General features: G+C 65.8%; 45 protein-coding genes, 2 tRNA genes and 1 pseudogene (1 of these 48 running past the window's edge). 27 read left to right on the forward strand and 21 right to left on the reverse strand.

Going from position 1 to position 57,671, the window contains the following annotated elements:
* The first annotated feature begins 49 nt into the window (after positions 1–49).
* Positions 50–793 (forward strand): SIMPL domain-containing protein, encoded by a 744-nt coding sequence (locus tag B2747_RS08330; RefSeq protein WP_291159084.1) that lies wholly within the window; start codon positions 50–52, stop codon positions 791–793.
* 88 nt (positions 794–881) lie between these two features.
* A complete protein-coding gene (locus B2747_RS08335; protein WP_343125885.1) occupies positions 882–1,553 on the forward strand; it encodes a 16S rRNA pseudouridine(516) synthase in 672 nt (223 codons plus the stop codon).
* Here B2747_RS08335 and B2747_RS08340 read toward each other — a convergent pair.
* From B2747_RS08340 to typA, 5 genes are all read right to left on the reverse strand, one after another.
* Entirely contained in the window at positions 1,486–2,067 is a 582-nt protein-coding gene (locus B2747_RS08340; protein WP_291159087.1) for a TlpA family protein disulfide reductase, read from the reverse strand. The two genes, B2747_RS08335 and B2747_RS08340, sit on opposite strands and share 68 nt — an antisense overlap.
* A gap of 5 nt (positions 2,068–2,072) precedes the next feature.
* Positions 2,073–3,329 carry a methyltransferase gene (locus B2747_RS08345; protein WP_291159089.1) on the reverse strand — a complete coding sequence of 419 codons (1,257 nt, stop codon included), beginning with the start codon at positions 3,327–3,329 and terminating at the stop codon, positions 2,073–2,075.
* 74 nt (positions 3,330–3,403) lie between these two features.
* Positions 3,404–3,477: transfer RNA gene (locus B2747_RS08350), tRNA-Ile, on the reverse strand.
* A 158-nt stretch (positions 3,478–3,635) separates the two neighbouring features.
* Positions 3,636–4,031, reverse strand: coding sequence for a hypothetical protein (locus B2747_RS08355; protein ID WP_291159091.1), 396 nt, complete (start codon positions 4,029–4,031; stop codon positions 3,636–3,638).
* A gap of 44 nt (positions 4,032–4,075) precedes the next feature.
* The gene (gene typA, locus B2747_RS08360) at positions 4,076–5,917 is read right to left on the reverse strand and encodes a translational GTPase TypA (protein WP_291159093.1); all 1,842 of its coding nucleotides are present in this window, start codon (positions 5,915–5,917) and stop codon (positions 4,076–4,078) included.
* Positions 5,918–6,098: 181 nt separating this feature from the next.
* On the opposite strand from typA, the gene B2747_RS08365 reads away from it, so the two are divergent.
* Positions 6,099–6,299, forward strand: a complete 201-nt coding sequence (locus tag B2747_RS08365) for a hypothetical protein (protein ID WP_291159094.1) — start codon at positions 6,099–6,101, stop codon at positions 6,297–6,299.
* A 159-nt stretch (positions 6,300–6,458) separates the two neighbouring features.
* Here B2747_RS08365 and pdxA read toward each other — a convergent pair whose 3' ends face one another.
* The 6 genes from pdxA to B2747_RS08395 all read right to left on the reverse strand — a co-directional run bounded on the left by pdxA (position 6,459) and on the right by B2747_RS08395 (position 16,697).
* Positions 6,459–7,385 carry a 4-hydroxythreonine-4-phosphate dehydrogenase PdxA gene (gene pdxA / locus B2747_RS08370; protein ID WP_291159096.1) on the reverse strand — a complete coding sequence of 309 codons (927 nt, stop codon included), beginning with the start codon at positions 7,383–7,385 and terminating at the stop codon, positions 6,459–6,461.
* Positions 7,386–7,395: 10 nt separating this feature from the next.
* Entirely contained in the window at positions 7,396–8,802 is a 1,407-nt protein-coding gene (locus B2747_RS08375; RefSeq protein WP_291159098.1) for a peptidylprolyl isomerase, read from the reverse strand.
* A gap of 82 nt (positions 8,803–8,884) precedes the next feature.
* Positions 8,885–10,327, reverse strand: coding sequence for a peptidylprolyl isomerase (locus B2747_RS08380; RefSeq protein ID WP_291159100.1), 1,443 nt, complete (start codon positions 10,325–10,327; stop codon positions 8,885–8,887).
* A gap of 110 nt (positions 10,328–10,437) precedes the next feature.
* The gene (mfd, locus tag B2747_RS08385; RefSeq protein ID WP_291159101.1) at positions 10,438–13,749 is read right to left on the reverse strand and encodes a transcription-repair coupling factor; all 3,312 of its coding nucleotides are present in this window, start codon (positions 13,747–13,749) and stop codon (positions 10,438–10,440) included.
* Positions 13,750–13,846: 97 nt separating this feature from the next.
* Positions 13,847–15,739, reverse strand: a complete 1,893-nt coding sequence (locus B2747_RS08390; RefSeq protein ID WP_291159103.1) for a VWA domain-containing protein — start codon at positions 15,737–15,739, stop codon at positions 13,847–13,849.
* Positions 15,740–15,788: 49 nt separating this feature from the next.
* Positions 15,789–16,697, reverse strand: a complete 909-nt coding sequence (locus tag B2747_RS08395; protein WP_291159105.1) for a DUF58 domain-containing protein — start codon at positions 16,695–16,697, stop codon at positions 15,789–15,791.
* A 355-nt stretch (positions 16,698–17,052) separates the two neighbouring features.
* Here B2747_RS08395 and lepA point away from each other — a divergent pair, with 355 nt between their 5' ends.
* From lepA to pckA, 14 genes are all read left to right on the forward strand, one after another.
* The gene (gene lepA / locus B2747_RS08400; protein ID WP_291159107.1) at positions 17,053–18,849 is read left to right on the forward strand and encodes a translation elongation factor 4; all 1,797 of its coding nucleotides are present in this window, start codon (positions 17,053–17,055) and stop codon (positions 18,847–18,849) included.
* 118 nt (positions 18,850–18,967) lie between these two features.
* Positions 18,968–20,002 (forward strand): lipopolysaccharide heptosyltransferase II, encoded by a 1,035-nt coding sequence (gene waaF / locus B2747_RS08405; protein ID WP_291159108.1) that lies wholly within the window; start codon positions 18,968–18,970, stop codon positions 20,000–20,002.
* Positions 20,003–20,066: 64 nt separating this feature from the next.
* Complete coding sequence (locus tag B2747_RS08410) at positions 20,067–21,083, forward strand: ROK family protein (protein ID WP_291159110.1); 1,017 nt, start codon at positions 20,067–20,069, stop codon at positions 21,081–21,083.
* A 19-nt stretch (positions 21,084–21,102) separates the two neighbouring features.
* A complete protein-coding gene (locus tag B2747_RS08415; protein ID WP_291159111.1) occupies positions 21,103–22,164 on the forward strand; it encodes a PfkB family carbohydrate kinase in 1,062 nt (353 codons plus the stop codon).
* Positions 22,161–23,099: an ATP-binding protein gene (locus B2747_RS08420; protein WP_291159113.1), complete on the forward strand. Its 939-nt coding sequence runs from the start codon at positions 22,161–22,163 to the stop codon at positions 23,097–23,099. Before B2747_RS08415 ends, B2747_RS08420 begins: the two co-directional genes overlap by 4 nt.
* A 28-nt stretch (positions 23,100–23,127) precedes the next feature.
* Positions 23,128–23,685: a hypothetical protein gene (locus tag B2747_RS08425; RefSeq protein ID WP_291159115.1), complete on the forward strand. Its 558-nt coding sequence runs from the start codon at positions 23,128–23,130 to the stop codon at positions 23,683–23,685.
* Between the two features lie 10 nt (positions 23,686–23,695).
* A complete protein-coding gene (locus tag B2747_RS08430) occupies positions 23,696–24,046 on the forward strand; it encodes a hypothetical protein (RefSeq protein ID WP_291159117.1) in 351 nt (116 codons plus the stop codon).
* A 27-nt stretch (positions 24,047–24,073) separates the two neighbouring features.
* Positions 24,074–25,018 (forward strand): PLP-dependent transferase, encoded by a 945-nt coding sequence (locus tag B2747_RS08435; protein ID WP_291159119.1) that lies wholly within the window; start codon positions 24,074–24,076, stop codon positions 25,016–25,018.
* A gap of 10 nt (positions 25,019–25,028) precedes the next feature.
* Positions 25,029–25,730 (forward strand): cell division ATP-binding protein FtsE, encoded by a 702-nt coding sequence (gene ftsE, locus B2747_RS08440; protein WP_343125886.1) that lies wholly within the window; start codon positions 25,029–25,031, stop codon positions 25,728–25,730.
* The gene (locus B2747_RS08445) at positions 25,727–26,587 is read left to right on the forward strand and encodes a cell division protein FtsX (RefSeq protein ID WP_291159123.1); all 861 of its coding nucleotides are present in this window, start codon (positions 25,727–25,729) and stop codon (positions 26,585–26,587) included. Before ftsE ends, B2747_RS08445 begins: the two co-directional genes overlap by 4 nt.
* Positions 26,584–27,813: a murein hydrolase activator EnvC family protein gene (locus tag B2747_RS08450; RefSeq protein WP_291159126.1), complete on the forward strand. Its 1,230-nt coding sequence runs from the start codon at positions 26,584–26,586 to the stop codon at positions 27,811–27,813. The genes B2747_RS08445 and B2747_RS08450 overlap by 4 nt, the downstream gene beginning before the upstream one ends.
* A gap of 89 nt (positions 27,814–27,902) precedes the next feature.
* Positions 27,903–28,565 carry a hypothetical protein gene (locus B2747_RS08455; protein WP_291159127.1) on the forward strand — a complete coding sequence of 221 codons (663 nt, stop codon included), beginning with the start codon at positions 27,903–27,905 and terminating at the stop codon, positions 28,563–28,565.
* Positions 28,562–29,233, forward strand: coding sequence for a hypothetical protein (locus B2747_RS08460; RefSeq protein WP_291159128.1), 672 nt, complete (start codon positions 28,562–28,564; stop codon positions 29,231–29,233). Before B2747_RS08455 ends, B2747_RS08460 begins: the two co-directional genes overlap by 4 nt.
* A 250-nt stretch (positions 29,234–29,483) precedes the next feature.
* Entirely contained in the window at positions 29,484–31,103 is a 1,620-nt protein-coding gene (pckA, locus tag B2747_RS08465; RefSeq protein WP_291159129.1) for a phosphoenolpyruvate carboxykinase (ATP), read from the forward strand.
* Positions 31,104–31,393: 290 nt separating this feature from the next.
* Here the strand turns inward: pckA and B2747_RS08470 are convergent.
* The 4 genes and pseudogenes from B2747_RS08470 to B2747_RS08485 all read right to left on the reverse strand — a co-directional run bounded on the left by B2747_RS08470 (position 31,394) and on the right by B2747_RS08485 (position 40,193).
* Positions 31,394–32,401 (reverse strand): annotated as a pseudogene (locus B2747_RS08470) (IS5 family transposase).
* A gap of 398 nt (positions 32,402–32,799) precedes the next feature.
* Positions 32,800–33,153, reverse strand: coding sequence for a hypothetical protein (locus B2747_RS08475; protein ID WP_291159130.1), 354 nt, complete (start codon positions 33,151–33,153; stop codon positions 32,800–32,802).
* A gap of 1,596 nt (positions 33,154–34,749) precedes the next feature.
* Positions 34,750–36,372, reverse strand: a complete 1,623-nt coding sequence (locus B2747_RS08480) for a hypothetical protein (protein ID WP_291159131.1) — start codon at positions 36,370–36,372, stop codon at positions 34,750–34,752.
* Positions 36,373–36,416: 44 nt separating this feature from the next.
* Positions 36,417–40,193 (reverse strand): TonB-dependent receptor, encoded by a 3,777-nt coding sequence (locus B2747_RS08485; RefSeq protein ID WP_291159132.1) that lies wholly within the window; start codon positions 40,191–40,193, stop codon positions 36,417–36,419.
* 135 nt (positions 40,194–40,328) lie between these two features.
* Between B2747_RS08485 and B2747_RS08490 the strand changes: the two genes are divergently transcribed.
* On the forward strand, positions 40,329–41,609 hold the full coding sequence (locus B2747_RS08490; RefSeq protein ID WP_291159134.1) for an HD domain-containing protein: 1,281 nt from the start codon (positions 40,329–40,331) through the stop codon (positions 41,607–41,609).
* Positions 41,610–41,636: 27 nt separating this feature from the next.
* Here the strand turns inward: B2747_RS08490 and B2747_RS08495 are convergent, their stop codons facing one another.
* From B2747_RS08495 to B2747_RS08510, 4 genes are all read right to left on the reverse strand, one after another.
* Positions 41,637–42,380 carry a thioredoxin family protein gene (locus tag B2747_RS08495; RefSeq protein ID WP_291159136.1) on the reverse strand — a complete coding sequence of 248 codons (744 nt, stop codon included), beginning with the start codon at positions 42,378–42,380 and terminating at the stop codon, positions 41,637–41,639.
* A 38-nt stretch (positions 42,381–42,418) separates the two neighbouring features.
* Positions 42,419–42,628 (reverse strand): hypothetical protein, encoded by a 210-nt coding sequence (locus B2747_RS08500; protein ID WP_291159138.1) that lies wholly within the window; start codon positions 42,626–42,628, stop codon positions 42,419–42,421.
* 7 nt (positions 42,629–42,635) lie between these two features.
* Positions 42,636–43,418, reverse strand: a complete 783-nt coding sequence (locus tag B2747_RS08505; RefSeq protein ID WP_291159140.1) for a Stp1/IreP family PP2C-type Ser/Thr phosphatase — start codon at positions 43,416–43,418, stop codon at positions 42,636–42,638.
* Positions 43,419–43,615: 197 nt separating this feature from the next.
* Complete coding sequence (locus tag B2747_RS08510) at positions 43,616–45,565, reverse strand: ABC transporter ATP-binding protein (RefSeq protein ID WP_291159143.1); 1,950 nt, start codon at positions 45,563–45,565, stop codon at positions 43,616–43,618.
* Between the two features lie 45 nt (positions 45,566–45,610).
* On the opposite strand from B2747_RS08510, the gene uvrA reads away from it, so the two are divergent.
* The 6 genes from uvrA to B2747_RS08540 all read left to right on the forward strand — a co-directional run bounded on the left by uvrA (position 45,611) and on the right by B2747_RS08540 (position 51,973).
* Entirely contained in the window at positions 45,611–48,505 is a 2,895-nt protein-coding gene (uvrA, locus tag B2747_RS08515; protein ID WP_291159145.1) for an excinuclease ABC subunit UvrA, read from the forward strand.
* Between the two features lie 83 nt (positions 48,506–48,588).
* Positions 48,589–48,661 (forward strand) — tRNA-Asn (locus B2747_RS08520).
* A gap of 270 nt (positions 48,662–48,931) precedes the next feature.
* Positions 48,932–49,441 (forward strand): type II secretion system protein, encoded by a 510-nt coding sequence (locus B2747_RS08525; RefSeq protein WP_291159146.1) that lies wholly within the window; start codon positions 48,932–48,934, stop codon positions 49,439–49,441.
* Between the two features lie 29 nt (positions 49,442–49,470).
* Positions 49,471–49,848, forward strand: coding sequence for a prepilin-type N-terminal cleavage/methylation domain-containing protein (locus B2747_RS08530; protein WP_291159147.1), 378 nt, complete (start codon positions 49,471–49,473; stop codon positions 49,846–49,848).
* Positions 49,836–50,747, forward strand: coding sequence for a hypothetical protein (locus tag B2747_RS08535; RefSeq protein WP_291159148.1), 912 nt, complete (start codon positions 49,836–49,838; stop codon positions 50,745–50,747). Before B2747_RS08530 ends, B2747_RS08535 begins: the two co-directional genes overlap by 13 nt.
* Entirely contained in the window at positions 50,744–51,973 is a 1,230-nt protein-coding gene (locus B2747_RS08540) for a pilus assembly PilX family protein (RefSeq protein WP_291159149.1), read from the forward strand. The genes B2747_RS08535 and B2747_RS08540 overlap by 4 nt, the downstream gene beginning before the upstream one ends.
* 36 nt (positions 51,974–52,009) lie before the next feature.
* Here the strand turns inward: B2747_RS08540 and B2747_RS08545 are convergent, their stop codons facing one another.
* Both B2747_RS08545 and B2747_RS08550 read right to left on the reverse strand, forming a co-directional pair.
* On the reverse strand, positions 52,010–52,870 hold the full coding sequence (locus B2747_RS08545; RefSeq protein WP_291159151.1) for an MOSC domain-containing protein: 861 nt from the start codon (positions 52,868–52,870) through the stop codon (positions 52,010–52,012).
* The gene (locus B2747_RS08550) at positions 52,867–54,204 is read right to left on the reverse strand and encodes an APC family permease (protein ID WP_291159153.1); all 1,338 of its coding nucleotides are present in this window, start codon (positions 54,202–54,204) and stop codon (positions 52,867–52,869) included. The genes B2747_RS08545 and B2747_RS08550 overlap by 4 nt, the downstream gene beginning before the upstream one ends.
* Before the next feature lie 133 nt (positions 54,205–54,337).
* Here B2747_RS08550 and B2747_RS08555 point away from each other — a divergent pair, with 133 nt between their 5' ends.
* From B2747_RS08555 to B2747_RS08565, 3 genes are all read left to right on the forward strand, one after another.
* Entirely contained in the window at positions 54,338–55,783 is a 1,446-nt protein-coding gene (locus B2747_RS08555) for a M16 family metallopeptidase (RefSeq protein WP_291159155.1), read from the forward strand.
* A 71-nt stretch (positions 55,784–55,854) separates the two neighbouring features.
* The gene (locus B2747_RS08560; protein WP_291159157.1) at positions 55,855–57,267 is read left to right on the forward strand and encodes a M16 family metallopeptidase; all 1,413 of its coding nucleotides are present in this window, start codon (positions 55,855–55,857) and stop codon (positions 57,265–57,267) included.
* Positions 57,264–57,671: the beginning of a sulfurtransferase gene (locus B2747_RS08565; protein WP_291159159.1), read on the forward strand. Its footprint extends 513 nt past the window's final position; the window shows 408 of its 921 coding nt (coding positions 1–408); its start codon is at positions 57,264–57,266; the stop codon falls past the right edge of the window. The genes B2747_RS08560 and B2747_RS08565 overlap by 4 nt, the downstream gene beginning before the upstream one ends.

The following is a 57,671-nucleotide window of genomic DNA, read 5'->3' on the forward strand; positions in this document are numbered from 1 at the left end:
CCAGCTTTTTCAGCATCCTGTTAGGCGACCCGCACTCTGATTCGATTTCATGACCACCAGCTCATCCTCTCGTCTGTCGCTGCTGCCCGCCGCCCTGGTTGCCGTGGGTCTGGCCGTCGGCGGCGCACTCATTGGCAATGGTTTCTCGCGCTTTCGCACGGCGGATCGCGTGGTCACGGTCAAGGGCGTCGCCGAACGCGAAGCCAAGGCTGATCTGGCCATCTGGCCGCTGCGTCTCGTGGTCACCGATGACGACCTGGGCCGCGCGAACGCGGCGCTCGAGCGCAACGTGCTGCAGGTGCGCGAATTCCTGCGCGCGCAGGGCTTCGACTCCACCGGCACTGAGATCACGGTGCAGGACTTCCGTGTGGAAGACGCGCGCACGATGGGCGGATACAACAACACGGCGCGCTACATCATCCGTCAGACCCTGGTCGTACGCTCGACTGATGTCGACCGCGTACAGGGCGCCAGTCAGCGCGTGCCGGAACTGGTGCGCAATGGCGTGGTGCTCTCGAGCGGTCAGGAGTACGGCGGCGGCGGCCCCACGTTTGTGTTCACCAAACTCAATGATCTCAAGCCGACCATGATCGCCGAGGCCACCGCGCGGGCACGTGAGGGAGCCGAGCAGTTTGCCAAGGACGCGGCCAGTTCGCTCAGCGGGATTCGTTCCGCCTCGCAGGGCGTTTTCGAGATTTTGCCACGTGATCAGGCCATGGGCATCACCGAGGAAAGTCAGATCATCAAAAAGGTGCGGGTCGTGACCACCGTGGTGTACGGTCTCGCACGCTGAGCACGAGGCCGTGTCGGCAAAGTCGGTAACGTCGCTGGCGCGCTATCTCGCCCGACTCGGATACGGCACGCGCAAGGAGGCTGAGGCCATGCTCGGTGCGCGACGGGTCACGCATGCGGACGGGCGCGTGCTGCGTGAGGGCGCGACCTTTGCGCACGACGACGTGCTCGTGGACGGTACTCCACTTGATCCGCCACCCGGCAGTGTGGTGCTGCTGCACAAGCCCGTGGGGTATGTGTGCTCCACGCAGGACAGACCGCCGCTGGTGTATGAGCTGCTGCCATCGCGCTTTGTGCGGCGCGATCCCGTCATGGCCACGGTGGGGCGTCTTGACGCGGACACCAGCGGCCTGCTGCTGCTCACTGACGACGGCGCACTCAATCACCAATTCACGTCACCGCGCACGCATTTGCCCAAGGTGTATGTCGCGCAGCTCGATGTGCTTCCCGCACTCGAGCAGCTCAAATTGCTGGAAGACGGCGGGTTGATGTTGCGCGGCGAGACCACACCACTCGCGCCGGCTGTGGTGGAGCCCTGCGGTGAACGCGGTGTTCGCATCACGCTTACCGAAGGGCGGTACCATCAGGTGCGTCGCATGTTTGCCGCGGTGGGTGCTCATGTCGAGACCCTGCACCGCGAAGCCTTCGGGCCGTTGCCACTCGGTGACCTGCCGGCCGGCGAGTGGCGCGTGCTCAGCGAGAGCGAAGTAGTGAATCTGCGCGAGTCGGCGCGGCGTCTTCCCGCAGCAGTCGAGCGATAGCCGGGCGCAGTGTGAGTGGTGCCACGGGCCCCAGCACGGTGTGCCGCAACACCCCACGCTTGTCGAGCAGGAAACTCGTGGGATAGCCGCGCACGCCGCCAAACGCGCGCAGCACCTCGTCGCCAATGATGGCGTTGGGATACGTAATGCCACGCTCGCGCAGAAACGCGTCGACGGATGCTGCGGGCCCGCGATCCACACTGAGCCCCAGCAGCACAAAGGGTTCATCGGCATGCGACGACGCGAGCTGCTGCAGGGCCGGCATTTCCGCGCGACAGGGCGGACACCAGGTGGCCCAGATGTTCACCAGCACCACGCGCCCACGCAGACTGTCGGCCGTGAGCACGCGGCCGTCGCGGGTCTGCACCGTGAATTGAGGCTGCCTGGCGTCACGCGCGCTGCGCCCAATGACGGCCTCCACGTGCGGCCAGCAGCGCGGCGCCGCCCAGATCAGCAGCGCCAGCCAGAACAGATTGCCGAGCCAACGCCCGAACCGGGCGCGATCGAACGGCACGCGCATCACCTGGCCGACTCGGTGCGCCGTGCGGCCAGCACCTTGAAACGTCGCCCGTCGTGCACGGTGCGCACATTGCCGAATCGTTCGGCCACGAGCCGCTCATAGGGCAACGTGCGATTGGCCACCAGCAATAAACGGCCACCAGGCAGCAAGAGCGCATGTGCCTCGTCGATGAACGCCTGCGGTACCTGCAGGTTGGTGGCCTTGCCCACGTGAAATGGCGGATTGGTGACCACCACATGCACAGGCTGCGTGGCCGCGGCGGCTACATCACTGGCCCGCACATCCACCGGACCCTCTGGCGTCAGCACCCCCGCGGATTCCGCCGTCCAGCGCGCGCAGCGCAGCGCTTCACTGTCGGCGTCCAGCATCAGCACCGGCGCGCCGGCATTGCGACGCGCGGCCAACACACCCAGTGCACCCGATCCACAGCCGAGGTCAATGACGCGTTCGCCCGGCTGCACATCCAGGCACTGCGCAAGCAGCGTGGTAGCCTCGTCGGCGTGCTCCCAGGAAAAAACACCGGGCCGCGACCACACGGTAAGCGCCGCTCCCGTCGTTGGATCAACGGGCCCATCAAGGCGCTGACGATGCTGGGGGTCCTGCCACGGCGACGTTTCCCACGCCGCCGTGGGCGTGGCAGACAGTTTTGTGGCCACCAGCAAACGATGCCCTGCGTGCTGCGCTTCCACCTGCACGTTGCCAAAGCAGGCCGTCAGGAGGCGCGCCGCGGGCTTCGCGCCCTCGTCGTTGGCACCGGCCAGCAAGCAGCGCCCACCAACGGCCAGCGTGTGAAAGGCCTCCCCGATCATGAGCGCTGCACTGACACGATCGGTGGGCAGGCGTATGAGGGCGAGTTGCACGCTGCCAGGTGTCGGGACCGCAGACGGATCATTGGCGACATCGAGTGCCGCGACCGCGAAGCTGGCCGCGTGCCGGACGATATGGGACTCGGTGTTGGCGCCCAAGGAACGTCGGGTGGCCTCGACATTGGCAAGGTGTCGATCAATGGCACGCACCTGCCAACCCTGCGCCGCGGCGGTGGCTGGCACCAACCCATTGCCACATTGCCACACGGCGGCCACGGCTTGCGGCGCCGATGGCTCCCCCTCGGCCGTTGCCTCGGGAATGGCCTCGGCAAGCATGAAGGCTGCCTCGTCACGCTCCCCATGCGCCATCACACCGGGCTTGCTGGCGATGCGCAGCCGGTGCGTCCCCACCGTGACCGGCGCTAGCAGCCACTCGCGATAGGTGGACATGGGCGGGACCGTGGTGTGAAATGGCGCCGGATACAAACGACAACGGCGACCCGGAAGGTCGCCGTTGTGTGAAGTGGGCCTGAGAGGAGTTGAACCTCTGACCTCACGCTTATCAGGCGTGCGCTCTAACCACCTGAGCTACAGGCCCGGCGGCTGGTGCCCCGTGGGACGCCAATCTGCCAGAGCCGCATAATGTAGCTCTGCAAATGGTGTCCGACAAGGGCACGCTGCCGACGAGATGCAATCGAACCGATCGATCAGGCCGCGGGATGCAAGACCGGCGTCACCGCGGCGGACCACGCCGACTCAGGCGTCGGGATCGTCTTCGTCGATGTCGTAGCCGAGGTCGTCGTCGAAGTCGTCGTCTTCGTCCTCGTCCTCATCATCGTCGTCGTCGTCGAAATCGTCGTCCTCGTCGTCGAGATCATCATCGAGATCGTCGTCTTCGTCGTCGTCGAAGTCGTCGTCGTCCTCGTCGAGATCGTCTTCGTCGAGATCGTCCTCGTCAAAATCTTCGTCGTCGAAATCCTCGTCGTCAGCCGCCAGCGCAAACACGGTGGCCGACACCTTCTCTTCGAGCGCGTCCAGCGACGACGACCCGAACAGCTCCAACATGGGACGATTCTCCTGCGAGTGTTTGAAAAGAGAGACTGCGGATATGTTCTGGAACGGGAGTATCGGCAGGGCGAGGCCGGGGCGCAAGGCGAAAAAAACGCACAGCGCCCCAAACCCCGCCCCAATACCCGTCAGGCCGAGGCGCGATCCCGCTCGCGCTTGACTTCGCGGCTCACGCGCTTGCGGTCACTGGCCGCGAGCATGCGCTTGCGCAAACGGATGCTGCCCGGGGTGACCTCGATCAGCTCGTCGTCCTCGATGTATTCGAGGGCGACTTCCAGCGTGATCTGCCGTGGCGGCTCGAGGACGATGGCCTCGTCGGCACCCTTCGAACGCATGTTCGTGAGTTTCTTTTCCTTGCAGGGATTCACGTCCATGTCACCCGGACGTGAATTTTCGCCGATCAGCATGCCCTCGTACACCGCATCACCCGGTGTGACGAACAGCGTGGAACGCTCCTGCAGCGAGAACAGCGCGAAGGCCACGATGGTACCGTTTTCCATGGACACCAGCACGCCGCGCGAGCGCCCCGACAGGGGACCGGCCCACGGCCCGTACTCGAGGAAGCGGTGGTGCATGATACCTGTGCCGCGCGTGTCCGTGAGGAACTCCGAGCGATAGCCGAACAGACCACGCGCCGGGACCTTGTACAGCAGACGCACGAGGCCCTGCCCCGGGTTCTTCATCTCGATCATCTCGGCCTTGCGGGGACCGAGCTTTTCGATGACCACGCCGAGATAATCCTCGGGCACGTCGATGGACAGTTCCTCGAAGGGCTCGAGCTTCTCGCCGTTCTCACCCAGCCGCGTGATCACACGCGGACGCGAGACCTGGAACTCGAAGCCCTCACGGCGCATGGTCTCCATGAGAATGGAGAGATGCAACTCACCACGACCCGACACACTCCAGGCGTCGGTGGTGTCGCTGTCTTCCACGCGCAGCGCCACATTGCGCTCGAGCTCCTTGTACAGGCGCTCACGCAGCTGACGCGAGGTGACGAACTTGCCTTCCTTGCCGGCAAAGGGCGAGTTGTTCACCACGAAGTCCACACTGATGGTGGGCTCTTCGACACTGATGCCTTCGAGCGCTTCGGGCGTGCCCGGATCGGTGAGCGTGGTGCCGATGTCCACGTTCTCGAACCCGGCGAGCTGCACGATCTCACCCGCCGAGGCTTCCTCGATCTCCACACGCTCCAGGCCTTCGTAGCCATACAGCTTGGTGGCGCGCCCACGCACCGGGGCCACGCTGTTGTCGGGCGTGACCAGTGTGAGGTTGTCGCCCACGCGCACCTTGCCGCGCTCAATGCGCCCGATCGCCAAGCGGCCCAGATAGGCCGAGTAGTCGATGGTGGACACGAGCATCTGGAACGGGCCTTCCGCATCCGTCGGCGGAGGCGGCACGGTCTTCACGATCGTCTCGAAGAGCGGCTCGAAGTCTACCGCTTCCACATCGAGATCGAGCGTGGAGATGCCGTTCTTGGCCGAGCAGTACACGACCGGCGAGTCGAGCTGCTCCTCGTTGGCCTCGAGCTCGATGAACAGCGACAGCACTTCATCGTGCACACGCAGCGGATCGGCGCCGGGGCGGTCGATCTTGTTGATGACGATGATGGGCGTGCGACCGAGCTCGAGTGCCTTGCGCAGCACGAAGCGCGTCTGCGGCATCGGACCGTCGAACGCATCGACGACGAGCAGCACACCGTCCACCATGCGCAGGATGCGCTCCACCTCACCGCCAAAGTCGGCGTGTCCCGGCGTGTCCACGATGTTGATCTTCGTGTCCCTCCACCGGATGGAGGTGTTCTTGGCGAGAATGGTGATCCCCCGCTCCTTTTCGAGCGGATTGGAATCCATCACGCGTTCTTCTACGACCTGATTTTCGCGGAAGGCTCCAGCCTGGCGGAGCATCTTGTCGACGAGGGTGGTCTTCCCGTGGTCGACGTGCGCGATGATGGCGACGTTGCGAATTTCCATAGCCTTAAAAGCTAGCTAGCCCGGATATCGGTATTCAACGGGGGGCGTAACGTTTTCTTCGCGCCAGCGGTCCCGGCGCCAGTACGCCACCATGAGGCCAGTGGAAAGGCTTGCTGCGGCTCAGCTTGCACGACGGCCCGGGGCGTCGTACCGTCTCCGTACACCCCTTTCGGAGGCTCCGATGCACGACCAGACGGCACCCTCGTCTAGCGATCGTCGCGACGCGAAGAGCGGACAGTCCGCCAGCGCCGCCAAGGGTTACCCCATCGGCCGCGGCTATGGCCATGATCTCATGCGCGGCGGCGAGGTCTTCGGCGGCTACGGCTACGCGGACCGGCCGGAGTACAGTATGCGGCGCGGGGATCGCGAGGCGTCCGGTTGATTCTTCGGCTCAGGTGCGATCCGCTGGACCGTTGAACAGAAGGTGTGAGGATAAGAGGATCTGGGGATAAGAGGGGCGGGCCACGGGGGCATAGCAGTCGTCATGCCCCCGTGGCCCGCCTCTCCTAACCTCGGATCCTCCAATCCTCACACCTTCAGTTCAACGGTCTAGCCGCCCACGCGATCTCCGCCGCAGCGCCAGAGCATGCGCCAACTCCATCGCCTGCACCATACTCTCCGCCGACGCCACACCCTGCCCCGCAATGTCAAGCGCCGTCCCGTGATCGGGTGACGTGCGAATGAACGGCAGCCCCAGCGTGACATTCACCGCGCTGCCGAAGCTGGCCACCTTGATGGCCGTCATCCCCACATCGTGGTAGGGCGCAATCACGGCATCGAACTCGCCGCGCATGGCACGCACGAACACCGTGTCAGCAGGGAACGGGCCGTGCATCCCGAGCTCACGCGCAACCGGCGCCAGCAGCTCGTCATCTTCGCTCCCGAAGCGTCCATGGTCGCCCGCATGCGGATTGAGCGCACACAGGGCAATGCGCGGTTGGGCGATGCCAAAGTCATCGCGCAACCCACGCGCCGTGGTGTGATAGGCCTGAGCCAGCGCCTCGCGTGTCACGGCCTGGGGCACGTCGCGCAGTGCGATGTGCGTGGTGGCCAGTACCACCCGCAGCCTGCTGCTTGCCAGCATCATGGCTACCGGCACATTGGCCAGCGCCGACAGCATCTCCGTGTGACCGGGATAGTCGTAGCCGCCGGCACGCAGCGCATACTTGTCGAGCGGTGCGGTGACCATGCCGGCCAGTTCACCGGCAAGAGCCATGCGCGTGGCGCGCTCCACCGCCAAACCGGCCAGTGCGCCCGCACGGGCCACCCAGGTCCCGCCGTGGGACGCCCTGTCGGCCTCGGGCGGCCACGGTCCCAGATCGTCGTGCACGGCCACACCGGTGCCCGAAGGCCCCAGCACAAACCACGAGGTGCCCAACGCCGCAATCCGCGGATCGTTGAGCGCCTTGCCGACTATCTCCGGCCCGATGCCCCGCGGATCGCCGAGCGTGATGCCGAGTCGGATCACCGGGACTCCCTCAGGGCGTGATGACCTGCGCCATCGGGTTGTAACGCACCGACACGTAGGTCTGCTTCTTCAGCGAGTCGATGAGGCGACGCATCTTGCGCTCCTCAGCCAACTGGTCGCGGATGCGATCGCGATACTCGGCATAGGTGAACTCGCCCGCCTCGTCGAGGAAGGTGACCTGCGCCACCACGAACTTGTTCACGCCGGCGCCCGGATCCGGAATGGGAAACGGCCCCACGATCTGATTGAGCTTGGCGCCCTCGAGCGCGTTGCGATACGCCTCGGGCAGTTCGTTGCGCGGATACTCGGGGATGGACTTGTCTTCACCGCCGGCGTCGTCGTGGAACTTGACGCTCAGGGAGTCGTAGCTGCCACCACCCTGCCAGATCTTGGCGATGCTGTCGGCCAGCAGTCGCGTACGCGCCTCGTCGGTCGAGTCGACGGAAGGGCGAATGAGAATGTGGCGCGCCTTCACTTCGGCCGGCTGCACGCGATCGACACGGATGATGTGAAAACCAAAGCTCGTTTCCACCACCGGACTGATGACACCCGGATTGAGCGCAAACATCATGCGGTCGAACTCCGGCACCATGCGGCCGCGGCGATTCCAGCCCAGGTCACCACCCAACTCACGGTTGGACGGGTCCATGGACTCGCGCTTGGCGATGTTCTCGAAATCCTCGGGATGCTTGACCAGCTCCGCGTGGATGGAGTCGATCTTGGCGCGCGCCTTGGCCTTGGCCGCCTCGGAGGGCCGGGTGGCGACCACGATCTGGCGCATGCCGACACGCGCTTCCTTGCGCGGCAGCTTGTCCTTGAACGCCTCGTAGGCCTCGGTGATTTCCGATTCCGAGACATTCACCGCCGTGACTTTGCCGTCACGCTGCAGCTTCTGCATGATGCCCTGCTGCAGCTTCACGCGGCGCGCCTCGTCGGCCTGCATCTTGCGCCACTCGTCGATGGAACCGAAGCCCGCCTCGCGCAGCGCGGTGCGGAATTCCAGCTCCGACTTGAAGTTGCTGCGTGCCTTGCGCTCGGTGTCGTCCACCTGATTCTGGATCTCGAGGTCGCTCACCTCGACCTTCTCCAGCTCGGCCTTCTGCACCAGCAGCTCCACGTCCACGAGCTGCTGCAGCACATCGGCCTCCAGTTTGGCCAGCTCCTTGGCATTGGTGACTGGCGCGCCGCGGGCGCGGGCCTGATTGACGCCCGAGAGCACCTCCGACACCAGCACCACCTTGTCGCCGACAATGGCGGCAATACCGTCGATGGGCAGGCCCTTGACGGTGTCCGCCTTGGCCGGCGCCTTCTGCGCGGGGGCTTCCTGCGCATGCAACCCGGCAGACGCCGGGACCAGGGCGGCCGCGGCCAGCGCCGCCGCGCAACGCAGGGCAAAACGAGTTGAGAGATACATCATGCTGGTAAAGTACCCCGACAGGGCCGGGAGGGTTGCCGAAGCGCCCCGATCGGAAGCCGACCGGGGCGCTCGTGGACCGGAGTTACTTCTTGGTGGTGTCCGGCATCGGCGGCGCACCGGCCGGCGGGGCACCCATCGGCGGGGCGCCAGCCGGCGGCGCCTGCTGGGCCTTCAGCGAGTCCGCCGTGGCCCGCACCGACTTGGCCTTTTCGATGACCGCGTCGAGGCCGGCCTCGTTGATCGAGAACGGATACTTGGTCTGCAGCGCGCGCGCGAGCGGATACGGCACTTCGACCAGCGGCACTTCGTTCTTCACGAGCTTGGTGAAGTACTCGTCGATGCGCGCACCGGCAATCTTCTCCTTGTCCGTTTCCTTGCCCGTGCTGTCAGTGAGCTTGCCCGGCTCCACCCCAAGCTGCGACCAGGTCTGCGTGACCGCGTTCTTGAAGTTGAGGAACAGGTTGCTCATCTCGGCCGTGTCGAGCACGAACTTGGCGCTGTCCGCCTGACGCAGCACCAGCTCGTTGCGCACGATCTGCCGGATGAACTTGTCCACCAGCGTGTCGGCGGCTGCGGCCAGCTGCGGACGGATCTGCGACTGCGGCGGATAGGCCGACACCCACTCGGCGAAACGCGCGGCGGTCAGCTTGCCGCCCTTGTACGAGGCCAGCGCGGCGTTGTCCTTGGTGTAGCCGAACGGGTTCTTGGCAATCGCCTTGGCCTTCACGGTGGCGTTGTTCTCCACCTTCACGTCGTTGCCCGTTTCCATCGTGGCGAGGTAGGTGCTCTCGGCGATGGCCACGTTGCGCTGCTTGGCAATGGGCGCGAACTCCGCCGCCACGTCCTTGAACGGCGAGCGGTAGATGACGTGGTAGCCGAACGAGGTCTCACACACGGTGGGCGCGACTTCGCCGACCTTGGTGGCCACGACGCACTTCTCGAACTCCGGCACCATCATGCCGCGGCCGAAGAGGCCGAGGTTGCCGCCGCGCTCCTTGGCGTTGGGCTCGTCGCTCTTGGCGGCGAGGGTCGCGAAGTTGGCTGGCGTGGCTTCCTTGAGGATGCCCTCCGCCTTCGTCTTGGCAGCCGCCTTCTGCTCGGGCGTGGCGCCCGGATCGACCTTCACGAGGATGTGACGGGCCGCGAAGGCCTCGCCACTGTTGTAGCGCTCCTCGTCGGTGCCCGGCGCCTTGTCCGCCCAGCCAGCCGAGACGGCGTCGTAGAACTTCTTGACGCGGATGTTGTCGATGTTCGACCACAGCGCGTCCTGCATGACCTTGGGATCGTTGAGCGAGTCGCCCTTGGCGGCCGCCACGCCCACAAGCTGGTAGTTGAGCCACAGCTCGGCGATGGACCGGGCCACGTCCTTCTCCAGCGGAGCCTGGGACTGGCCAAGAATCTCGGCGAGCTTGGCAGTCGAGAGTTGCTGATTGCCGGCCTTGGCCGCCACGTCAGGGTTGGATGCCGCGCCACAGGCGACGGCAAACGCGACGGCACTGAGCACGGTCAAACGGTACGATTTCATCAGGCAGACTCCGCCCACGGAGTGAGGTGTGGATAGGTAGGACCCCAATGGCCGCCGAGTGGTTGCCATGGGTAGGTGCGCGTCGCTCCAGCAGACCTGAGCATCTGTCGCTAGACGACGAGCGCCCGGAGGGCGCGGATGAGCCCCTCGAGCATCTCCGCGCCACCCAAGCGGGTGAGCTTGAGAGCCAGCGGCTGCGCCCGACGCACGTCCACCTGGAACTGGACGTCATGGAACGCAGCGGACAGCCCCTTGAGGCGCGGAACAGCGTCAGCCCTGAAAGTAATACGGGCCTCGGAGGCGCGCACAAGCACCCCCTCCACCCCCAGCAGGGCGCCCAGCACCCGCAGCATGGCCTGGCCAAAGAGGGCCTGGGCCGGGGCCGGCAGCGGCCCGAAGCGGTCGCGGACCTCCTGGGCCAGCGCGGCAATGGCCGCCGGGTCGCGCAGCGCCGTCAAGCGGCGGTACACGTCCAGCTTGGCCTCCTGCGAGGCGATGTAGTCGTCGGGCAGGAAACTCGGGAAGTCCAGCGTGACATCGGCCGGTATCCAGGCTTTCTGGCCGCCGTCGTCCGACAACTGCCGCACCGTTTCGTCGAGCAGCCGCAGGTAGAGGTCGAAGCCCACGGCATGCACAAAGCCCGACTGCTCGGGCCCCAGCAGATTGCCGGCCCCGCGCATTTCGAGATCCTTGAGCGCCACCCGGTAGCCGGCGCCGAGTTCGGTGTGGTGTTCGAGCACCGCCAGACGGCGCTCCGCGTCCTCGTCCACCCGGTCGGGCACCAGCAGATAGCAGTAGGCGCGGCGATGCGAGCGGCCCACGCGACCGCGCAACTGATAGAGCTGCGCGAGCCCCAAGTGATCAGCGCGGTTGACGAACATCGTGTTGGCGTTGGGCACGTCGAGCCCGCTCTCCACGATGAGCGTGGACACCAGAATATCGAGCTCGCCTTCCACGAAGCGGCGCATCACCGCCTCGAGATCACGCTCCTTCATCTGGCCGTGTCCCACGCCCACGCGCGCCCGCGGCACGATGCGCCGCAGGTGATCGGCAATGGCCTCGATGGTCTCCACGCGATTGTGCACGAAGAACACCTGCCCGCCGCGGTCCAGCTCCCGCGCAATGGCCTCCTCGATGAGCGCATCATCGAAGGGTTCGACAAACGTGAGCACCGGCGAGCGATCGCGCGGCGGCGTTTGCATGAGCGTGAGGTCGCGCAGGCCCGCCAGCGACTGATGCAGCGTGCGCGGAATGGGCGTGGCCGTGAGCGTGAGCACGTCGGTGGACACCTTGAGCTGCTTGAGGCGTTCCTTGTGCTTCACGCCAAAGCGATGCTCTTCGTCCACGATGATGAGCCCGAGATCGGCGAAGACCACGTCGGGACTCAGCAGGCGATGCGTGCCGATGACAATGTCGATCTGCTTCTTCTTGAGCTTGTCCACCACCGCCGCCTGCTCCTTGGCGGTCTGGAAGCGGCTCATGACTTCCACGGTCACGGGGAAGTCGGCCAACCGATCACCGAAGCTGCGCGCATGCTGCTCGGCGAGAATGGTGGTGGGCACCAGCACCGCCACCTGGCGGCCGCCCTGCACCGCCTTGAAGGCCGCGCGAATGGCGATTTCTGTCTTGCCATAGCCCACGTCACCCACAAGCAGACGGTCCATGGGCCGTTCGCCTTCGAGGTCGCGCTTGACGTCTTCGGTGGCCTTGCGCTGGTCGGGCGTGTCCTCGAAGAGGAAGCTGCTTTCGAGCTGACGCTGCCAGGCGCCGTCGCCGCCGTGCGGTGGGCGCGTGGAGACTTTGCGCCGCGCATAGAGCTGCAGCAGTTCCTGCGTCATCTCGAGAATGGCCATGCGCGTCTTTTCGCGCTGCGCCTTCCACTGCTTGCCGCCCAGTTTGTGCAGACGCGGCGGCGGCGCATCACTGCTCACATCGCTGGCGCTGCGATAGCGCTCGATCTGATCGATGCGATAGAGCGGCACGTTCAGCCGGTCGCCGCCCTCGTATTCGATGACCGCACTCTCGATGGTGGCTTCACGCACGAACACCTTTTCGATGCCGCGATAGATGCCGATGCCATGCTCGAGGTGCACCACAAAATCGCCGGGCTTGAGCGCGCCCAGCGTATCGAGCGACGCCCCAGTGCCGTACTTGCGCGTGCGACGCAGCCGGCGATCGCGGCGAAAGATCTCGTGATCCGTCAGCACCCGCACGGCGCCGGGAATCACGAAGCCGCCACCCAGCACCCCAATGGCCAGCGCCGCGCTCACCGGTCCGTCTTCACCCAGCAACTCCTCGAGCCGTTCGGCCTGCCCCGCGTTGTCGCAGAGAATGAGCGTCGGCAAGCCGTCACGCTGCAAACGGCGCAGCACGCGCAGGTCGCGCGAAATGCTCTCCGGTGGCCGCGTGGGGAAGGCAATGTCCGGCTCGGGACCGGTGGGCGCGAGATCGGCCGCACTGGCGCTGGCAGCGCGCTGTGGCGGCGGGTTGAGCTTCAAGGTGCCGAAGCGCGCGAGCGTGCTGGCCATGAGGGGCGGCGCCACAAACAACTGCTCGCGCGAGACCCAGTCCTCACCACGCCGCTTGGCCAATTCAATGTGATGCGCGGCCTCGTCCCAGGTGCGCACGAGTTCGGGCAAGACACTGCTGCCGGCCGGCCACACCACCAGCGTATCCGACGGCCAGAGGTCGGGCAGCGAGACACGCTCACCCGTCTCTTCCACCGCCTGCACGCGGCCATCCACCGGCAGCACCAATGCCAGCTCGGCGTCACGTGTGCTGCGCTGGGTGTTGAGGTCGAAGTGCCGCAGCTCGACGATGTCATCGCCCCAGAACTCGAGACGCACTGGTTCGGCCATGCCGAACGAGTAGATGTCGAAAATGCCGCCGCGCACGGAGAACTGGGCAACGTCCTCGACCATGGGTACACGCTCGAAGCCAATGGCCTCGAGATGGGCCGCCAGCTCTTCGGGTCGGCGCACGTCACCCTTGCGCAGCTCGAGCCGAGCACCGGCGAGCGCGGTGGGCAACGCGGTTTTTTCGAGGACGGCGCGCGCGGTGGTGAGCAGGATGCGCACACCGCTCCGTCCGAGTTGCTCGAGCGTCTCCACGCGTTCACCGGCAACCTCGGCGTGCGGCTCGATTTCACCGAAGCCTTCGCGCGGCGGATAGAGCGCCACCGGTACGTCATCCACCAGCGACTGCAGGTCGGCCAACCAGCGCTCGGCGTCACCCAACTGATCGGTGATGACCGTAACGAGTCGATGTGGCATGGCGCGCGCGAGTGACGCCACCAGTACGGCATCACTGGAGCCGGCGAGTCCCCCCAAACGCAGCGACGCTCCCGGTTCCGGGAGCGCCTTGAATGTCCGCTGCCAGGCCTCAAGCCCGGCGAGCGCGTCCAGCAAACGCGGTAATCCCATACCTGCCCGTTATATCCCTGCAGATCCTGCGGTGAATTTCGACGCGAACTGCGACGCGAACTGCGACGCGCGAACTGCGACGCGCGCTCCGTGCAAGTTAGCGACGGCTGACCCAGGCTTCGGCCATGAGGGCCAACAGCGCCAGCGCCACGAGCGGCATCAGCAGCGCCTGACCGGCCGCGCGCGAAAACACCGCCCGCTGCCACTCAGCGACTGTCGACGCGGCCGCGACATCCTGTCCGCGCAGCATGCGCGCCAGCAATGCCTCCGCCCCACCAGCGGGCATGGGTTCGAACGCCGATTCCTCGGGCTCCGGGTTCACGACCAGTGCGCCCACCCGCGCCGCCTGCCTGCGCAAAAAGTAAACGCCTGAGGTGGCCGGAACGGTTGCCCGATCGCCGGAAAGCGGCAACAGGCTGCCATCGGGGGCCTCGAGCGCGGTCAGATCGCGCAGGCCGCTCAGGGTGGCACCCGGTGCGGCCGTGAGCAGGCGGCCTTCGTCACCGAGGCGGCGGGCGAGGGCCTCGAGCACCCAGGGCACAAAGGCCGCGCGCAGCGGGAGGTCAGTGGCCTCAGGGTCGAGTGGAGAGCCAAGCAGCACGTAGTCCGCGCCGGCCACCACCCACGGCGCGCCGCCAGCGGTGGCTATGGTGTCGGGGCGATCGGCACCGGCCACCTTCTCACCGGGCGAGTAGAGCAAGGGGTAACGCAAGCGCACCGGGGCCCCGTCAAAGGCACGCGTGGAGGCCGCGTTGGTGTCGGCCGAGGCGGCGCCGGCTACGCGGGCCAGCACGGTGGCGCGGGCAATAGCCCCGAAACGCCAGGGAATGTCCAGCCGCGCGAGCTGGCGGTTGGCCTCGCCTACCCGCACGGGGTCGCGCGGCGCGGTGAGCAACACCGGTTTGCGGGTGTCGGCGGCGTCGGCGCTGCCAATGGTGACGACGCCGGTCTCGCCTTCGCGTCCACGCGCGAGGCGCTGCTCATCAACCAGCGTGGACAGGGCGGCGGCCAGAAACGGGCCGCCTTCGCCGCGCACGGCAATGGCCGGCGGCGGCGCCACGCGCACGGCAAAGTGCCGCGTGTCGTCAGCGCGCAGGGCATCGGCATCGAGCTCCACACTGCCGCGCACCCAGCCGCTGGAGGCGCTGGCCAGACGCGGGGTGACGCGGGCTGGGGCCTCAATGGTGGCCGGGGACACATCCCCGCGGGCCACGGTGCGTCCATCGAGTGCGAGGCGCCAGCTCGTGGAGTCCGGTGAGGCCACGGCCAGCGACACCGCCCCGCCCGGTGTCCAGCGCGTGGGTTCGGGCGTGGCCTGCAACACCGCGCGATTGGCGGTCATGGCCGCCGGGACCGTGAGCAGCAGCACCGGCACATCGGGCGCATCCAGCACACTGTCGGCGCGGAACGCTGAGGGCTGACCGTCTGATACGAGCGCGACCACCGGCGTACGTGGTGCGCCACTGCGCGCGAGGCCGAGGGCGCGCTGCGTGGCCGCCGCGAGATCACCACGACCGCCAAGAGGCGTGAGATCACGCAGGCCGGCTTCGAGAGTTGCCGGCGTTCCGCCCAGTACCCGACCGTCGGCGGTGACAATCCAGCCGCGGTCATCGTTGGTGAGTTCCTGCAGCAGCGACCGCGCCGCGGCCCGCAGGCTGTCGAGGCGCGGGCGTCCATCCTGCACCACGCCGCTGCTCATGGAGTTGTCGAGCACCACGGCCACGGCAATGGGTGCATGCCCGGTGCCAAACAAGGCGGCAATGGGACGTGCCGCCGCCAATGCCAGCGCCAGCACCGCAATGAGCCGCAGAATGAGCAGCAGCCGGTTGCGCAGCTTGAGATCGCGGCTGTGCTCCTGCTCCATGCGCAGCAGATAGCGCACCGCGGGAAAGTCGACGGTGCGCCCGATGCGCCGCCGCAGCAGGTGCACGAGCAGCGGCACGCCGGCCAGAGCGGCCAGGGCGAGAAAGGCGGGAGCGAGGAAGGCCATCAGTTGGTGTACGTCGTTCGTGATGCGATGGGGTCGGCAGTACGTGGCGTCACACCATCGCCCCGCGTCCGTTCACACCCACCAGATGCCGCAGCGGCCGACCGAAGGGCTCGTTGGTGTAGGCCAGCGCGTAGCGCGCGCCGGCGCGGCCGAGAGCCGAGCGCCAGTCGGCCAGGGCCTCCTGCACCGTGGTCTGGTAGGTGCTGCGCACATCACCCGGGCTGGCCGGCACTTCATTGAGCGACTCGGGGTCGCGGTAGCGGGCCTCGCCACTGTCCGGGAAGTCGCGCTCGGCCGGATCCATGATGTGCAGCACCAGCACCTCGTGCCCCCGCGCGCGCAGGGTTCGGGCGGCGTCGGCCACGGGCGCGGCATCGGTGAGCAGGTCGGAGAGCAGCACCACGAAGCCCGGACGCCGCACCATGCGGCCAGCCTGCAGCAGGGCGCCCGCCACGTCGGAGTCGCGGCCGCCGCCGGGTGCGGTGAAGGCGGCCATGAGCCGGCGCCACTGGGCCCGCTGGGCCCGGGCCGGCACCAGGTTCTTGAGACCGGCATCGAAACGCACCAAGCCCACGGCGTCGCGCTGACGCAGCAGCAGCAGGGCCATGGCGCTGGCCAACCGCTCGGCGTAGGCCAGCTTGGTGAGCCGGGCCGGATCGCCCGTCCACTGCATGGAGGCGCTCACGTCCAGCACCAGCATGGCACGGGCGTTGGTCTCTTCCTCGAATTGCTTGACCACCCAGCGATCGGCGCGGCCCGCGATGCGCCAGTCCAGGTAGCGCAGATCATCACCCGCGATATACGGGCGGTGCTCGGCGAACTCCACGCTGAAGCCCTTGCGCGGTGACCGGTGGAGGCCGGTGATGAAACCGTCCACCACCCAGCGGGCCACCAGCTCGAGGTTACCGAGGGCGGCAAGGACGGCGGGATCAAGTTGGTCAGCGCGCGGGGTGCTCATGTGGGGAGAATACGCGGGGGGCCCGGGAATTGCTCGCGGGGTGGGCCGAGGCGCAGCGGGGTGAACCCAGGACTCGGTGGGTAGACTCAGGACTCGAAACCCGAACCCAGAACCCGAAACTGATCGGTTCCGGGTCGTGAGTTCGAGTTCCGGGTCGTAAGTGACTCCAAACTCAAAACTTGAACTCAAGGCTCACAACTCCCGGAACCGGCGGCCAAGCTTTGAGCTTTGAGTTCAAGTTGTGAGTTTCGCGTTCGAACGGCAGCCGGCCAGTGCCGTTTGCCCCCCGCCCTCCCCTATTTTTCAGGGCTAGCCGGGAATGGACCCGGCCCGGTAACCCCAGCAAGGCCGTCCGTTGCATCTCAGTCACATCCGCAACTTCTGCATCGTCGCCCATATCGATCACGGCAAGTCCACGCTCGCGGACCGCCTCATCGAAAAAACCGGCACGCTCCAGAAACGCGAAATGAAGTCGCAGGTGCTCGACACGCTGGACCTTGAGCGCGAGCGCGGCATCACCATCAAGCTGAACGCCGTGCGCATGAGCTACACGGCCGGCGACGGGCAGAACTACGAGCTCAACCTCATCGACACTCCGGGCCACGTGGACTTCACCTACGAAGTCTCACGCTCCCTGGCCGCCTGCGAAGGCGCCATTCTGGTGGTCGATGCCTCGCAGGGTATCCAGGCGCAGACGCTGTCCAATCTCTTCCTCGCCATGGACGCCGGGCTCGAAATCATCCCGGTGCTCAACAAGATCGACCTGCCCGGCGCCGAGCCGGAGCGTCGCCGCCAGGAAGTGGTGGACCTCATCGGCTGCATGCCCGAGGATGTGCTTTGCGTGAGCGGCAAGGAAGGCACCGGTGTGCCCGAACTGCTCGAGGAAATCGTGAAGCGCGTGCCGCCGCCAAAGGGTGACCTGGGTGGCCCGCTGCGCGCGCTCATCTTCGACTCATACTACGACAAGTACCGCGGCGCCATTCCCAGCATTCGCGTGGTGGACGGCGAAATCCGCAAGGGCATGAAGATCACCTTCGGCGTGTCGGACAACGTGTACGAGGTGGCCGAGGTCGGGTACCTGCAGCTGCGTCAGGTGCCCACCGAGGTGCTGCGCGCGGGTGAGGTCGGCTACGTACTGGCCGCCGTGCGCTCGGTCCGTGAAACACGCGCGGGCGACACGATTTTCGACAAGGACAATCGCGCCGCCGAGGCCCTGCCTGGCTATCAGGAAGTCAAGTCGTTCGTGTTTGCGGGTATCTACCCCACCGACACGACGCAGTACGAAACCCTGCGTGACGCGCTCGAAAAAATGAAGCTCAACGACGCGTCGCTGCAGTACGAGCCGGAAACGTCCACGGCCCTCGGCTTCGGCTTCCGCTGCGGCTTCCTCGGTCTGCTGCACATGGAAATCGTGCAGGAGCGGCTCGAGCGGGAGTACGATCTCGATCTCGTCACCACGGTGCCGAGTGTGGAGTATCGCGTCACCAAGACCGACGGCACCGAGATGCTGGTGGAAAACCCGGCCCTCATGCCGGCCGCGGTGCTCATCGAAGACGTGCAGGAACCCTACGTGCGCGCGCGCATCATGTGCCCGGCCGAGTACATCGGCCCCATCATGACACTCGGCATGGAGCGGCGCGGCATTTACAAGAACACGCGCTTTCTCGACACCGTGCGCGTGGAGCTCGACTGGGAGTTCCCGCTCGCCGAAATCATCCTCGATTTCTTCGACAAGATGAAGACGGTGAGCCGCGGCTATGCGTCGCTCGACTACGAGATGCTCGAGTACCGTTCGAGTGACCTCGTGCGTCTCGATATGCTCATCAACGGCGACGCCATCGACGCGTTCTCCGTGATCGTGCACAAGGACAAGGCCTACGAGTGGGGCCGCAAGGTGGCGGAGAAGCTCAAGGAGCTCATTCCCCGCCAGCTCTTCGAAGTGGCCATCCAGGCCACCATCGGACAGAAGGTCATTGCGCGCGAGACCGTGAAGCCGCTCCGCAAGGACGTGCTGGCCAAGTGCTACGGTGGCGACATCTCACGCAAGCGCAAGCTTCTCGAGAAGCAGAAGGAAGGCAAGAAGCGCATGAAGCAGGTGGGCAGCGTGGAGATTCCACAGGAAGCGTTTCTGGCGGTACTGCAGGTCGACTAGTTCGACTTGAACTGATCAGTGACGAGTTGTGAGTTCAGGTTCTGAGTTGTTGGTTGCCTGACCCACAACTCGAAACTCCAACTCACAACCCGGAACTGATCGGTTGCTGGTTTCTGCCGTGTTGCAGACATCCTTCCTCGGTGACATGATCCTCACCACGCCGCTCATCGAGCGGCTGGCGGCCGAGGGGCCGGTGCATGTGGTGGCCACGCCGGCCAATGCCGGCGTGCTGGCCAACCATCCGGCGGTGGCCAGTGTGCTGGTCTTTGACAAGCGCGGCACCGACCGCGGCCTGAGCGGATTGCGGCGGATGGCGCAGCGACTGCGCGCCGTGAATGCCGAGCGCGCGTTGCTCGCGCAGGGCTCGAGCCGCACCGCAGCGCTGGCCTGGATGGCCGGCATTCCCGAGCGCATCACCTTTGACACCAGCGGCGGCCGTCTCTTTACCACGCGACGTGTGCCGTATCGCCGCGACCTGCATCACGCGGCGCGTCTGTGGCAATTGGGCAATGCACCGGGGCATGATGACGTGCCGCCGCCGCTCAGGCCATCGCTCCATCCGGGACCGGCCGACCACGCTGCCGTGCAGGCGTTGCTGGACCGCGCCGGTGTGTCCGCGCAGGAACGGCTGATTGCTCTTGCCCCGGGCAGCGTGTGGGCCACCAAGCGCTGGCCGCACTATGCGGCCCTGGCCGCGGAACTCGTTCGCTCCATCGGCCAGACTGGCGAGCGCATTGTGGTGCTGGGCGCGGCGGGAGACGCGCCACTGGCGGCGGCCATCGCGGATGCCGCGGCCGCTGCCGGTGGTGCACCCGTTGTGGATGCCACCGGGCAGTTGTCGCTGCTCGGCTCGGCCGCCCTGCTCGCACGGTGTCAGGTGCTGATCACCAACGACTCCGCACCGCTGCATCTGGCCAGTGCCATGAACACGCCGACGGTGGCGTTGTTTGGCCCCACGGTGCCCGCGTTCGGATTCGGTCCGCTGGCTGAGCGGCGGACGGTGGTGGAACACCCGCAGCTTGAGTGCCGGCCCTGCCACGCACACGGCCCCCCGAGTTGTCCGCTGGGGCATTTCCGCTGCATGCAGGACCTGAGCGCGGTCACTGTGCGGCAGGCCGTGCATCAGCTCTCGCCCCCCGAGCCCCAGCGGTGACGTAGTCGCTGGTGGTACACTCCCTGCGACCGGAACAGGTCCTGAGCCGTTATCTTGTTTCTCCATGACCATGGCCCCCACCAATCCGGACTCGCAGTTCATCATTGGCGTCGACCTCGGCGGCACCAACATTGTCGTCGCCGCCATGTCGCATGACGGCGCGCACCTGCTGGGCATGCAGAGCGCGCCCACGCTTGCGGCGGAAGGCGCCGAGTCGGTAGTGCGGCGCATGGCGCAGATGGTGGCGACCACCATCGACACGGTGGTGCGTGAGACCGGCGTGTCGCGCGATGCGGTGGTGGGCGTGGGACTCGGTGCCCCCGGCACGGTTGACCGCAAGAACGGCGTGGTGCTCGCTGCCCCGAACCTGCGCTGGTCCAACTATGCGCTGGTGGAGCGCATGACTGCGCTCACCGGCCTGCCGGTGCGCATCGACAACGACGCCAATTGTGCCACCTACGGTGAGTGGTGGCTTGGCGCGGCGCGTGGTGGCACCAACGTGATTGGCGTGACGATCGGCACGGGTGTGGGTGGCGGCATCATCATCGACCGGCAGTTGTATCACGGATCCAGTGACGCAGCTGGGGAAATCGGCCACATCACCATCGACCCTACGGGCCGTCGCTGTGGCTGTGGCAACTACGGCTGCCTCGAGGCCTATGCCTCCGGCAGCGCCATTGCCGGCCGCGCGCGCGAGGCGCTCGAGCACGACGAAACCAGCACCCTGCTGGCGCTCGTGAACGGCGACCTGTCGCAGATCACGGCGGCGCTGGTCTATCAGGCCGCCGCTGACGGCGACGATGTGGCGCTCGAAATCGTGCGCGACACCGCCAAGTTTCTCGGCGCCGGTATTGCCAACCTGCTCAACATCTTCAATCCCGACGTGGTGGTGATTGCGGGTGGTGTGACGCAGGCCGGCGACGATCTGTTCACACCGCTGCGCACCGAGGTGCGTCGTCGCGCTTTCAAGAGTGTGACCGACACCTGTCGCATTGTGCCGGGCACCTTGCCGGGCACCGCCGGTGTGGTGGGCGCCGTGGCCAGCTACATCGCGCAGACCACGGGCCGTCCGCCGGCCTGAAGAGAGAGAAGAGTCCCGCGTGGCCTTGCACTCCACGACCGAATCCAACGACCCCAGGTCCACGCCGCGTCGCAAGCGCCTTGGCGTGATCGGGTCGTTTGTGTGGGATGTGCTGCACGGCCGTGACGGCCGTAGTGTGCCCATCGAGGAGTGGGGCGGCATCACGTACTCGTTGTCCGCGCTCGACGCCGCGCTGCCCGAAGACTGGGAGCTGGTGCCACTGGCCAAGGTGGGCGACGATCTCGTGGACCGCGCGCGGCTGTTCTGTCGTGGTCTCCGGCGCATGGCACCCGACGCCGAACTCATTGGCGTGCCCTATCGCAACAATCGCGTGGAGTTGCGCTACATCGACGACGAGCGCCGCAGTGAACACCTGAGCGGCGGCGTGCCCGGCTGGACCTGGCTTGGCCTCAAGCCGGTGCTCGAGGCCGCGCGACTCGATGCGCTCTACATCAACTTCTTGAGCGGGTGGGAGCTCGATCTCGAAACCACCCAACTCATTCGAGCGCACTTCCACGGGCCGATCTACTGCGACCTGCATATGCTCGTCATGGCCGTACAGGCCGACGGGCTGCGCACGCCGCGCCCGCTGCCCGACGTGGCCGCGTGGTGCGCCTGTTTTGACGTGCTGCAGGTGAACGAAGACGAATTGCGCCTCATGGCACCCGACGCGATGGCCTTGGCGGCGACGGCCATGGCGGCTGGCGTGTCGGTGCTGGGTGTGACGTTGGGCAAGCGGGGCGCGGCGTACTTTGCGGCCCCGGGGATAGAGAAACTCCGTGATATTCCAGAGCGACGGGGTCACAACTCCGCGCTGTCCACATCGCCGCGTGGCGGTGCTGGGGCCTTTGGCGCGGTGCGCACGGCGCTCGTGCCGGCGGTGCCGGCGCGCGTCGATGGCCCCGGCGATCCCACCGGCTGCGGTGATGTGTGGGGCGCCACCCATTTCTCTCGGCTGCTCGCCGGTGATATGTTGACGGATGCCATTGCCGCCGCAAACCGCGCGGCATCGCGCAACGTCGAACATCGCGGGGCCTCCGGTCTCGCCCAGCACCTTCGCGGAGAGCTCAGCATCACGTGACGACTGTCATCGCCGTGCCGCCGTCGCTCGATGAGCAATCGTTCGAGCAGGTGTTCGAGCAACTTGCGCCTGTACCCGACGGCGAGAAGCTGCTGATCGACGCACGGCATGCCCGCTGGGCGTCGCCGTATGGGCTTGCCGCGCTGCTCTGCGTGGCGCAATCGCGTCACAACCGCGCAGACTTTGCCGTCCCCGAGAATCCCGACACGCTGTCGTATTGGTCGCGCACGGGATTCTTTCGCCATGCAGCGGAGCTGTACGACCTGCACGGCAGCGTGCCGCGTGAGCGCGAAGCCCACGAGAGTGATGTGCTGCTCGAGCTCACGCCCATCACACGCACCGATGATGTGCACGGCGTGGTGGGCCGCATCCAGCAGAAGGCCGCCGACATTCTGCACGGTCAGCTCAATCTCGATACCGCCGTCACCGGCGCGTTCGGTATGACCCTCAGCGAGTCCTGCCAGAACATTGTCGAGCACGCGGGGCTGGGCGGCTGGGTGGCCGTGCAGACCTATCGCTACACCAAGCGCCTCGGCCGCCGCGTGGTGGTCATCGCCGTGTGCGACGCCGGCGTGGGCTTTCGCAAGTCGCTCGAAAGCTCGCCCAGCCATCGCCACAGCGATCGATGGGACGATGCCATGGCACTGGAAGACGCCGTGTTGCGTGCCGTCAGTCGCTTCCGGCACGGTGACAAGGGACGTGGCCAGGGTCTGGCTGGCATTCGCCGCTTCGTGGGTCGCTGGGAGGGCAAGCTCACGGTGCGCAGCGGCACCGCGCGTCTGGCCATCACGCCCGACTGGGACGAGGATGTGCCCATGACCGAGTCCCTGCCCTACTTCCCGGGCGCGCAGATGCAAATCGTCATCCCTGAACGCCTCGGCGATGCGCCGGTACGCGCGCGTGGCACGGCGACCCGCAGCCGCACGGGGCGTTGAGCCATGGTGACTCGATGACGGTGAAGCCATGATGGTGCATATCGACGTGGGCACGGTGCTGCGCGGCACGGTGTGTGATCTGTACAGCAACCTCGTCACGCGCCCGACGGGCGCCGCCGTGCGCAGCGCCATCGAGCAGCAGGTGCAGGAGATCGAACGGCCGGTGCTCACCACCATCGATTTCTCGCAGGTCAATCTGCTCGACTTCTCCTGCGCCGACGAAATCGTGGCCAAGCTGCTGCTGCGCTACACCGACGACGACGGGCCACGCGGCTATCTCGCATTTCGCGGGATTCGCGACGGACACATCGACCCGATTGAGACGGTGCTTGAGCGTCATGCGTTGGCGCTCGTCTCGTGGCACGAAGGAGCCGCTGAGCTGTTTGGTCATGTGACGGACGAGGAACTCCGGCACTGGGAAGTGGTACGCGACCATGGGCCCATCGGCGCCCGCGAGGTGGCCACCATTCTGGCCAGCACGGAACTCAGTGCTCAGCAGCAGCTCGACCAGCTCGACCGTCGTCGCCTCGTGATGCGCGGCCCGCTGGGCTACAGCATTCCCGGCAGCACCTGGAGCGACGCATGAGGGCCCTGCCATGAGCAGCGACAATCGCGATGGACTGGGCGGACCGGGCGCCGGCCGCAAGTTGAGCATGTTCACGGGCATTGCGCCGCCGGTGCAGGTGGTGGGCTACATCGCCACACGCAAGGGAGACACCGAGCGCGGCCCGCTGGTGCGCATGCGGGCCGACGACGCCTTGGTGCGTCTGGTCAACGCGGGGGAACTGGTGCGCGTGGTGTCGCAGCGTCGTTCCGAGTTGGCGGTGCTGGAAATCGACGACAACCTGCCGCGCGGTGGCGTGGTGTTGCGTGACGTCGCGGGCGCTTCGCTGTCAGAAGTGATACGGATCGTCCGTCTCGACACCGACACCCGTCCGCGCGCCTGAGCGCGGCGTACCCTTGCTGATGCTGCCGTGATCGACCTGTTGCACCGCCGACTGGCTGACCTCGAAGGGGCTGACGCGGCGCTCGTGCTCGCGAGCGGCCGCGCGGCCATTGCCTGCACGGTGCTGGCGCTGCTGCGCCCCGGCGATCATGTGCTGTCCAGCGCGTGGCTGCGCCCGTCCACCCGCGCCTTCTTTCAACAGGAGCTGGCCGGGCTGGGTGTAGACGTCACGTATGTGAATCCCAGCGACGTGCGCGCCTGGCGACGCGACATGCGCCGCAGCACGCGTGTGTTGTTCGTGGAGTCTCCGGTCATCGAGAATGGCCGCGTGGTGGACCCCAAGCCGCTGCGCACGCTTGGCCAGGAACTGGGCGTGGCCATCGTCGTGGACGCCAGCGGTGCCTCGCCCGCCGCGGCCACGCCCTTGGCCTCCGGCGCCGATGTTGTGGTGCACGACGCGCGGGTGCGGCTGCTCAGTGTGCCCGACGCCGAAGCCGGTGTGGTGTGTGGCACCGACGCCGTGATCGATGAAGTGCGGAGCAAGATGCACGTCTGGGGCGCGGTGCCACATGCGTCCATTGCCGAGCGCCTGCTGAATGATCTGGCCACCCTGTCGCTGCGCGTGGCCCATCAGTCGCATGTGGCGCATGCGGTGGCGCGCGCCGTGGCCATGGCTGCGCCCGAAGGCGTCACGGTGCACTACACGGGCCTCGAGTCGCATCCCGATCATCATCTCGCGGCCGAGTCATTGCGGCATCAAGGGCCGGTGCTTCAGTTGCAATGTCCCTCGGCCGATGCCGCAGACAGACTGGCGCAGCGGCTCATTCGGCATCTCGCGGCGCAGGCGCGGCCGCACGGCGCGGAGATTCGTCTGGCGGAGTCGCCCGACACCGTGCGTTTGCACGTGGGCCTCGATGAGGCCAGCGTGTTGATTGCCGACCTGGCGGACGTGCTGCGCGACGGAGTGGCCTGACATGTCGGGCATTGTACGCGTCGCCAACGTCACCAAGGAATATCCACGCTCGGGCATGGCCCTGCGCGGCGTGAACTTCGAGATCGCCAAAGGCGAGTTCGTGTTCCTCGTGGGGCATTCGGGTGCCGGCAAGAGCACGTTGCTGCGCCTGCTCACCATGGCCGAACGCCCCACGACCGGTGAAGTGCGCGTCTCGGGCTATTCGAGTTTCTCCATCAAGCCACGCGAAATTCCCCACCTGCGTCGCCGGCTTGGGATCGTGTTTCAGGACTTCCGGCTGCTGCCCGATCGTACGGCGGAACAGAACGTGGCTTTCGCGCTCGAGGTCACCGGTACACCCGCCTCGCAGATTGCGCCCAAGGTCTCGCGGTTGCTGCTGCAGGTGGGGCTCGCATCGCGCGCCACGGCGTATCCGCATGAGCTGTCGGGCGGCGAGCAACAGCGTGTGGCCATTGCCCGCGCGCTGGCCAACGATCCGTTCCTGCTGCTGGCCGACGAACCGACCGGCAATCTCGACGACCGCGCCACGCACGCCATTTACCTCTTGCTGCGCGAGATCAACGCGCGCGGCACGGCGGTGCTCATGGCCACGCACGATGTGGCCATGATTGAGCGCGCGCAGCAGCGCTTCCTCGAACTCGACAAGGGGGAGCTGGTGTTCGATGGCACCGATGTCGTGCGGCTGCGTGCCGACATGCGGGGGCGCAAGTGAGGCTCGCGCTGCGTGAGGTGCTGCTCGCGTTCCGGCGTGCGCCGCTGCTGGCCGTGCTGGCGGTGACCACCATTGCGTTCTCGCTCTACGCGTTCAGCCTGTTCGGACTGGTGGCGCTCAACATCCGTCAGGCGCTGCGTGACATTGAGGACCGCGTGGAGATCCGCGCCTTCCTCGTGGAAGGCACACGTGACGCACAGGTCGAAGAACTGCTGCAGGGCATCGGCAACATGCCGCAGATTGCCGATGCCGGCTACGTGTCTCCCGACTCCGCACTCGTGCGCGCGCGCAACGAGCTCGAGGAGTTCCGCGATGTAATGGAGGGCTCGTTCCTGCCGGCCTCGGTGGAACTGCGTCTCAAGGATGGATCGCGCGATCCGGCCACCGTTCAGGAAGTCGCCCGTCGTCTGCAGACCTATCCGCAGGTGGAAGAAGTGCGCTACGGCCGCGAGTGGGTGGAGAAGCTCTATCGCATCCGCAACCTCGCGGGCCTCGCCGGCTCCGTGCTCGGCGCCGTGTTTGCCCTGGTGTCGGTCATCATCATCGGCTCCACCATTCGCATGTCCATTCTCGCTCGCACGCGTGAGATCGAGATCATGCGCCTGGTGGGCGCCACCAACATGTTCGTGCGCCTGCCCTACCTGCTTGATGGCGCATTCAAGGGACTCGTGGGTGGCGTGCTGGCGGTGGCCATGGCCTGGGGCACCAGCACGCTCGTCACGCGCTCGCTGCTGGAGACCCGGTTCTTTGAAACGGGTCAGGTGCTGATGGGCATTGCCGCGGGCGGTGTGCTGGGATTGCTGGGGAGCTGGTTGAGTGTGGGCCGCCATCTGCGGCAGGTCTGGCGCGACTCGTGACCGGCACGGTGCTGCGTCGCCGCCTGCGCGTGCTTCGGCTGGCGACCGTGGGTGTGGTGCTGGCCGTGGCCCTGCCGTTCCGCCATGCTGCGGCGCAGGCCAACACGCAGAGTGCCGAGCAGCGCCTTCGGCAGCAACAGACCGAACTCGACAAGCTGCGCAAGGAGCGCAGTGATCTCGAGAACCGCATGAATCAGTTGCAGCGCAGCGCGCGCACACTGGCCGAAGAAGTGGCCAACCTCGAAGCGCAGCGCCGCACCACGGCGCGTCTGGTGGAAGCGCTCGACAAACAACTCGAGACCATCAACGAAGAAGTCATCAAGGCCAGCAGCGGTCTGCAGCGGGCAGAAGGCGAGCTGGTGAGCCGACGTGGCGCGTTGCAGCGCCGCATGGTGGAGATCTACAAGCGTGGCAGCCTGTACGACGTGGAGGCCATGCTGTCGGCTCAGTCGTTTGCGGGACTCGTGGCGCGCTACAAGTATCTGCACGAACTGGCCGTCAACGATCGCAACCTGGTGCGTCGCGTGGAGGGACTGCGCGACCAGATCATCTCGCAGCGTCTGCTGCTGGTGCGCCTACAGGACGACGTGAGCCGCAACCGGCAGGAGAAGGACCGCGAGGCCCGCCGACTGGCGGCGCTCGAAAGCACGCGGCAACGCAACCTCACGGCCGTGCAGCGCTCGGCGGCGCAGGCCCGCGAGCGGCTGCAGCAGTTGGCCCGCGACGAGTCGCGCATTGCCAACGCCATTGCCACCCTGGAGACCGCGAGGCGTCGCGCCGAAATGGCGCCCAACGCCAGACCCGCCGCGCCCTCCACCATTCGCACCTCCGACCTCGGCAAGCTGGATTGGCCGGTGGACGGCACCCTGCTCTATCAGTTCGGGCGCGTGGTGAATCCCAACAACACCACAACGCGCTGGAATGGCGTGGGGATTGGCGCAGCCGCCGGCACCTCGGTGCGCACCATTGCCGCCGGCGAAGTGGTGCTGGCCGACAACGTCGGCACCTATGGCTCCACTGTCATCGTGCAGCACGGTGGCGGCGACTACTCGGTGTATGGCTCACTGGCGCAGATCAGCGTGCGCCGTGGCCAGCAGGTCACCAAGGGTCAGGTCATTGGCACGGTGGGCGCCGCCGACCCTGAGCTGCCGCCTCACCTGCACTTCGAGATCCGACCCAAGGGGCGGGCGGTGGATCCGCTCGAGTGGCTGCGCGGCAAGCGTTGAGTGTGGCGTGAGGCCGGGGTTTGCCGAGTCTGGCGTGTCCAGGTAATGTGCAGCCATCCACGAACGCTTCATCAATGCCGAGGATCCGCTTGTCCCCCACCGCTTCCTTCTCTCCCAGCCGCGTGGCAGCCAAGGCCGCCATGGCCAGTGTGGCACTGGCGCTGTCGGCCACACTGACGGCATCGGCTGCCCTGCAGGCACAAGGCGCACCCGACGCAGCACCGTGGCGTTTTGTGCAGGTCGGCATGGCCTCGGTTGGCTCGACGTTCTTCGAGGGCCCACGCATTGCCACGGTGTCGAGCTCTGTCGGAGCGGGTCTGGGCATCGGTTTGCAGCGACGCGTGCGGCCTCGCCTTGAGACTGGCGTGATTCTGCGGGCCCTGCTCTCGCCCATCAAGGCCACGGAAGCGGGCGAGAGTTGGTCGCTGGGTTCGCTGCGCGAAGTGGGCGCTGTGGGCACGGCCAGTGTGGACAGCTATACCGGTCAGCGGCTCGCGCTGCGTATTGAAGGCGCGGCGGGCATCTCGGTGTTGTCCGGCGTGGATGGCGCGCTGCCGTTCAGCGAGCTGGCCGTCATATCGCCTTCTGTAGAAGCGGGCGTGGCACTTGGCGTGCCGCCGCGTGCCGGTCGACGTGAGTGGTGGCTGACCGCGCGGGCCAACACCCTGCGCATGGGACGGGCATCGGCCAACGCGGGCTTCACCGAAGGATGGGGTCGGCGTCTCCTTTTTGGTGTGAGGACCGTACGATGAACGCACGCTGGCTCGTCCGTCATTCCCGCGTGGCGCTCGTTTTGTCGGCCGCATATCTCAGCGCCTGCGAAGCCCCAACCGTTGCGCGGCCAGTTGCCGCGTACAGCCCCACGTCACTGACCAATGGCCAGCTCTATCGCTGGCCCAACGGCTCCACCCTTCGCGTCTGGCATATCCAGCCAGCAGACAGCACGCGTGATGTGTTCCGCGCCACCCAAGTGGCGCTGGCTGAGTGGAATGCCGTGCCACGCCTGCGTGAGTATCGCCTGGAATCGGCTCCGTCACTGGAGCGCGCAAACATCGTGATCGTGGACCGGAGCACGCCGCTGCCGCTCTCGCCGGCCGCGAGTTGCCCGTTTGATGCTCGGGGCTCCACGGGCTACACCTATTTCTGCGTCAGCGGCAACCGCGCGCTGCGCCTCAACACGACCGGCGGCGGCGCCACCGATGTGTCGGTCATCATCCGTCTCGACGTGGCGGGCATGGCGAGTCAGGCCGTCCTGGAATCGGTGGTGCTGCACGAGATGGGACACGCGCTTGGCATCGGGGGCCACAGCCCCGAAACCGCCGACGTGATGTTCGGCAATCCGACTGCCCGTTTCCTGAGCGGGCGCGATGTGCAGACCCTGCAGTTCCTACTGGGGGAACGACCGCAGTTTACGCTCTAGCCCGCCACTCGTCTCCGCTTGAAGCGAGTGGTGAAATCCACCATCTTCCGCAGTCTTGGCGCGACATTCTCCCGAATGCGCGCCGAAACTGTTTTGGGACAACACGACGCCTTCGTCACGTTTGCATGACTGCGTGATGCGTTGTGTGCACCAACGCAGTACCCACGCTTTGCATCCGCTGTTCATTCGCTGAGCCAGGCGCTGTTCCGGCGCCGGTTGCAGCTGTCCGCTTACCGAGAGGGTCGCACCCATGGCGACACAGGTCACACCGTCCACGCCTGCCCGCGAAAGCGCCGCCGGCCTCGCCCCGCAGGGCCTCGCGCCCACCGGCCAGATCCACTGGAATTACGTGGCGCCGGAACTCATCGAGGCGGCCATCCGCCGCGGCGAAGGCACGCTGGCCGACATGGGGCCCTTCGTGGCCGTGACCTCGCCGCACACGGGCCGCTCGCCCAACGACAAGTTCGTCGTCAAGGAGCCGGGCAGCGAAGCCGACGTCGATTGGGGCAAGGTCAATCAGCCTCTCTCGCCTGAGCACTGGGCCACGCTCAAGGCCGACGTGCAGCAGTACCTGAACGGCCTCGACACGCTGTTCGTGCAGGATCTCTACTGCGGCGCCGATCCGTCCACGCGCCTGAGCGTGCGCTACATCCTGCCCAACGCGTGGCATGCGGCGTTTGTGCGCAACATGTTCATCCGCCCCGACATCGCGGAGCTGGCGTCGTTTGCGCCGAACTTCACGGTGTATCACGCGCCCGAGTTCCAGGCCGATCCGGCCCGTCATGGCACGCGCACCGGCACGTTCATCGTGCTCAATCTCGCGGAGCGCGCCATCCTCATTGGCGGCACGCGCTACGCCGGTGAACTCAAGAAGTCGATGTTTACCGTCATGAACTACCTGCTGCCCAAGCAGGGTGTGCTCTCCATGCACTGCTCGGCCAACATCGGCGCCGAGGGGGACACGGCGCTGTTCTTCGGTCTGTCAGGCACGGGCAAGACCACGCTGTCAGCCGACCCCGAGCGCGGCCTCATTGGCGACGACGAGCATGGCTGGTCGGCGGAAGGCACCTTCAACTTCGAAGGCGGCTGCTACGCCAAGGTCATCAATCTCTCGCCGGAGAGTGAGCCCGACATCTTCGCCACCACGCAGATGTTCGGCACGGTGCTCGAGAACGTGGTGCTCAACCAGCCGTCACGCACGGTGGATTTCTCGAGCCAGCACATTACCGAGAACACGCGCGCCTCGTACCCGCTGCATTACATCAAGAATCATGTGCCGAGCGGCCGCGGTGGTCACCCGAAGAACGTGGTGTTCCTCACCGCCGATGCCTTTGGTGTGCTGCCGCCCATTGCGCGGCTCACGCCCGAGCAGGCCATGTACTACTTCCTCTCGGGCTACACGGCCAAGGTGGCCGGCACCGAGCGCGGCGTGACAGAGCCGCAGGCCACCTTCTCGGCCTGCTTCGGCGCCGTGTTCCTCGTGTGGCACCCCACCAAGTACGCCGAGATGCTCGGCGAGCTGCTGCGCAAGCATGGCTCGCAGGTGTGGCTGGTGAACACGGGCTGGAGCGGTGGTGCTTACGGCACGGGCAAGCGCATGAAGCTGTCGTACACCCGCGCCATGGTGCGCGCGGCGCTGTCGGGCGCGCTCGATGGCAGCACGTTCAATACGGACCCGGTGTTCGGCCTGCACCTCCCCACCTGGGTGCCGGACGTACCCGCCGAAGTGCTGGACCCGCGTGGCACCTGGGCGGATGGCGCGGCCTACGATGCGCAGGCGCGGAAGTTGGCGGGCATGTTCCGCGAGAACATCAAGAAGTTCGGTGAGGCCGTTTCGCCGGCCATCCTCGGCGCCGGCCCGCAGGGCTGAACTTCTGACGGATCACGGCAAGGCAATCAATCAACAGCCTTGTCGCGGATTACACGGATGGGGCGGAAACAACACGGATGATCCGTGCTGTTTCCGCCTGATTCGATGAAGGGGTGGCAAGGCCATTAGCAGGGTGCTGAGAAAGCCGGTGTTTTTCGCGGGCAGCTGTGCCGTTGTCGAGTTGGGCGGCTGATTCGAGACGAAAGCGGGCCGATTGTGAGGCCTCGCGGTCTCGGTATGGCGGCTTCCGCGCCGTGTTCGTGGCGCGTGAAGCTGCCTCCGGCCTAGGGTCAGGCCGGTATGAGCCGCCGCAGTCGCACCAAGTTGTACGCCGCGCAGGCGAAGGTCACGATCCAGTCGACCCGCGCCGTGCCGCGATGCTTCACCTTGCGCAGTCCGGCCACGGTTTTCAGCCAGCCGAACACTTCCTCGATTTTCTTGCGCGCCCGCTGACTGATCGCGTAGCCCGCGTGGCGGGTGGTCCGCCCGTCGATGGCGCTGCCCTTGGCCTTCTCCGCCACATGCGGCGTGAAGCCCGCCGCCCGCGCGCCTCAACGAAGTCGCGCGTATCGTAGCCCTTGTCCGCGCCGACCGTCGGGCATGCCGTGACGCCCGCGATCCCCTGCAACAGGCACAGCGCATCCTCGACTTCGGCGCGGCCGCTCGGACTGCTCACCACCGTGTTCACGACGAGGCCGTGGCGATTGTCGACGAGCGCACTCGCCTGATACGCGAGGATGGACGCCGTGTTGCACGACTTGCGCGCCATGCGCGCGTCCAGATCCGTTACCGAGCGATGCGTCGCGTTTGAACGCGTCTCCCCATGGAAGCTCACGCCGTCATTGGCGGGATCGACCGGCCGACCCGAGTCGTCGTCCTTGGGCCGCACGCTCTCTTGACTCGCCCACGCCTCGAGCAGCGTGCCATCGACGGAGAAGTGTTCGCGTGAGAGCAGGCGCTGCCGATTCTTGGTGAACGTGGTGGCGTGCCAGGCCGACGCCTCGAGGTCGAGCCCGACGAACCACCGATAGAGGAGATTGTACTCGAGCTGCTCGACCAGCTGGCGCTCACTGCGTATCGAGTAGAGCAGCTGCAGCAGCAGGGCCCGCAGTAACTGCTCGGGCGGAATCGACGGGCGGCCGGTCTCACTGTAGAGCGCCTCGAATTGGGGCGACAGGTCGCGCAGGATCGGATCGACGAGGCGCCGAATTCGCCCGGAGCGGATGGTCGGCCGGCACCCGATCCTCGAGCACCACCGTCGCAAACATCATCCCCTGCACGCGCTCGTCTCCCCGCATCGCTCACCTCTGGCTGAAGTCGCGCCAGTATAAAAAAAAACGCTGGCGTCACACCAGAGGGGACGCCAGCCTTTTCAGCATCCTGTTAGGTAACTGGTAGTAAGTGAGGCTGTCGTTCTAGAGGTCCGGTTCAGAGCCTAACGGTACACCGAGCTCTCGATGCTTCACATCATACGAATGTCGAGCCCCCGGATACTAAGCACCGACAGCCTTTCTTACTCCCTTCTTGCGCTAGTAGCCCTAGTTGATGTTGAGCGAACCCCGAACAAAGCACTCCACTGGATCTGTCTAGCCTTAACTCTTACGTCGCCACAATCAGTGATGGGTGACAGACCCAGATGAACTAGCCTACTCGCGATTCAGACCCGAGCTATAGCGCATCGGCTTACTAGTCTCCCTTACGGATTGTGGCACCCTTGGGAACGCCATGTCGACCAAAAGCCATCTGCCGCGGATAAGAATCCGTCTCTCCACCCTGTCCACTCATTTTGGTACCACTGTGAGGAGTCCCTCTGAAGACGAAGTTCTTCTTCCTCCTCTGCCGTCATCGGATAGGCCGGATGTTCCAAAGCCAGACTGTAGTACTCAACCTCCATCTGGTACGTATTGACTTGGATGTTCGCCATAGATGCATATCCCTCTTGCTCAACGGCAAGATCGGAAAGCTGACCACATGTGAGTTGAGCCTCCGCTGTTCCAGCGATAGCTGCGCTCAAGGCGATTGTCCAAGCTGCCTTGTTGATCAGATTCATGTCGCCCCCTTGATGAGAATTAGATTGTGGCGCGCGTACGTTACCGCCCCTATCCCCCCCCGTCAAGAGAAGATTCCGAAATGGGCCAGCGTGACCCAACTAAGACTCAGCAGTAGCTTCTGTGCTGGGTATCCTTGAAAGCTCCCGTTCGACCTTTCGAGTTCCGGTGACGCGGTGAGTCATGGCTGCTGGCGCGGGTCTTGATTACAAAGGTGACGTACCACGGTACAAGCAACTCCCGCATGCAGTTGAGATTGGGAGACTACCGATTGCGGTCGACGACGCTGAGATTCTTGACGCGTGGTTGGTGCCTTTCGACGCAACGCAGGCAAAGTAGGCGTACGTTATACCGTATCGCGACGAGCGGTGGCGCCTGAGCGCACCGCGTGTAGCGGCTCTCAGCCACCTCGCGGGCCCCACTCGGCCAATAGCCGGCGAATCAGCGTGCGAAAGCTCACGAGGCTACCGGCCGCGCGGCCGAAGCGAAACACAAAGTCCACACGATACGCGCGACAATGCAGGCTGCGCAGCCCTCCAACCACTATGCGAACTTCGATGATTTCCACAACCACTTTCGGCTTCTGCTGACTTTTCGCGTAGCCCCCATGCCGACTGGTGCCACTATCGATCGCGCTGCCCGACTTCCGTAAACGGATGTTTGCGCGGCTTCGGACGTGCGCCCGCAGGCGCGGGTGTCGGCGACGACGATGGGCCCGTGGGGGTTGGCCGTGAGCACACTCCCGAGGTAGTCCACGATTGAAGCGGTTCCGTTTCACTTGCACGCGAGACGCGCGTCCGGATCGGTCGTCGATTCGAGAGTAGCGTTGGTTCACCGCTGCAGGAGGGAGTTCATTGTCGAACTCTTGGGACTGCCATCGTCGCGCGCGGTCCGCGCGGCGGAGACCTTGGCATGGACACTCTTTATGGCTTGCCCACCCATCGAGCAGCGTGTCATTCACGGTGAAGTGCCAATGTGATTGATGACCATGCCCCTCGGTGACCCGCAGCACCTACTGCAGAAACGCGTCAGCGAACCCGCCGTAGAAATGGCGCTCTGGATTCTAGCTGAGGACCGTCCGCACCCAAGTCTGACTCATCGGGATCGAAAACGACGAACCAGTGTAACGGTTAGTTGTATTCAGCTGCTCCACCACCATGCGCTCACCCTAGATGGTTTGCAGCGTTTGAAGCAACCGCACGCTCAGCAGTTCTTCCAGCGGGATCGACGGCCTGACCATCAGTAGGTACAGAGGGTTTAACCGCGGCGACAGCGCTAGCAGAATCGGCTGGACCAGCGCGTGCATCGCGCGCACCGGATGATCGGTTGGGATCCGATGCCCAATAAACAAGTAACTGAACACCAAAAACTGCGGTTAGTCGGGGTGGAGAATCGTGGCGACAGAGCTTAGACGCAGACCTTTTTGCACCATTCTTTTGGTTACTCCACAGGCTTATGAATTCGCTTTCCCAAGTATTCCTGTGGAGATCCGATCTTGACAGTAAATGAAGCCCGACCAGCAGCCAGATTCTAGCTTGCCGCAGGGGAGCTATCCCAAAGAAGCGGCCCACTCACCGGAGTGCGTGGGCCACTTGGTGTCAGTTGAGCTTCACCGACTCAAGGAAGATGCGCCCCTGCTCGCGGGCCTGCAGGTAGATGATGCCGTTGGCGCCGAAGCCGGCAATCTGTCGGCCGGGCGGCAGCTTGACACGGTACTGCAGCTTGCCTTCAGGGCTGACCACGTCGTACACGAGTGGCGGCTGATTCATCATGCCGGCCATCATGGCCATGGCGGCCGCCGGGGGCGGACCCTGACGCGTGCTGTCGCGCGCTGCGCCAGGTGCGCCGCCTGCGGCACCACCAGCCGCACCGGGGCGTCCACCCGCCTGCCCCGGCATGCCACCGCGCATGCCACCCGGTCCCATGAACTGCTGCGCCAACTGCGCCGACAAGTTGGAGGTGGTGGGCACGACCCAGAGGTTGCCCTCACGGTCGGCAATGCTCGAGCCCTGACGAATGGGCGGGTAATAGTCCGGCAGACGATCGGCCGCGATGGGCTCCATGGTCATGCGGAACGTGCTGTTGGGGTTCGCGCTCTGACGCCCCATGGCCGCTTCGGCGAGCACCTTGAGCGAGTCCACCAGCTTCACCTTCTCGTCGTCGGTGATGCGCTTCCAGTCGAAGGGCAGCTTCTCCGACGCGACGTGTTTGCCATCGGGACGGTAGTAGTCCACGTGATAGTCGAGCACGCGCATGACCGCAACCGTGCCATCGGCCAAGAGCGCCCAATCGTCGGCCTGCGGCAGCGGATTGATCTTGACCGTCACGCGTGTGGTGCCGTCGTCGCCACGCGTCATCTGCGTTTCGTTCTTCGGCACCTTGAGGAAGGTGACCGTGTCCGCCTTGCGCGTGTCGAAGTCCACGCGCACGATAGGCACCGAATCGGGCTGGTTGCTGGGATTGAAGCCGCGACCACCGGGGCCGCCGAATGGCTGGCCACCCGGACCACCGCCTGGCGCACCGCCACCAGGCGCACCGCCACCAGGCGCACCGCCGCCCGGCGGTCCGCCAAAGTCCCCACCGCCACGATTGTTCTGGTTGGGGCGGTTGTTGTTGTTGCCCCCCTGCCCGCCACCACCACCGCCACGCCCGCGGTCCATGCCGTTGCCGAACATGGCCGCCATGCCGCCACCCGGGCCACCGCCGAACTGCCGGTAATACATGCGCCCCTGCGCATCGAATGCATGCGTGCCGAGGTTCATGTTGGCCAGCAGATTGATGTCGTTGGTGCGCGGTGAGGCCATGACACGCGCCGTGCGTCCATCGGGATTGAGCACCACCAATGAAGTCGTGGACGGGTCCACCACGATGGTGCTGTCACCGAGATAGGGCATGAGACCCAGCGGGCGCTGTCCATACGGCATGAGTGCGCCAGGCGCGGTGTCCGCCACGACCGTCACATTGGACAGCGTTGCATCGAGGCGCAACAACTGCCGGCGCTGCACGTCGTTCACAAACACGGAGCCGTCGGGCAGACCGCGCAGCATGCTCACGCTGGTGAACGGCTGCGCCGAGCGCGCGATGACGGCGGAGACGTCACGCACGGGCACCGCCGCGGCCGTCGAGGCTGCAGCATCCTGCGCGGACAGGAGACTCGGTACAGTCGCCGCCGTGAGCAGCACACCGACAGCGCTCCAACGGGAAAGGCGAAGGCTGGACATGAGGGAGAACCCGGAGAGGGAGATGTTCATGAGGTGATGCATGCTCAGCGGCCCATGCGGCCACCGCCGCCACCGAACCGATTGTTACCCACGGTGCCCGAGCGGATGCCCTGCAGCGTGCGCTTGTCGAGGAACTGCACGAGCTGGTCGGGAAGAATGCGAATCTGGTCGGGCGTCAGGAGACCGCGGATGCCCGGCACGATCTTGATCAACATGTCTACCGTTTCCTCACGCGCCCGGCGATAGCGACCGAAGGCATCGCCATGGCTATAGCGGTCGGGGAGCTCCGAGAGGAAACGCGCCACCGGCGTCCACACGCTGTCGCTCTTGAGCACGTACAGACGGTTGAGCGTGGCCAAGCTGTCTGCCTGCTTGCGGGTGAGCTTGAGCGTGTCTGCCTGCTGCAGCAACTGCTGCATGGGATTGATGATGCCAACGTTCGCCGTCTGACGCAGCTGCTGCAGGCTGGGCTTGTTGCCCGGTCGTGTGCGGCCGCGGTCAAGCTGCTGCAGCAACTGTTGCTGTTCACGTGACTGACCCACGTCGTACCGCACCTGCAAGGTAAACATCACCGGCTGCGAGCGCAGGGTGGTTTCGCGCGGGCGGGTGGAACCGAAGCGCTCGTTCACCTCGTACTTGAAGGCACGGGTGACCGGGTCAAAACCCCGAACGAAAAGCAACTGCTGCTGCGCCTGCGGCGACTGCTGCGCACCCCAGCCCTTCAGACCATCTTCACCGTTGATGAGGCGATCGACGCCGTTGAGCGGATTTTGAACCTGCAACGAGATATTGGCACGCTGCGGCAGGCCCAGCTTGAGCGAGTTGAGGCTGAAATTAAGGTTGCCCGTCATCGACCAAGGGCCGACACAGGAGTTCCGCTCAGCGAACTGTCCCATCTGGTTGCGAAGGCAGGCCGTGGCTTCGCGGGTGCCGTTGGCAAGGAGGCTCTCAAGTCCGCTACGGAGCAGCGGATCGGTGACGGAGCTCGGGTCGAACACGAAAGCGCGATCATTGCCGTAGCTGTCGCCGTTCACGTCCTGATTGATGGTCGGCGTGTAGCGGAAGCCCGAGCTGAACCGGCCATTCCACGAGATGCGCACCGCGTCCCACGCGTTGTAGCTCAAGCTGTACTGAATGGCATGGCGCGAGAAAAAGCCACCGGGTGACCACTCCTTGCCGACCGGCGACCCCACGGTGCTGTTGAAGCCGAGGAACTGCTCACGCACATCGGCCAGCACGTAGTTGAGATTCCAGCCCCAACGCGAGTTGAAGACCGTCGGGCGCAGGCTGAGGTTGAGCTGACGGCTCTCGCCTTCCAGCGAAGATGTCTGCGCCGTGACGCGACCGTACTTGTCGCTCACGCGCGCCTCGCGCCAAGCCACCTGGCCCGTAGTGGGCACAATGGCTTCGGGCGTCACGAACATGGGGCGACCACCCTCACCATTGAGCGAGAACTGCTGTTCGTTGGTGAAGTTGAGGTCGATGCCACCCTGCTGGCGTTGGTTGCGCGAGTAGGTCACGTCGGCTGACAGCACGAAGCGATTCTTGAGTACCGCACCCATCCACTGCAGGTTGCCGCGAATGGAGCGCTGCGCCTGATAATCCGGCAGGAACAGCGTGACGTTGGGGTTGCTGTTGGCGAACACCGAGCCGCTGGTGCCGTCGGCACAAGTGGTCGGGATGGTACCGCGGTCCGCTGCGTAAGCGGTCCAGTCCGGAGTAGGCGTGGCCTCACCAACACAGGTGAGCTGCTGCAAGCCACTGGGCAGACCGGTATTGTCGATAGCGCCGGAAATGAGCTGCGTACCCGGTGTGTTCTGGAACACGCCCAACCCACCGCGTACCACGGCTCGCGGCGCGCGAATCATGCCAGGCATCAGGGCCAGCTGATCGGCCTCCCCCAAGGTCCATGAGAAGCCGATGCGAGGGCTGACGTACAGACGGTTGGGGACTTCCGCGTTGTCGTACTGGAAGGTGTTGCGAACATCTGCGTTGGTTTGCGGCCCCATGTTGAACTGGTTGCCGTCCACGCGCACACCGTACTGGACCTGAAGGTCGTTGGTTGGGCGCCAGGCATCGCCGAGGGATACTGCCGCAACGTACTGACTTCCCGCGCGCGTGCGCGGTGAAAGCAAACGCGTGAACGAAGCCGGACGATTGGCTTGCAGGTCTGCCAAGGTGTTGTAGGAGAACGAACCGTACTCGTTGAAGTTGAACAGGTTCGAGAACTCCTCACGACGCAGTTCCGACGTGAGCTTCACACGGTGCCGATTGTCCTTGGAGAACCACGAGAGCGTATTGTTGCCGGCCAAGGTGGTGGTGACGCTGCTGTTGTTCAGCGCCGGGTTGCCGCCGAACTGCAAGTTACCCACCGAGGCCGTGCCATCGGCGAACTGCGAGTTCACGCGCACCGCGCCCGACGGGAGTAGCGTGTAGGGCTCTGCGGCGTTCCGGCTCGTGCTGTAGCCCACCGTTGTTTCGGTGAAGAGGCCCTTCCACCCCACCATGCCGCTGTGGCGCAGCTGCGCCGCGCCACCCCAATTCGTACGCTCACCATCACGTGTTGGGGTAATCAGACTGCCACCGAATCCGCCAAAACCGCCGCCACCAAAGCCACCGCCACCACCACCACCACTGCCAACCGGTGTGGTCTTCCGATAGTTTGCCGAAAGGGTGACGGAGTATGTGCTGCCACGCGACGAGTTTTGGGGCACCCAATCGAAGCTGTTGAGCGTATTGAGTGTGGTCTGGATGCGCAGTGGCGAATAGCCATCAATAGTGAACGGCACGTTGTCGGTGCCCAGGATGTCCAGCATGCGGCGCACCGAATCGGCCGATACGCCAGCCGCCTGGAAGCCGTCCACATTGGTATTGAGCGCCGTCTGGAAGTCCTGCAGGCGGCGGTCGAACTGCAGCGAGGTGTTGTAGAAAAGCATGTCCGGCTTGATGGGTCCCGATGCCGAACCGCCGAACGAAGCATTGGTGTACTGCTGCCCCGTCGCGACGCCCACGCGATCCGCCCACTGCAGTTGCGGGGACACAAAATTGGAACTGATGGCGCGATTCGAAAAGTTCGACCCGGCGCGCGTCCGCACCTGCAACTGACCACCCGAGAAACCACCGCGCGACACATCGTACGGACTGGTCGACAGCGAAGTCATCACGTTGGCATCACGCGGCAACTGCGCATCGCCGAAATTGAGGCCATTGAGCTGCGTATTGTTCTGATCACCGCCCAGGCCAAACACCGAGAACGCGTCGCTCGAACCGTCGGCCCCCAGCAGCAACTGCACACCAGGAATGGCCGAGGCCATGGCCGCGAGGTCGCCCATCTGCTCGGCGTTGAGGAAGCCGGCGATTTCATCGCTCACGGTGCGCTCGGTGCCACTCACATCCGACACGGTATCGGAACGCGATACCGCAGCGCGCTCCGTCACCTGCACGGCATCGAGCGTGATAGCGGCCGGCGCCATGCGCGCGTTGGCGATGAGAATTTCCTGATCGGCGGTACGCTTCACCTGGTAGCGGCGCGGCGCGAGACCAATACCGGAAAATGTCACCCAGTAGTCGCCTTCCCCACCGGGAAACGAAATGGTGTAGCGACCATTGCGGTCGGTGCGCTGCGTGCGGCTTACGTTGCCACTCAGCGTGGTGGCGGTGACCAGCACGTTGGCGATGGGCAGCGAGTCGGTCCCGAGGACCTGACCGCGAATGATGTCAACCTGCTGGGCCTCGGCCACGGTTGGCGCGGCCATGGATGGCACGACCACGGCGGCAGAGAGGACAACCAGCGCGCCAAAAAGGCGGCGGAAAAAGGGCATGGTAGTAGTCACGACGGGTAAGACGCATACCGGTCGCGATTCGTTAACGGGGTTCCATCGCCCGCAGCGCCAGAAGGCCACCCCGGTGACGCCGCGGTGATGCCCGTGTGACGCGGCTGGCTTTAAGTTCGGAGTATGGAAATCCTCCGCGACCCACTCTGGAACAACATCCGCCTCGATCCGCTCGCCCTGTCCCTGCTGGAAACGCCCGTGGTGCAGCGCCTGCGCTACGTGCGGCAGTTGGGTCTGGCATTTCTGGTGTATCCGGGTGCCACGCATTCCCGCTTCGAGCATGCGCTTGGCGCGTGGCATCTGGCCGGGGTGGCGCTGCGCCTGTTGGACGAGCGGGGGGCGCTTGATGGAATTGGCGCGCGCGATCAGCAACTCATCCGGGCCGCCGCATTGTTGCACGACGTGGGACACTATCCGTTCTCGCACGCGCTCGAGGAAATCGGCGTCACCGATCACGAGGAGGTAGCGCGTCCACTGGTGACGCAGGGGGCCGTAGGCGCCGTGCTGCGCCAGGCGCTGGGTGACGACGCGCCGGATACCGTGTTTGCCCTCATCAGCGGGGTCAGCGCCCATCCGCTGCAGGGACTCATCTCCGGTTCCATTGATCTCGACAAGATCGAGTATCTCAAGCGCGACGCGACCATGTGTGGCGTGCCCTACGGCGAAATCGACGTCGACCGACTGCTCAATTCGCTGGTGCTGGTTGAGCTGCCTGAGGGACACACCGCAATAGGCGTGCACGAAAAGGGGCTCTCGGCGCTCGAGTCGCTGCTCTTTGCCAAGTACCAGATGTACCGGAACGTGTACTGGCATCACGCCGTGCGCAGCGCAACGGCCATGTACAAGCGTCTGGTGGCCGTTGCGCTCGACACCGGCGCCGTGGCGGCCGACCGCGTGGCGCGCTATACCGACGAAGGCCTGCTGGTGCACCTCGACACCCCGTCTCTCGTGCCCGAAGCGCGCCAGTTGCTCGACGCGCTGCGCATTCGCCGCCTGCACAAGCGGGCCTACGAGTGCCCCGCTGCCACGCTCGGAGACGAGGTGGGTGAGTGGATTGCCAGCGACTACGCGCTGACGCGCCGCGTTGAAGACCAGTTGGCGGCCGAGCTGGGGCTGCCCAGGGGGGCGGTGCTGTTGGACTACCCGGCCAAGACGCAGATGCTGGGCGTGGATATCCCCATGCAGCGCCGGGACGGGCGTGTGCAGCACCTGACCGCCAGTGGCTTTGAAGGCGCGCTCAATCTGCCGCGTCTCAGTGACGAGCTCTACCGCAGTGCGCGACGGCTGCGGGTGTTTACCGCCAATCGGGCTCCGGTGCCCTCTGACGCCGTGCTGACGGCACTCAGACTGGATGCCGAGGCCATTCGGGATCGGCTCGACCGAGGTCTGCCGCTGCTGAGCTGAGCGTGAGGAGACCTGCTTGCGCGCCGGCTATCGCGCCGCGGCCTGACCCGTGAAGCAGTGGCGCTGGCCGGCCTTGGCGGCCTCCAGCATCTCGATGGCCTCGGTGACGATGGCCTCGCCCCGGTTGGCCGCATAAAACGCGCGGATGCCCACGTGCAGGGAGTCGAGGCTGACCGTGCCACGCGTGGCCCGTGCCCAGTCCCGGAGCGGCCGCGGCTGCTCCACAATGCAGCCGCGCTCGGTGCCTTCGGCATCGAGCAACACAAAGGTGGGGGTGGCAGTGCGTCCGTCGAGCGAGCGGTGGCTTTCCTGCACCGCACGGCCGGCCGCCGGCAGCACAATGCGCAGGTCGATGCCGGGCACATCCTGCGCGAGACGGGCCAGCCAGGGCACCGTGTTCATGGAGTCGCCACAGGCATCCACGGCCACCACCAGCAGCTTCCAGCTGCCGCCCACCTGACGGGCACGGGCGACGAGCGCGTCGCTCACGCGAGCCGTGTCCGCCAGTCCCAGCCAGCCCTCTCGGCGCGCCTTGGCGGCCGCGACGAAGTCGGCAAACGTCTGCCCCGAGCCGTGCAGCGCCAGCAGGGTGCTGTCGGTGACAGTCGCTCCAACGCTGAGGGGCGCCGCGCAACCAGGCGCCGCGGTTGGACGCAGGGCCTGGGCCGAGCTGCCGGTGACGAGGAGCGCACCAAGCAGACCTGCCCCGAGACCAGGGCGGGAGACGGCACGACGTGCAACACGGGCGCACCACGAACGGGCGAATGTCATCGATGTCGTCTCGGATGTCGTTGCGGGTGAAAACACCGTCAGCCTGCGCGTGGCGGCCCCTCTGGCCTGTTTGCACCATGCGCCTCGGCCAACTTGCGACCGATGCCCCGGTAGAACGCCGCGTCAAGCGGCTTCTCCTCTGCATCGAGGGTCATGGCACAGCGCTCGATGGCGTAGAGGATGTTGCCCAGGTACAACTCGGCCAACGCACCGACCGTCGTGGCCTCACCAGGTTGTGGCGCGCTCACCGCGGCCTTATCCCGGCGGGAGGACGGCCGCCATTTCGCCGGTGGCGACGCCCGTGACCTTCACGACCTGCACCACGATGGCCGTGATGTTGTCCAGACCACCACGACGATTGGCCTCGGTGATCATCGCGTCCACCATGCGACCGGGGGTCTGCCGGGTCTCGAGGATCTTCTTGAGCTGCGGATCCTCGACCATGCCGGTGAGGCCATCCGAGGCCACGAGGTACACATCGCCGGCCTGCAGTTCGCCACTGTGGACATCCGCTTCCACTGCCGCATTTGCGCCCACGCAACGGGTGATGACGTTGCTGTAGGGGTGGTAGCGCGCCTGTTCCGGCGTAAGGAAGCCGGCGTCCACCTGTTCCTGCACGTAGGAGTGGTCCTTGGTGAGTTGACGGAACACACCGTCTCTCAGCAGGTAGACCCGGGAATCGCCAATGTGGCCAATGAACCAGCGTCCGTAGCCCATCATGAGGCAGGAGGCCGTCGTGCCCATGCCCTGCTTGTCGGCTTCCTGGATGGTGCGTTCGTAGATGGCGCGGTTGGCCTCTTTGAGCGCGGCGGCCATGCGGGGACCGATGTCCTCGCGGGTCAGATCGCGCACCCCGGAGAGTTCGCGGGAGACGATCTGCACGGCCATCTCGCTGGCCACCTCACCCGCGGCATGTCCCCCCATGCCATCGGCGACGATGAAGAGGCCCCGCTCCTGGTCGGCGTCGGCGTAAAGGCTGTCTTCGTTGCCTGCCCGTATGCGTCCGACATCCGTGCCGGCGGCGACAGAAAGCTGCACGTGTTTGGGGTGGCTCGTCTCAGGAAGTAACGCGGGGGACACCAAACGTAACGTGCGAAGCTATCCGGGCGTGTTGCCCATTGGCAAGCGCAGAAGCCGTTTCCCGTGTCCTGATCTTGATGACCGGCTGATGGGAGGTGGGGACTGGACAGGCGTGGTCCCCGGACAGGGGCCAGCCGCGCGGCCTCCAGCGGGCCTCAGACCGTCACGGCGCCGGCGCCGGCCTGCAAGCGATACAGACGATCATACAGGCCGCGCCGGTCCAGCAGTTGCCGATGGGTTCCACGCTCGACGACCTCACCGTGATGCAACACGAGGATCTCATCGGCCTCCACGACGGTGCTGAGGCGGTGGGCAATGGCGATGCTCGTGCGGCCCGCCATGAGGGTGGCCACCGCCGTCTGGATTTGCGCCTCGATGGCGGAATCCACGGCGCTGGTGGCTTCGTCGAGGACCAGCACCGAGGGATCAGACGCAATAGCGCGGGCGAAGGCGAGCAATTGACGCTCCCCGACGCTCAAACCGCCGCCGCGCTCGCCCAGCACGTGCTGCCAGCGACCGGGTAGGCGGTCGATGATGCGATCGGCCCCGACGCGGCGCACCGCGTCCTCGAGCGCCTCCTCCGGCACCGACGCGGACAGCCGCACATTGTCCGCCACATTGCCGGCGAACAGGAAGATGTCCTGCTGGACATAGCCCACCACGCCACGCACAACGGCCACGGGCAGCTCACGCAGATCGATGCCGTTGAGCAGGATGCGGCCGCGCTGCGGGTCGTAGAAGCGCAGCAGCAGATTCACGATGGTGGTCTTGCCCGCCCCGGTATGCCCAACCAGAGCCAACGACTGACCGGGCCCCACCTCGAAAGTCACCCCGCGCAGCACCCAGGCCTCGCGGGGGCTGGCCACGTCCGGCGTGACCGGTGAGCCGGCAGTCGCCGGCGTGTGATCATCGCTCACACCGCCGGCTCCATAGGCAAACCACACGTCGTCGAAGCGGATGGTGACCCCGTCACGGCGCAGCGCCGCCACCTGACGCTCCACGGCCTCGCGGTCCTCGGCCTCCACCACCATGCGCGCATCCGCCATGCGCGGATCCGCCATGCGCGGATCCGCCGTGCGTTGCTGCGGCGCTGCAGGGGTATCGAGCACGCCGAACAGACGTTCCGCGGCGGCCATGGCGGCTTGCAGAATGTTGAACTTCTCGGAGAGGTCCTGCAGCGGTTGAAAGAAGCGGCGCACCAACTGCAGAAACGCCGCCAGTGTGCCAATGGACAACGCCGGGTCGCCCTGCTGAAACCCAGCCGTCACGAGCAGACTGGCCAGCGCCAGCGTGGTGAGAAACTCGATGACAGGGAAATACAGCGCATACACGCGAATGGACGCGAGATGCGCGCGCAGATGCGCATCATTGAGGGCCGCGAAACGTGTCTGCTCGTGCGACTCCTGTCCGAACAGCTGCACCACGCGCATGCCGCCGAGTCGTTCACCCAGGTAGGCATTGAGTCGCGCAAGGCGAGTACGGATGTCGCGATACGACTCGCGCACATGTCGCCGAAACAGACGCGAGACCAGCAACACCAGCGGGATGACCACAAACGCGGCCAGGGCCAGCGGGGCATCCACGATCAGCATGGCCACGCCGATGGCGGCCAGCGTGAGCAGGTCGCCCAGTCCGGCCACCACGCCAGCGGTGAAGAGCTCATTGAGCGCTTCCACGTCGCTGGTCACGCGGGTCACAAGGCGCCCCACCGGGTTGCGGTCAAACCACGCAATGGGCAGCCGTTGCAGTTGTGCAAACACGTCGAGCCGCAGGTCGCGCATGACCTGCTGCCCAATGCGGGCCGTGATGATGGTTTCCGCGTAGGTGGCGCCGAACTGCAGCAGCAGCACGGCGGCGAAGCCCACGGCGGCCTGCAGCACCCAGTCGATGCGCTGCGCCGGCCAGGCGCTGTCAATGACCCAGCGGGTGAGCAGCGGGCCCACCAACTGGCTCGCGGACGCCACCGCGAGGGCCAGCAGGGCCAGCACCACCTGTCCGCGATAGGGTCGCACGTACGCCAGCAGGCGGCGCGTCAGGCGGGCGTCGTAAACGGAACCGGCGACCTCGTCGTCGGCTGGTGCAGCATCGGGAGCGGATCGTGCCATCCGGTCCGAATCTACTCGGTTGGCCCCCCCGATAGTTTTGTCCCCATGAAGGACCGCATCCGCATCCGGGGAGCCCGGCAACACAACCTCAAGGGTTTCGATCTCGACCTGCCGCGCCGCGCCATCACGGTGGTGACCGGCGTATCCGGGTCGGGCAAGTCATCGCTCGCCTTCGACACCATCTACGCCGAGGGCCAGCGGCGCTATGTGGAGTCACTGTCGGCCTATGCGCGGCAGTTCCTCGAGCGCATGGAGAAACCGGCGGTGGACGCGGTGGAGGGTCTGTCCCCGGCCGTGGCCATTGAGCAGAAGAACCCCACGCGCACCTCGCGCTCCACCGTGGGCACCGCCACGGAAATTTACGACTACCTGCGGCTGCTCTGGGCCCGGGTGGGGCATACCTTTTGCCGGAACTGCAATCGCGAGCTGCAGCCGGCCACGGTACAGTCGGTCACCGACCGGGCGCTGAGTCTGCCGTCCGGTACGCGGGTGCTGGTGGCCTGCCCGCTCGTGCGTTCGAATGCAGTCACCTCGGCGGTCATTGCCGACAATCTGCGCGCGCGTGGGTTTGTGCGTCTGGCCATCGGTGATCCGGCGCTGGGCGCACCCGACATCGTGCATCTCGACGATGTCGACAGTCGAGGGCTCGATCTCGCCAACGCCCCGCACGTGGCCATTGTGGTGGATCGTTTGCGACTCGCCACTGAAGATCGCGGACGACTTGCCGATGCCGTGCAAACGGCGTTCACCGAAGGCGACGGTGACATCCTGCTGCTCTTTCCCGATGGCGTGGACGAGGCGGGCACGCTTCGACACCATCTGGCCTTCACCGAACGTTTCGAGTGTCCCGACGACGGCTGGCGTGCGCCTGCGCCGACGCCTCAATTGTTTTCGTTCAACAATCCGCGCGGTGCCTGCCCCACCTGCAATGGATTCGGCGCCACGTTGGACTACGATGACGCGCTCATTGTGCCCAACCCGGCGCGCTCGGTGCGCGATGGGGCCATTGATCCGTGGACGGCGCCACGCTACGAGAAGCAGCGGCGCGCGGTCGTGGACTTTGCGCGCACGCTGGGGGTGAATCCCGACACCCCATGGGAAGAGTTGCCGGCGTCCGCGCGCGAACAGTTCATGTCCGCCCGCACGCGACAGTACACCGGCATTCGGCCCTTCCTCGTCAATCTCGAGGAGAAGCGCTACAAGGCCTACATCCGCATCTTTCTGCGCAAGTATCAGAGTGCGCAGGAGTGCCGCACCTGTGGCGGCAGCAAGCTGCAACCCGATGCGCTGCAGGTGCGCGTGCAGGACCGCAGCATTGCCGATGTGGCGCGCTTGCCGGTGCGGGACCTGCTGCCCTGGCTCGACGGGCTCACGCTGGCCGGTGCTGAAGCGCAAGTGGCCGAGACAGTGTTGCGCGAAGCCAGAGCACGCACGCGCTTTCTGGCGGATGTGGGACTCACCTATCTCACCCTCGATCGCGCCACCCGCACGCTCTCCGGCGGCGAGGCGCAGCGCATTACGCTCGCCAACGCGCTCGGCGCCGCGTTGGTCGATGCCACCTATGTGCTCGATGAACCCAGCATCGGGCTTCACCCGCGGGATCTCGACCGACTGCTGGCCCTGCTGGAGCGCCTGCGCGACCTCGGCAACACGGTGATCATGGTGGAGCACGATCTCGAGGCCATGCGCATTGCCGATCACATGGTGGAAATGGGCCCCGGCGCCGGTGAGCATGGCGGCCAGGTGGTGTTCAGTGGCCCCATGAGTCGCGTCGCCGAGAGTCCGCTCACTGGTCAGTACCTCACGGGCGCGCGACGCATCGAGCTGCCACGCAGCCGTCGGGCGCTGGGTTCACGCTGGCTCGAACTGCGTGGCGCCACCGCGCACAACGTGCAGGGCGTGGATGTGCGCATTCCGCTGGGCGCGATGACGGTGGTGACCGGTGTGTCCGGCTCCGGCAAGAGCACGCTGGTGCACGACGTGCTGTATCACGCCGTCGAGCGTACGCTGCACGGCGAGCATTCCGCCAAGGAGCATCTCGGCGAAACCGTGGGGCAGTACACGCAGCTCAGCGGCGTGGAGTGGCTGGATGATCTGGTGCTGGTGGATCAGAGCCCGATTGGTCGTTCGCCGCGCTCGAACCCGGTGACCTACGTGAAGGCGTACGACGAGATCCGTCGCCTGTTCAGTGAACAGCCACTGGCCCGTACCCGCGGCTTCGACGCCGGGCACTTCTCCTTCAATGTGGCCGGCGGCCGCTGCGAGACCTGTGAAGGGGCGGGCCATCTCGAGGTGGAGATGGTCTTCATGGCCGATGTCTTCGTACCCTGCGACGCCTGTGGCGGCAAACGCTTCAAGCCCGACGTGCTGGAGGTGCGCTTCAAGGGGCGGAACATCGCCGAGGTGCTGGAGCTGACCGTCGACGAGGCCATTCGCTTCTTCCCCCGTGAGGACAAGCTGGCGCAGGCGCTCTGGCAGGTGCAGCAGGTGGGGCTGGGTTACCTGCGACTCGGTCAGCCCGCCACCACACTGTCTGGCGGCGAAGCGCAGCGTCTCAAGATTGCCCGCGAACTGGCGCTCACCGCCCGATCGGGACGCGCTGCGGCCCCCAAGGGCACGGCCGTCAAATCGTCGGCCAGGGCCAGTGGGCCACGCAAGCTGTATGTGCTCGATGAGCCCACCACAGGTCTGCACCTCGAGGACATCCGCAAGTTGGCCGAGGTGTTCGAACGCCTGCTCGAACAGGGGCACACCCTGCTGCTCATCGAGCACAACCTCGATGTGATCAAGCTGGCCGACTGGATCATCGATATGGGTCCGGAGGGCGGCGACGGCGGCGGGCGGGTGGTGGCCATGGGCCGACCGGAAGAGGTGGCGAAGGTGCCGGCGAGTTACACCGGACAGTGGCTGGCGCCCCTGCTGGAGCAGACTGAGCCTTGAGGACGCTGGGGCCGCTTGACGTCGGGCCATGGTCGGGCGATACTATGAGGCTCTGGCGCGGCCGGTTGGCGCTGGGGGGTTATTCCCGGGTAGCTCAGGTGGTAGAGCAGGTGACTGTTAATCACCCTGTCGGGGGTTCGAGTCCCTCCCCGGGAGCTGCACAAAACAACGTTTGGCGAACGCCTCGACCACCGGTCGGGGCGTTCGTTTTTTCGCCTTGTTCAATGGCGGCATTGATTGTCGTTCATGATGGTTCTCTCATACAACATGCGCGTTCGACGGTCAACGTTCCGCGCTTCGCGAAGTGTGTCACAAGCGGCTCACATGAAGCACTTCTAACGTTGACATGTCGCGTGTGGTGCGTCGTGACAGTGAGATCCCGTCCCGGACTGCCGGGCGTTACCGATCCACCGCTCATTGCCTCACATGACACAGCTCCGCCCGACTTCCACCTCTGACCGTTCGCATCGGCGACGTGTCGGCTTCACCATGCTCGAGCTGCTGCTCGTGGTGGCGACGCTCGCGGTGGTGTTCACGATGGTGGTGCCGCGCATGACAATCATGCGCGATAGCACGGCCCTGCGCGCGGGCCGTCAGCAGCTCAGCGCGGCCTTCGCCGCAGCGCGCGCCGCCGCCCTGCAGAAGGGCAAGCCTTCCACACTCACGCTCTCCGGCAACAAGGCCAGTGTCACCGTCTTGAGCGGTCTGGCCAGCACGAGCGTGAAGGTGATGGGGCCGGTTGATCTGCTCAACTCCGTTGGTGTCACGCTCACACCGATCGGCGGCGCGCCCACGACCGTTTCCTACAATGCACGCGGTCTGCTGACGCCCATGCCGGCCCAGGTTCTCAAGTATCGGCTCTCAGCCGGTGGTCGCGCGGACACGCTCTGCATCACACCCGCCGGCATCATCCTCAAGAAGGGGTGCACGCTGTGAGCTCGCTGCGTTCTTCCTCCTCATCCCGCATGCGCCGACATCAGTCAGGTGGACAGCGCCGGCGCGACGGCATCACGCTCGTCGAGATTCTCATCGCCATCACGGTGCTGCTGGTCGGTGTGGGCGGACTGCTCGGCACGTCTGGCTCCGTAGGCAAGCAGATGGCCGGCGGCAATGTGCAAACCGTGGCTGCTGGCATTGCGCAGGCCCGCCTGGATTCACTCACCAGTCTGTCCTGCGCCACACTCGATGCCGGCGCCAAGACCGGCAGCACGGCGCTGCGCGGCGTGAAGGAAAGCTGGACCGTGACCGACGGCCGCAACATCAAGACCATCGACGTGCGCATCACCATTCCGCGCCGCACCACCCAACTGCGTTATCAGATGGTGATCCCATGCCGCGATTGATTCGCCCCCGACGGGGCATGACGGTGGCCGAACTGCTGGTGACGCTCGGCATCATCTCCGTGCTCGGTGTCGTGATCTCCCAGCTCATGATGGGGCAGCAGCGCTTCTATCAGCGCACCAACGAACAGATGGGCATGCGGCGCGAACTGCGCTCGGCCATGAGCCTCGTACCGGCCGACCTGCGCTCCATCTCCTCGTCAGGCGGCGACCTGACCGGCATGGGCACGACCGCCATCACCTTCCGCGCGGTGCTTGGTGCATCGATCATCTGTCAGCGCGTGAGCAACACGGTCATTGACCTGCCACCCACGAACATGGCACGCAATACACTCACGGCGTGGTACGCGGATCCGGCCGTGGGCGATACGCTCTGGGCCTTCAACGACAGCCTGTCGCGCGGCGCGGAAGACGATGTCTGGACGCCCCTGCGCATTACCGGTGTCGCGAACTCCCTTGGCTGCACACCCAGCCCGTATCTCGATGTGCTGCTCGACGCCGCCAAGCCACGCTGGCGTCTGACCGTGTCCCCTGCCCTGCCCGACTCGGTAAAGGCGGGTTCCGCCATTCGCATCACGCGCAGCACACGCTATCAGCTCGAACCCCAGGGCAGTGGCAACTACTTCCTGACGCGATCGGAATACCAGGGAGGCGGCTGGACGGCCTCCACACCGGTGTCGGGTCCCTACGCGCCGCCGGTGAGTGGTGAAGGCGGCATCCGCTTCGCGTACTTCGACAGTCTGGGCGCGGCCGTGAACAGCGTGGCCGACAGTCGGCGCGTGGCCCGTATCGATCTGCTGCTGCGCGCCAAGGGTGACAACAGCTCCGGCAAGTTCGGCACCAAGAGCACGACGAACACCGACTCGCTCGCTTTTCGCATCGCCTTGAGGAACCGGCAATGAGCACTCCGCATCCGTCCCCTGTCTCCGAGGCCGACGCCATGTCCACCGCTGCACACGCCGCTGAGGCACCAGTCGAACCGTCTGCCGCCGTCACACGTCGTGCGCGCCGCGGCATGGCCCTGCTGATTTCCCTGATTGTGGTGGTCATGCTGGCGCTGCTGTCCACGGGTGCCGTCATGAGTTCCATGCAGGACTTCCGTGCCGGCCGCAACGCGCTGGTGGAGCAGCGTGCGTTTGCGGTGGCCGAGTTCGGCCTCAACTCCGAGATCTCCAACTGGGATCGCGGGCGGAATCTGCCGCCGCCGCGTGGCATGGCCATTGGCGCCATCGATTCGTCCAACGTGTTCGTGGCGCAGGGCGACACTGCCAAGGTGTACATCCAGCGCCTGACCGAGAACACGTTCTGGGTGCGTTCACTGGGCCGCGCGAGCATCGGCAACGCACAGTTGGAGGCGCAGCGGCAGACGCACATGGTGGTGCGTATCGCCTACCCCAGCATCAATCCGGGCGGCGCCATCGTGACGGCCGGCAACATCAGCGTGAAGGGTTCAGCCGAAATCACCGGCAACAACACCGATCCGACAGGCTGGACGCAGTGCCCAAGCATTGCGGGACGCGACACCTTTGCCATTACGTACGCGCCGGGCAAGGATGTCGACATCCAGAAGCCGAATCTGGTGACCGGTGGCACCAACCCCGACCCGACGGCTGCTGACTCAAACACCTACGTACGCTACGGCACGGAAACGTGGAACTCGCTGGTGGCCAACGCGGACATCAAGCTGAGCGGCGGCACCTATGGCCCGGAGCCCGTGGGCACGGCCACGACGTGCAGTGCGGGTACTGAAAACTGGGGTGAGCCTCTGCGTGGCGGGACGGGTCACATCAAGGGATGCGAAGACTACTTCCCCATCATTTACGTCGACGGCAACGCCGGCCTCTCCAAGGGGCGCGGCCAGGGCATTCTGCTGGTGAATGGCGACGTGCGACTGAACGGCAACTTTCAGTGGTACGGTCTCATCATCGCCCGCGACGACATCGTCAAGGGTAACGGCACCTTCGACATGTGGGGCAGCGCCATGTCGCGCAACGCCAGCGTGAACGACGACAACTCCATCACGGGTAACTCGTTCTTCCGCTGGTCCAAGTGTGCGGTGGAGTCGGCCCTGCGCGGCTCGGCCATTCTCACGCGCACCAAGGAACGGAGCTGGTCGCAGCTATACTGAGCGCTGAGCGCTTCAGGCATCGCGAACCCGCTCATCTCACGGTGAGCGGGTTTCGTGTATCTGCACCACATCGCCAACGCGCAGCGTGCCCGCACCGGCATGGGTGACGTTGACGCCAAAGGCTACGCCGTCCGGCACGCGCCGGTATGCGGCAAATTCACGCAGCGGCTCAACGCCCGCTGTCTGCGTGTCGGGGTCGACGGTGGTCAGCACGCAGCGTATGCAGAGAGAGCCGACTCCCAGGTCGACGCGGCCAATGGTGATGCGCCGCCATTGATCTTCCTCGTGTGGCGCCGTGTGCTCCAGCCAGATATTGGCGCGAAAGCGTCGGCGGTCCATGTGCAGCGACTGTCCACCGGCTCTGAGGCGCTCTTCGAGATGTGCGATACTCGCGAGGCCCAGCATCATGAGCGGTGCCCCATCGGTGAACGCCACCCGCCGATTGGCATGGGGCAAGGGCCCGGCGTACTTGGGCTTGAGTGGGCGCGCGGCGCCGTCATCGAGACGCACCAGCCGCGCGGCGCGACCAATGGCGTCGCTGCACCATGCGGCCACGTCATCTCCGGCGTCGAGCGCCGTCACCACATCACCCCATATCACCACGTCGCGCTGAGGCGCCGACGCATCGGGCACAGGCACAACACAGACGGGCAATTGCGGCGCATGCAGGGCCAGTGCCCCCTCGCGATCACCGGTGGCGAATTGCGGCGTGAGGGTCAGCAGCCGCGGAGTCTCGCGGGCCGTGATGGCTTCACCCGACGGATCCACCAGCAGCCATCGGCGATCGCCAGTCGCGCCGCGATCGTCGAGCGTGATCGCGTCCACTTCGATGCCGGCGGTGGACTTGATGGGATACAGTGTGAGCGCCGCGACGCGGGCGCCTGGATGATCCGTCATGTGTTGCCCTTGGGCGCCCGACGGCGCCAGTGGAAATAAACCGGGAGCCCCGCGATCAGCAGGAGCGCGCCACGCAGGGCGTTACCCGGGTTGGACCAGACCGAACCCAGCACCACATACAGCGCGGCGAGCACAAACAGCGCGGTGCCCCAGGGGTGAAGCGGCGAGCGAAAGCCTTCATGGCGCGGCGCCATGCCCTGCTGCTCCCGGGCGCGGAACACAAACAAGGTGGCCGCCGTGGAGCCAAAAAAGATCCAGTCGGCAAACACCACATAGTCGAGCAACTGCCCGTAGGTGCCAGTGAGCAGCAACAGCAGCGCCACCACTCCCTGCGCCACCAGGGCCAGGACCGGCGTACGGGTGCGCGGATGCAGTGCGGCCATGCCCGCGAAGAACATGCCGTCGGCAGCCATGGCCTGGTACACCCGGGCCGACATCAGAATGACCATGGTGAGAAAACCCACGGTGCTGGTCACGATGCCAGCGGTGATGAGCGTGCGTCCCGCCGGGCCGAGGAACACCTGCATGGTTTCGGCGGCCGGCGCACGACTGGAAGCGAGTCCTTGCACACCGAGCGCACGCAGATAGGCGAGGTTGACGAGCAGATAGGTGGCGGCCACGACCAGCACACCCAGCACCAGCGCCCGCGGCAGGGTGCGCTGTGGGTCCACCAGTTCTTCGGCCACGGCGTTGGTCTGCTGCCAACCGCCAAATGAGAACAGCACGGGCACCAGTGCCGCGCCCATGGCCAGTGCGACCGCCACGGGTCCGACTGGTGTATCGGGCACGGTCGTTGTCGAGGAGGCCGCCAACGCGCTGGTGGCGTCGGCCCGTGGATCCAGCACGAGTGCGGCCAACACCAGCGTGGCGATGGCCGCGAGTTTGAGGATGGTAAGCACGTTGCCCGTGCCCGCCCCTACCTGCACGCCTGCTACATTGACGGCCGTCAGGAGCACAATGAGCCCAATGGCCAGTGGCCGCGCCGTATCGGGTGCCCAGCCCAGCAGCTCCGTGAGATAGTTGGCCCCCGTCATGGCCACCGCCGCGATGGCGCCCGTGGCCATGATGAGGAACAGCGCCCAGCCATAGAGGAATCCCGGGAGCGGACCGTAGGCCTCCCGCAGGTACACATAGGTGCCGCCCGCCCGGGGCAACCGCGCCCCCAGCTCGGCGTACACAAAGCCCCCGATGATGGCGATGACGGCGCCGAGGCCCCATGCGGTGAGCGTGAGGGAGGCCGACCCGACCCGCTGCGCCACCACGGCCGGGGACAGAAAAATGCCGGCACCGATGATGCCCCCAACCACGAGCATCGTGCCGGAAAACGTGCCCAAGCGGGCCGCGTAGCGAACCTGAACCATTTCGCCAACTTGCGCCGTATAACTTTCGATCGCTACTGGCGCTGGTCCCGGCCTCGATCCCGTCACGCATCGTCCCGCTGGACTGGCCCCTTCCCCCTACCCGGCCATGGCTCTGCCAACTTTCCGTCGTCTCCCATCGGGCGGGCGCACCGCCTCCGCGCTTGCCGCCGCCGTACTTGGCGCAGCGGCCCTGTGCACCGCCCCTGCCGCCGTGCTGCATGCGCAGGCGGCTCCGTCCATCCCGCACGAGAAGTACACGCTGCCCAACGGGCTCGAGGTCATTCTCCATGTGGATCGCTCCGTGCCCATCGTGGCCGTGGAGAACTTCTACAAAGTTGGCTCGGGCGACGAAAAGCGCGGCCGCACCGGCTTCGCGCATCTCTTTGAGCACGTGATGTTCATGGGTTCGCAGAACGTGCCCGTGGGCAAGTTCGACGAGTGGCTCGAAGCGGCCGGTGCCAGCAACAACGGCTCCACCAACTTCGACCGCACCAACTACTACGAAACCGGGCCGTCGAACGCCCTGCCACTCATGCTCTGGCTCGATGCCGATCGCATGGGCTGGCTCCTGCCCACCATGGACCAGTCCAAGCTGGATATTCAGCGCGACGTCGTGAAGAACGAGCGTCGGCAGAGCTACGACAACGCGCCCTACGGTCGCGCATTCGAAACCATTCTGCCCGTGCTCTACCCGGCCGACCATCCGTACTCGTGGCCGGTCATCGGCTCGCTCGCCGATCTCAGCGCGGCTGCGCTGGATGATGTGAAGGATTTCTTCCGCACCTACTACGCACCCAACAACGCCACCATCACCATTGCCGGCGACTTCGATCCGGACTCGGCCAAGGCCTGGGTGAACAAGTACTTCGGTCACATTCCGCGGGGCAGCACGGCCATCACGCGGCCCACGACGCCGCCCGTGCGCATCACGCGCGACACGCTCATGCTCATGGAAGACCGCGTGCAGCTGCCGCGCGTGTACTACACCTGGCCCGGCGTGAAGACCTACAGCGAAGACGACGCGGCGCTGGACGCGCTGGCCGACATCCTCGCCAATGGCAAGAGCTCGCGCCTCTACCGCACGCTGGTGTACGACAAGCAGATCGCGCAGGACGTGGGCATGGGCAACAACTCCAACAAGCTTGATGGCATGTTGATGCTCACCTCCACCGCCAAGCCAGGTGTGCATCCCCGTGAACTGGATGCCGAAGTGGCCAAGGCCATTGCGGAAATCGCCGAGCGTGGTGTGACCGAGCGTGAACTCACGCGCGTGAAGAACGGCATGCGCGCGTCCACGCTCGACCGTCTCGCGTCGGTGCTGGGCAAGGCCACGCAGCTCAGCACGTACAACTACTTCACCGGCAACCCCGACTACATGGCGCAGGACCTCGCGCGCTACGAGCGGTTGACCGTGGCCGACGTGCAACGTGTGGCCCGCCAGTATCTGGTGTCCCGCCCCAAGATCGTGCTGACCGTGGTGCCCGAGGGCAAGAAGGATCTCGCCCTCACCAGCACCGCCACCGCCTCACCCGCTGCCGGGAGCACCCGCTGATGCGCCGCGTCCCATTCATACCATTTGTCGCCGCGCGCCGCGCTCTGCTGGCCGCGACTGGTTTGACGACGATGTCTCTTGCGACGGGCCTCGAGGCTCAGCCGGTCGCTGCGAGCCCCACGCCGCCAACGCTGGCGGCCCCCAAGGCCCTCACGCTGCCGCGCATGGTGGAGCGCACGCTGCCCAATGGCCTGCGCCTCGTGGTGGTGGAGCACCACGAACTGCCGGTGGTTGATGCGCAGCTCGTGGTGCGCACCGGCAGCGAAGCCGATCCGGCCGCCAAGGCGGGTCTGGCCACGCTGGTGGCCAACATGCTCGACGAAGGAGCAGGAACGCGAGACGCGCTGGGACTCGCCGAGCAGATCGGTTTTCTGGCCATTCGACTTGGCACCTTCGCGAGCCTTGAGCAGAGCGTGGTGTCGCTGCACAGCACCCGCGCCACGCTCGACAGTGCCATGGCCCTCATGGCCGACGTGGTGCTGCGTCCCACCTTCCCCGAGAAGGAGTTCAACCGCCTGCGCAGCGAACGCCTGACCGCGCTGCTGCAGGAACAGGATCGTGGACCGGCAATGGCCGATCGCGCATTCTCGGCGCTGGTGTTCGGCGAACAGCATCCGTATGGCCGGAGCACGAGCGGATCGAAAGAAACCGTTGAGCCGATTGCGCTGGAGGACGTGCGCAGTTTCTGGCAGTCGTGGTACCGGCCCAACAATGCCACGCTGGTGCTGGTGGGTGACCTGACGATGGCGGACGCCGAGGCACTGGCCACGCGCAACTTTGGCGCGTGGACGCAGGCCGCCCTGCCGGCGTCGCCGGTCTATGCGTCCAACCGCATGGCGCCGCGCCCCACCACCATTCACATCGTGGACAAGCCCAAGGCCGCGCAGTCGAGTTTCCGTCTTGGCGGCGTGGGCGTGGCGCGCAACACTGCGGACTACTATCCGCTCATGGTCATGAACACGGCGCTCGGTGGCTCGTTCACCTCACGGCTCAACAACACGCTGCGTGAAGTGAAGGGTTACACCTATGGGGCCGGCTCGGGCTTCGGCATGCGCCGCGAGCGTGGTCCGTTCACGGCGCGCGCCGAAGTGGTATCGGCCAAGACCGACTCGGCGCTCATCGAGTTCATGAACGAGCTGCGCAACATCCGCAAGCCGCTGCCCGCTGCGGAGCTCGACAAGGTCAAGCGCTACCTGCAGCTCGGTTACGCGGACGGGTTTGAGAGCACCAGCGACATTGCGGCGCAGGTGGCGAGTCTGGTGCCCTACAACCTGCCGCTCACCACGCTGGGTGCCTTCAACGCCGGCATTGGCAAGGTGACCGCCGCCGATGTACAGCGCGTGGCCGAGCGCTACCTCGATCCGTCGCGACTCACCATTGTCATTGCCGGCGATCGCGCCAGCATCGAGGAGCCGCTCAAGAAGACGGGTATCGCGCCGGTTACCGTGGTGGACATGCGCGGCCGTCCGGTCATTGTGCCATGAACAGGCGCACGTTGACCGTGTACGGCGCCTTGTGCGCCGCGACCTTGAGCCATGCCGTATCGGCCCAGACCGCGCGCGGTGCCAGCAGCACGCAGGCACCACTCACGGTGAGCACCGCGTGGCTGGCGGAGCATGTCAAAGATCGCGACCTCGTGGTGCTGCATGTGGGCAGCAAGGTCGCGTATGACAGCGGACATGTTGCCGGCAGCCGGCATGTCACACTCGATGACATCGCGCAGCCCAGTCGCCCCGGTGCGTTGGCGCTGCAGATGGCCGACGAGGCGCAACTCGATGCCTGGGCCGAGCGCAACGGCATTGGCGATGGCACGCGCATTGTGGTGGTGCCCCACGACACCGTGTTGCAGTCGGCCACCCGTGTGTACTTCACGCTCGCGTATCTCGGT

It is taken from the genome of Gemmatimonas sp. UBA7669 (genome assembly GCF_002483225.1).
GTDB lineage: Bacteria > Gemmatimonadota > Gemmatimonadetes > Gemmatimonadales > Gemmatimonadaceae > Gemmatimonas.

Coding starts and splice junctions, on each gene's coding strand:
- B2747_RS08480 (WP_291159131.1), bottom strand. CDS start 36,372: ATGTCCAGCCTTCGCCTTTCCCGTTGGAGCGCTGTCGGTGTGCTGCTC.
- B2747_RS08485 (WP_291159132.1), bottom strand. CDS start 40,193: ATGCCCTTTTTCCGCCGCCTTTTTGGCGCGCTGGTTGTCCTCTCTGCC.
- B2747_RS08395 (WP_291159105.1), bottom strand. CDS start 16,697: ATGAGCACCCCGCGCGCTGACCAACTTGATCCCGCCGTCCTTGCCGCC.
- B2747_RS08425 (WP_291159115.1), top strand. CDS start 23,128: ATGATGGTGCATATCGACGTGGGCACGGTGCTGCGCGGCACGGTGTGT.
- B2747_RS08490 (WP_291159134.1), top strand. CDS start 40,329: ATGGAAATCCTCCGCGACCCACTCTGGAACAACATCCGCCTCGATCCG.
- B2747_RS08330 (WP_291159084.1), top strand. CDS start 50: ATGACCACCAGCTCATCCTCTCGTCTGTCGCTGCTGCCCGCCGCCCTG.
- pckA (WP_291159129.1), top strand. CDS start 29,484: ATGGCGACACAGGTCACACCGTCCACGCCTGCCCGCGAAAGCGCCGCC.
- B2747_RS08390 (WP_291159103.1), bottom strand. CDS start 15,739: ATGGCCTTCCTCGCTCCCGCCTTTCTCGCCCTGGCCGCTCTGGCCGGC.
- B2747_RS08540 (WP_291159149.1), top strand. CDS start 50,744: ATGAGCACTCCGCATCCGTCCCCTGTCTCCGAGGCCGACGCCATGTCC.
- B2747_RS08530 (WP_291159147.1), top strand. CDS start 49,471: ATGCGCCGACATCAGTCAGGTGGACAGCGCCGGCGCGACGGCATCACG.
- B2747_RS08510 (WP_291159143.1), bottom strand. CDS start 45,565: ATGGCACGATCCGCTCCCGATGCTGCACCAGCCGACGACGAGGTCGCC.
- B2747_RS08560 (WP_291159157.1), top strand. CDS start 55,855: ATGTCTCTTGCGACGGGCCTCGAGGCTCAGCCGGTCGCTGCGAGCCCC.
- B2747_RS08365 (WP_291159094.1), top strand. CDS start 6,099: ATGCACGACCAGACGGCACCCTCGTCTAGCGATCGTCGCGACGCGAAG.
- B2747_RS08335 (WP_343125885.1), top strand. CDS start 882: ATGCTCGGTGCGCGACGGGTCACGCATGCGGACGGGCGCGTGCTGCGT.
- B2747_RS08475 (WP_291159130.1), bottom strand. CDS start 33,153: ATGAATCTGATCAACAAGGCAGCTTGGACAATCGCCTTGAGCGCAGCT.
- B2747_RS08525 (WP_291159146.1), top strand. CDS start 48,932: ATGACACAGCTCCGCCCGACTTCCACCTCTGACCGTTCGCATCGGCGA.
- B2747_RS08555 (WP_291159155.1), top strand. CDS start 54,338: ATGGCTCTGCCAACTTTCCGTCGTCTCCCATCGGGCGGGCGCACCGCC.
- B2747_RS08495 (WP_291159136.1), bottom strand. CDS start 42,380: ATGACATTCGCCCGTTCGTGGTGCGCCCGTGTTGCACGTCGTGCCGTC.
- B2747_RS08410 (WP_291159110.1), top strand. CDS start 20,067: ATGACCATGGCCCCCACCAATCCGGACTCGCAGTTCATCATTGGCGTC.
- mfd (WP_291159101.1), bottom strand. CDS start 13,749: ATGGGATTACCGCGTTTGCTGGACGCGCTCGCCGGGCTTGAGGCCTGG.
- B2747_RS08345 (WP_291159089.1), bottom strand. CDS start 3,329: ATGTCCACCTATCGCGAGTGGCTGCTAGCGCCGGTCACGGTGGGGACG.
- B2747_RS08380 (WP_291159100.1), bottom strand. CDS start 10,327: ATGAAATCGTACCGTTTGACCGTGCTCAGTGCCGTCGCGTTTGCCGTC.
- B2747_RS08545 (WP_291159151.1), bottom strand. CDS start 52,870: ATGACGGATCATCCAGGCGCCCGCGTCGCGGCGCTCACACTGTATCCC.
- typA (WP_291159093.1), bottom strand. CDS start 5,917: ATGGAAATTCGCAACGTCGCCATCATCGCGCACGTCGACCACGGGAAG.
- B2747_RS08460 (WP_291159128.1), top strand. CDS start 28,562: ATGAACGCACGCTGGCTCGTCCGTCATTCCCGCGTGGCGCTCGTTTTG.
- B2747_RS08375 (WP_291159098.1), bottom strand. CDS start 8,802: ATGATGTATCTCTCAACTCGTTTTGCCCTGCGTTGCGCGGCGGCGCTG.
- B2747_RS08430 (WP_291159117.1), top strand. CDS start 23,696: ATGAGCAGCGACAATCGCGATGGACTGGGCGGACCGGGCGCCGGCCGC.
- uvrA (WP_291159145.1), top strand. CDS start 45,611: ATGAAGGACCGCATCCGCATCCGGGGAGCCCGGCAACACAACCTCAAG.
- B2747_RS08535 (WP_291159148.1), top strand. CDS start 49,836: ATGCCGCGATTGATTCGCCCCCGACGGGGCATGACGGTGGCCGAACTG.